This window comes from Neolewinella lacunae (assembly GCF_014349155.1).
In the GTDB taxonomy this organism is placed as follows: domain Bacteria; phylum Bacteroidota; class Bacteroidia; order Chitinophagales; family Saprospiraceae; genus Neolewinella; species Neolewinella lacunae.
On the sequence record NZ_JACSIT010000104.1, the window covers coordinates 57672 to 115342 of the forward strand.

The window sequence follows — 57671 nt, forward strand, 5'->3', positions numbered from 1 at the left end:
GCGGCCGTACAGCCGGGGGTATCGTCTTTAGGGTAAAAGAAGATGATCAGTTTGCGGCCGGCGTAATCGGCCAGGGAGACGGTGCTGCCGTCCTGGAGGGTACCCGTGAAATCGGGGGCGGTATCGCCTGCTTTTAGTGTAGTCATGGCAGTACAACGGAGGAAATGCGGAGAGGTTGTGGGGGCTGGCACTTACCTTTGTGCCATGCAAAAGACCCTGGTTCTGCTTGGCGTACTCATCGTCGCCGTTGCCGTTTACTGGCCCATCCTGCGGGTAGCGCGGGAGGACATTGCCGCCCGTGCCCGGGCCGGATTGAGTAACAGCATGCTTTACGCGGTGCTTCTGCTCCCGCTGTTCGGTCCCTTGATTTACCTGGTGGTGCGGCGCTACTTCCGCGTTTAACCTTCCAGCGCCAGTTGGCTGGCGGCGACGAAACGCTCCAGATAGTCCGCTAAGTAGCGGCGCTTGTACTGCATGACGAAGCGGGGATGGGCCAGGGGGATGACCTGGCGAAACCAGCCGTACTGTTCGTTGAGGGCGGTGATGAAGGCGTGGTTTTTTCCTTCGCCCAGGACGAGCAGGTGATCGCGGCGGCCGCCGAAAGCCAGTTGGGCTTCGAAGTTGGCGATGATGTGGGGGAGGACCGCTGCCTGGAGGGCTTTGCTGTCGTAGTAATTGTAATTTTTGCCGTCTTTGGTAAAGCCCAGCGGGCAGGCGGAGGTGATGTAAAAATCCCGGTAAAAAGCTTCAGGGCCGCCCATGGCGTCGATCCAGCGGTAGATGAATTCCGAGCTCAACTCCGGCCGTGAGGTAAAGGGGTGCTCAATGGCGCAGGCTTCGCGGAGCGTCTTGGGGCCGGTGAAGGGGACGCCCGTGACGCCCGCCCCGAAGCGGCCGGGGTTGATGCCCATGACGAAGATCCGGGGCCGGGCGTCGGCAAAAAACTTGTGGTAGAAAGCGGTCATGGTGGCCTGGGTGTCGGGGGCGTGGTAGGGGAAAATCAGGTCTACGCCCGCCGGTAATGACCAGTCGGGTTGCAGGGTTTGGAAGTGGTAGTGAAGGACTCGTTCGCCGAAGGTCACCAGGCAGGGGGGATTGGGGTGGGTGTAAGGTAAGGCCTTTTGGCGGAGGCTGGGCCGTCCATTGCTCCATTGTCCGCAGCCCCGCATCCTGCGGCCGCGCCCCGGTAGCTCCCCGTCAATAATCTATCCCGGCGCTGGCGCGTTATCAATGGGCAAGTAAAAAAAGCAAAGTATGTCTCCGCGCAAAAAAGTCTTCGTCGGTGTCTTTTCCGGCCTCGCGTTCCTGGTGCTGACCGCCGCCACGGTGAGCCCCCTCAACGACAAGTACTTCGAAATCATGAAGGCCATTGAGGTGTACACCAACGTTTACAAGGAGGTCAATACCTACTACGTGGACGACATCGAGCCCAACAAACTCATGCGCACCGGCATCGAGGCGATGGTAGGCTCCCTCGATCCCTACACCAATTACATCAGTGAAACGGACGTGGAACTGGCCCGCCTGCGGCAAAGCGGCAAATACCAGGGCATTGGCGCCGAGCTGGAATACATCGACGGACTGCCCACCATCATGACCCTCTACCAGGGGCAGCCCGCCGACGCCGCCGGCCTGAAAACCGGCGACCGCCTCCTGCAAATTGACGGCCGCGAAACCACCGGCTACAACCTGGAGCAACTCGAGGAAATCATGCGCGGCTTCCCCGGCACCACTATGGAACTCACCATCGAACGCCCCGGCAGCGGGCAGCAGGAGCTCAAATTGCTGCGTGGCGACGTCAACATCCCCAACGTGCCCTACTACGGTATGCTGGAAAACAACGTGGGCTACGTGGCCCTCACCACCTTCACCCAGCAGGCGGGCAAGAACGTCCGCGATGCCGTAGCCAAGCTCCGCGCCGAAAACCCCAACCTGGCCGGCGTGGTGCTGGACCTGCGCGACAACGGCGGTGGACTGCTCAACGAAGCTGTGGACATCGTCAATATCTTCGTCCCGAAAGACGAACTCATCGTCACCACCAAGGGAAAAGTGCGGGAATGGGACCGCAGCTACAAAACGAACAACAATCCGCTGGACCTGGAGATTCCCGTTGCCGTACTCATCAACGACCACTCTGCTTCCGCCTCCGAGATCGTCAGCGGTTCCCTGCAAGACCTCGACCGGGCCGTCCTGATCGGCCAGCGCAGCTATGGCAAGGGCCTGGTGCAAAACATCATGGAGACGGGCTACGGCAGCCGGGTAAAGATTACGACGGCCAAGTACTACATCCCCAGCCAGCGCTGCATCCAGGCGCTGGAATACCGCGACGGCAAGCCCTACGATATCCCCGATGCGCAGCGGGCCGTCTTCAAAACCCGGGCGGGCCGCAAGGTGCTCGACGGGGGTGGGGTAGCCCCCGATATTGAGCTGCCCATCCTGGGCGGTAAGGCCATCACGCAGGGCCTGCTGGAAGACCACGTCATCTTCGACTTCGTCAACGAGTGGGTCGCCGACCACCCCACGATCGACTCAGTGGCCAATTTCCATTTTAAAGACTGGGATCGCTTTGAGGCCTTCCTTCAGCGCGGCGAATTTGAGTACACTTCCAAAGCCGAGAAAGCCCTCGAAAAGGCCCTGGAAGAGGCCAGGGAAGAAGGCTACGACATCAGCAGCCAGCTGGCCGCCATCCAGCAGCAAGTCGACCGCGAGCAACTGGCCGCCATCCAGAGCTACCGGGAGGAAATCATCAGCATCATCGAAAAGGAAATTGCCGGGCGCTACTACTACCAGCGGGGGCAGGTCCAGATGGGCCTGCGCAACGACCGCGAGGTCCAGGAAGCCATTGCCGTGCTCAACGACCCGGCCCGCTACGCGGCGCTGTTGAAGTAAATCCTTTTTCCCTTGGTCCAATCCATCCTGGCTAAAGCACTGCTTTCTCCCATCTCGCTGCTTTACGGCCTGGGAGTGAGCTTTCGTAACTGGACGTACCGCCGTGGCCTCCAGAAGAGCATTTCCTTTTCCGTGCCCGTCATCAGTGTCGGGAACCTCAGCGTGGGGGGGGCGGGCAAGACGCCCCACATCGAGTACCTCATCCGGGGGCTGGATCCTTACCTCAACATCGCGACGCTGAGCCGGGGCTACCGGCGCAAGACCCGGGGGTTCCTTCGGGTGCGGCCGGGCATGAACGCCGAAGAAGTGGGGGATGAGCCCTTGCAGTACGCGCGGAAATTCCCCGAAGTGGTCGTGACCGTAGCCGAGGAGCGGGCCTTCGCGATCCCGGAAATCATGGGCCAGCGGCCGGATACCCAGTTGATCTTGCTCGATGATGCCTTCCAGCACCGTTCCGTAAAACCGGGCCTCAACATCCTGCTGACCGAATTTTCCAAGCCCTTCACCCGCGATTTTCTGCTGCCCAGCGGCCGCCTGCGGGAGTGGCGTTCGGGCTACGAGCGGGCCGACATCATCATCGTATCCAAGTGTCCGCCGACGCTCGACCGGGCCACGGCCGATGCCCTGCGCGACGAGATCGCCCCACTGCCCCACCAGCGGGTCTTTTTTTCTTACTACGACTACGCCGCACCCTACTACCTGCTCGATCACCGCTACCGCCTCAAGATGGATGGCAACGTCAATATGCTGCTCATTTCGGCCATTGCCGGGACGGATTACCTGCTCCAACACCTGCGGGGGCAGAGCCCCCTGGTGCAGAGCCTGGAGTTTGAAGACCATCACTATTTTGACCGTGGCGACCTCGGTACGCTCTTGCTCCGTTTCCGCGAACTGCCCGGGGAGCACAAGGCCATCATCACCACCGAAAAAGACGCGATGCGACTGGAGTTGCACAAGGCGTTCATCGCCCAGGAACGGCTGCCGGTTTTCGTGCTACCGCTGGCGGTGCGTTTTCACTTCGGCGAGGGGCCGGAATTTGACGTGCTCGTGCGGGACTTTCTCCTCGAATTCAAGGCTTAGGCTTCCGCTTTTTTCGGGGAATTTATGGGGCGCGGCCGCAGGTGCCGGGGGAAGTTGAACGGCAAAGCGGGCGGACACCGTACCTTGCGGCCATGTCTGGACTCGTCTACCGCCTATTCCATTTCCTGAGCCGCTGGATGCTGCGTCTGTTTTACCCCGGTATGGAGGTTGAAAACGTGCACTACGCCAACCACCCCGGGCCAACCTTGCTGTGTGGGAACCATCCCAATACGCTGATCGATCCCCTCATCGTAGGCATCCATCTTAAGCCCCAGATCTACTTCCTGGCCAATGCTGCCATGTGGCTTAATCCCGTGATGGCTTTCCTGATTGACCCTTTCTGCATTCCCGTGGCCCGGCCCAAAGACAAGCAGGTGGGGGCTACGCAGGGGGACAAAGACGAGGTCTTCGACCGCACCTTCGCCGGCCTGGAAACGGGAAAGGTAATGTACATCGCTCCGGAAGGCATGAGCGAACTGGAGCGCAAACTCCGGCGCCTCAAGGGTGGGGCCGCCAGCATGGCCCTCGAAGCCGAGCGCCGCAATGACTGGCAGCTGGGCCTCTCCCTCCAGCCCGTCGGGGCCAACTACGAAAGCCCCACCACCTGCTTCAGCCGCGTGTTCATCCGCTACGGCGAACCGGTGGACGTACTGCAATTCCGCGAGCAGTACGAGGCCAGCCCCGTCCGGGCCATCCGCTCCCTCACCAACCTCCTGGCCGAGCGGATGGAGGCACTGCTGATCCAGACCAAAGACAAGGCCGAGGAGCGTCTCCTCCGGCCCATCGAACGTGCCGTGCAAAACGACCATCCTTTGTCGGTAGGCCCCCACCACTACCGTACGCAACGGATCCTGGCGGCCTTGCGCGCGCTGCCCGAAGCGGAACGGGAAGCCCTGCGCACCACCGCCACCGCCTACGAAGAAGGCCTGCGGAAGACCGGGCAGATGGACATCGAGTTCAGCCAGCACCCCGAGCGCAAACTCAAAGCGGGTACGCTATTGGCACTGCCCTTTTTTCTTTACGGACTGCTCAACCACCTCCCCTGGCTGCTGGCCATCAACGGCATCTGGAAAGCCCTCGGCATCGACCGGGGCTACAAGGCGACGGTGCAGACCCTCGGCAGTTGGATCATCCTGCCGTTGCTCTACCTGCTGCAAACCTTGCTGTTCAATTGGCTCTACCCCGCTGGCTGGGGCTGGTTGTACCTGCTGAGTTTGCCTGTTTCCGGCCTCTTTGCCCTGAAGTACTGGCTGAACTACCGTGCCTTCTGGGCGGGGCGCTTCACTGGCAGTAAGAGCGACGATGCCCAACTGAAAGCCCTCCGCGCAACGATGCTGGCCCAGCTGGGGACGATGGATGCGGTTGTCGAGTAAGCTTTTTGGCTGGAAAATCGTGGATCTGCATAGGTTTTTATGCAGATCCAGGTTTGAAACGTGGATCTGCATAACTTTTCATGTAAATCCATAAGTGCACCGTGGATTTGGATCCATAATCCTCCTACGCTTAGCAAATGCCTGAAAACCGAATCGACCGCTATTGGGCTAGTGGCCTGCCCCCAAAAGTTCAGCGTACCTTCGCGCCAATGATCACTTCCCAACCCCTTACCTATACCGAAATCCTGGCCCAGCTGGTGGCCTTTCCCGTCCACGGCGGCGAAGGAAACCTCTCGATCGCCAACTGGATCAAGGATTATCTGACGGGCTACGGCGTAGCTTACCACACGGTACCCGACGAAACGGGAACGAAAGAAGCCATCCACTGCCGCATCGGTCCGGCCACGGACGGCGGGATCATTCTGAGTGGGCACATGGACGTGGTACCTACGGTGGGCCAGCCGTGGGAGACGGACCCCTACACCCTGACGGAGAAAGACGGCCGACTCTACGCCCGGGGCAGTTGCGACATGAAGGGCTTCCTCGCCTGCTGTTTAGCAAGCGTTCCCTTGCTCCTGCGTTCGCGCCTGAAAAAGCCCGTCTATTTTGCCTTCAGCTTCGACGAAGAGATTGGCTGCATGGCTGGCGACCTGCTGGCCGGAGCCATTCGCGACACCTATTCCGAAAAACCCGCCGGGGCCATCATCGGCGAGCCCAGCATGATGATGCCCATGGTGGGGCAGAAGGGCATCATGGTGTACACCACCATCGTGCGGGGCAGCCAGGGCCACAGCAGCCGCATCAAGCAGGAGGTGGACGCCATCCACGAAGCAGCCCGCCTGGTGATTTGGCTGGAAGATAAAATGGACAGCCTCATTGCCGCTGGCCGCATCGACCCGCGTTTTCACCCCGCCCATACGAGCTTGCACGTGGGCACCATCCAGGGTGGCTCGGCCTTCAACATCATCGCCAACGAGTGTCGCTTCGACTGGGATTTTCGCAACATTCCCATGGACGATGCCGCCGCCATCTTCGCCGAGTTTGCGGCGCACTGCCAGCAGCGGGAGGCGCTCCGCCGGGCCGTTTTCCCGGGCTTTGCCATTGAGCACGTCCCCATGCATCCGCCCGTGCCTGCGCTGGATACGCCCGAGACTGCGGCCATCGTCGACCTCGCCAAGCGGCTCACAGGCGTGTACACTACGGGTACGGTTTCTTACGCCGCCGAGGCCGGGCAATTTTCCAACGCTGGCTTCCCCGCCGTGATCTGTGGCCCCGGAGACATCGCGCAGGCGCACCGGGCCAATGAGTTCGTGGACATCGCCCAGCTGGAGGCCTGCCAGTCCTTTTTGCGGCGCTTGGCGGAGGAGCTTTCATAAATCTCCTCCCACGGAATTTTGCCGCAAAGGCCGGGGACCAAGAGATTTCGCCAACTTTATTACCTTTCCGGTAAAGTCGTTGTATGCGTTATTTCTTTCTCGCCTTGCTCTTGGGCACGCTGCTGCATTGCGGAGGACCCAGGCCCACCCCCGTCCTCACCCTCCAGCCCAACGACCACATCGTGCTCGTGGGCGGCAACCTCTGCTCGCGGATGCAGGAATTTGCCCACTTTGAGACGGAGCTCCACCTGCGCTTCCCCAACGAGCGCCTCTTCATCCGCAACCTCTGTGACGCGGGAGACACCCCGGGCTTCCGGGCCCACTCCGCGCGGCTATCGCCTTTTGCCTTTCCGGGGGCCGAAAAATTCCATACCCAGGACGGTCTTAGCCGCGATTCGGATTCTCAGGGCTTTTTCCCCACGCCGGAGGAGTGGCTGGCGGAGTTGGAGGCCGACGTCATCCTCGGCTTTTTTGGCTACAGCGAGTCCTTTGCCGGGCCGGAGGGCCTGGACAATTTTCGCGGCGAACTGCGGGCCTGGATCGATTACACGAGCCTGGCGGATTACAATGGCGAGGCGCCGCCCCGCATCGCGCTGGTGTCTCCGACGGCTTTTGAAGACGTGACGGCGCGCCTGGATGTGCCCGACGGCAGCGTGGAAAACAAAAACCTCCAACTTTACACCGAGGCCATGCGCGAGGTAGCCGCCGAGGCTGGTGTGCCCTTCATCGACCTCTTTACGCCCACCGCAGAGTGGTTTGCCGGGGCCGACGACTACACCACCGACGGCGTACAACTCACCGACGCTGCCTACGCCAAGCTGGCCCCGTGGCTGGCCGATCGCCTCTTCGGGGGGCGGGCCGACCAAGGGGCGCGGGCGCAGGTGCAGGGATTGGTGAAGGAGAAAAATTGGCTCTGGCAGAACGACTACAAAATCCCCAACGGCGTCCACGTCTACGGCCGCCGCCACGCCCCCTTTGGCCCGGATAACTACCCCATGGAGCTGCGCAAAATCCGGGAAATGACGCTGCTGCGGGATTCCGCCATCTGGCTGGCCCTCCGGGGCGAAACCCTCGACTTGGTTGCGGCCGACGCCAAGACCTTCTCCCTGCCGCCCGTTACCACCAACTATTCCCTGACGGAGGAGGACGGCACCGTTGCCTACCGCTACGGCGAAGAACTGATGCAAACCTTCGAGACCGCTCCCGGCTACGAACTCCAGCTCTTCGCTTCCGAACAGGAATTCCCCGAGTTGGCCAACCCCGCGCAGATGAGCTTCGATAACCAGGGGCGGCTCTGGATTGCCTGCATGCCCACCTATCCCCACTACCGGCCGGGAGACCAGCGGCCCAATGACAAACTCATCATCCTGGAAGATACCGACAACGACGGCAAAGCCGATAAATCCACCGTCTTTGCCGACGACCTCCACGTGCCCGTCGGCTTTGAGCTCGCCCCGGAAGGCGTTTACGTTTCCCAGGGTACCCACCTGAAATTGCTCAGGGACACGGACGGCGACGACCGCTACGACGAGGCCGAAATCATCTTCTCCGGTTTCGACGATCACGACACCCACCACACCACCAGTGCTTTCACCACCGACCCCTCGGGAGCCATCTACATGGGCGAAGGCGTTTTCCTGCACACCAACGTGGAAACGCCCTACGGCCCCGTCCGGGCCACCAACGGTGGTTTCTACCGCTTCAGTCCGCAGCGCCGCCATTTGGAGCGCACCGCCCAGGTCTCCATCCCCAACCCCTGGGGGATTGCCTTTGACCAGTGGGGGCAACCCTTCTTCGCCCACACTTCGGGCCCTACCGTCAACTGGATGCTGCCCAGCACCATCCGCAACCAGTACGGTGCCCAGGCTCCGCTGACCCGCGACCTGATCGAAGAAGCCCACCGGGTAAGGCCTACCTCCGGACTGGAATTCGTATCCAGCCGCCACTTCCCCGACGAGGTACAGGGCGATATGCTCATCAACAACACCATCGGCTTTCTGGGCATGAAACAGCACCGGATGATCGACGATGGAACGGGCTACGACACCCGCTGGCGGCAGGACCTGGTGAAGGGGACGGACCCCAACTTCCGGCCCGTCGATATGGAATTTGCGCCCGATGGCTCTCTGTACTTCATCGACTGGCACAACGTTTTGATCGGGCACATGCAGCACAATGCCCGGGATCCTTTGCGCGACCACGTTCACGGCCGCGTCTACCGCATCACCTATCCCAGCCGGCCGCTGGTGGAGCCGGCCCGGGTGGCTGGCGCGCCCATCGCTACCCTGCTGGAGAACCTGAAACTGCCGGAATACCGCAGCCGCTACCGCAGCCACCGGGAGTTGCGCGGCCGCGATTCCGCCGAGGTGCTGCCCGCCGTAAAAAGCTGGGTGGCCGCCCTCGATAAACAAGACCCCAACTACGAGCAATACCTGCTGGAAGGACTGTGGGTGACCTGGGGACAAAACCGGGTAGACCAAGCTTTACTCGAAGCGGCCCTCGGAGCCAGCGATTACCGCGTCCGCGCCGCCGCCGTGCAGGTTCTGCGCTACAGTGGCCACCAGATTGCCCGGCAGACGGAACTGCTCAACGCCGCCGCTGGCGATGCCCACGGGCGCGTCCGGATGATGGCCATCGTGGCCGCCACCTGGCTGCCCGAAGACGCCGGGAAAATGGTCTTGGCCACGGCTGGCCAACACGCCATTGACCCCTGGACGGAAGCCACCTACGCCGCCGCCCCCAAGTTCCTCACGGGCGAAGGGCTGGACCTCACCAAGGAAGCCGAAATCACGGCCAACCACCTCAAAGGGGCCGACCTGGAGCAGTTTGCCGTTGGCCGGGACATCTACCACCAGGACGGATCCTGCGTAACCTGCCACCAGGGTTCGGGCAAAGGATTGGTCAGCTCCGGCTTCCCGCCTTTACTGGCTTCCGAGTGGGTGACTGGAGACCCGGAAGTGCTCGCCAAAATCCTCCTCAAAGGACTCATCGGACCCATCAAAGTCCTGGGGCGCGAATACCCGGGCCAGGTGCCGATGACGCCCTACGAAGACTTGCTGGACGATGCGCAGATGGCCGCCGTGATGACTTACGTACGCAACTCCTTCGGCAACCGGGCTTCGGTGGTGTCGGCAGACTTCGTCGCTGCCGTGCGGGCAAAAGTAGAGGCCTCCGGACAAAAAGGCTACTACCGCGCCGAAGACTTAAGCAGCCAGGCTTCCCGCAAGTAGCGGGTTGCCAAAAGCGCCCGGCACCCTCGCGGGGAAATGGGTAGTTTTGCAGTATGAAGTGGAACAGCGCGCTACTGTACCGGACGGCCCTGTGGACGAGCATTCTGGGGATTTGTGCCTTCGTCGTTGACTTTGGGTTTGACCAATCCGATCTGTACCAGCAGCTGCTGGATGGGTTTTATTTCCTGGTCATTGCCGTTGGCCTGGCTGCCACCTTTACGCGCTATTTTCTGGATGCCAAATTGTTCCTTCGGCGGGTATTTGCCTTTGATTTGCTTTCTGTCCTCTATACCCTGTACATTTTCTACATGTACTTGTTTGTCGGGGAAGCCTTCCAGACGGATTTGATTCTGGAGAACCCCGTATGGGTGGTATTGGCGGTGATCCTGACGTTTTTCCGGGAGTTTTTTGAAATCCGGCTCAACCTAAGCCGGACCTACCTGAACCCGGCGCAACTTTTCATTTTCAGCTTCCTGACCATCATCTTTTTCGGGGCCTTCCTGCTGATGTTGCCCAATGCCGCCAACGAAGACATCGCTTTTCTGGATGCCTTATTTACCTCCACGAGTGCGGTGTGCGTAACGGGCTTGATTGTAGTGGATACGGCGACGTATTTTACCCCCTTCGGGCAGTTCATCATCCTGGTACTCATCCAAATCGGGGGCCTGGGTATCCTGACCTTTGCCAGCTACTTCAGCTACTTCTTCAAGGGCGCGAGTACCTACGAAAACCAGCTTACCCTGAGCGAGATGACCAACTCCCAGAAGGTGGGCGAAGTCTTCAGCACCCTCAAGTACATTATTCTCATCACCTTCACGGTCGAGGCCGTCTCCGCCCTGTTCATCTATTCTACCCTGAGCAGTGCCGATTTTGGTTCTTACCTGGAACGGATGTTTTTCGCGGTCTTCCACGCCGTTTCGGCTTTTTGCAACGCGGGCTTTTCCACGCTGACCAACAGCCTGTACGAAGAGGGCTTCCGCTTCAACTACGGCCTGCAGTTAATGGTCATATTTACCTTCGTACTTGGCGGCCTGGGCTTTCCGATTGTGGTCAATATCCTGGAGTACCTGCGCTATCGCTTCATCAATATCTTCCTGAAAAGGAAAGCCAACCAAACCTACCGCCCCTGGGTGCTCAACATCAATAGCCGGATCACCCTGGTAACGACGCTTACCCTGACGGCCCTGGCCTTCGTACTTTTCTTCATCCTGGAGTACCGAAATACCCTGGCGGACCACTCGCTCTTCGGCAAAATGGTCACGGCCTTATTCGGCGCGGCTACTCCCCGTACGGCGGGCTTCAATTCGGTGGACATGACGGCCCTGACCTTCCCAACCATCATGATCACTTTCCTGCTCATGTGGATTGGCGCTTCGCCCGCCTCAACGGGGGGAGGGATTAAGACCAGCACTTTTGCCATCGCCACCCTCAACATCCTGAGCCTGGCGCGGGGGAAAACGAAGATCGAAGTCTTCCAACGGGAGATTGCCGACATTTCGGTACGCCGGGCCTTTGCTACCATTTCCCTGTCCCTGATCGTCATCGGGCTGGGCATCCTGCTGATTACGGTCTTCGACCCCGAGAAAGGGCTGCTGAACATCGGCTTTGAGTGCTTCTCCGCCTACAGTACCGTAGGGCTGAGCCTGGGCATTACGGGGGCTTTGAGCACGGGCAGTAAGCTGGTCCTCATTGTCATCATGTTCGTGGGCCGGGTGAGCATGCTTTCCATCGTCATTGCGTTCTTCAAGAAGGTAAAACACACCAACTACCGTTATCCCACCGAAGAGATAACGATCAACTAAGTTTCAAAAATGAAGTACATCATCGTAGGCCTCGGGAATTTCGGTGCTTCGCTCGGCGAGAAACTCACTGCCCAGGGCAATGAAGTCATTGGCATCGACAACCGTATGTCTAAAGTCGATGCCCTCAAGGAAAAGATCTCCCACACGATTTGCATGGATGCCCTCGACGAGTTCACGGTCGTTGGCCTGCCGTTGCTCGACGCCGACGTGGTCGTCATCGCCATCGGCGAAGACCAGGGCGCCAATGTGATGGCCACGGCCTTGTTCAAAAACCTGGGGGCCAAACGCATCATCAGCCGCTCCGTCAATGCCCTGCACGAGCGGGTGCTGGAGGCCATTGGCGTTACCGAAATCGTCCGTCCCGAAGAAGAAACCGCCGAGCGCTGGGCCAAAAAACTCTGCCTGACCAACGTGGTGGATTCTTTTGAACTGAGCCCGGATTTCAGCATCATCGAGGTGAAAGTCCCCGAAAAATTCGTTGGTAAGGCGCTCAAGGACATCAGCCTGCGGGCCGAGTACAACCTGCTGGCCTTAACGACGATCCAAAAAAAAGAAGTGAAAAGCATCGTTGGCAAAAGCCGCACGGAAAGACAAGTGCAAGGGGTTGCTGGCCCCAACACGGTCTTGGGTGCCGAAGACATCCTCGTAGTTTACGGCTCCAACAAGGACCTGCGTACGTTCATCAATCAATAAGCGCCGCAAACGGAGTAAATTGGTCCGGGTAAAAACCCCCCAGCCTTGGGCTGATCCACACTAAACTTAAGCCTCCACATTATGTCCACCCTCCGTTTCTCGCTGCTTCTTTTCCTCTTCGGTGCCCTGCTTTGCGCTTGTACGACGGGCCCTGCACCTGCGTCCGCGCCCGAAAAAGCCGCCGAACCGCTGCACGTGGTTTTTGTGGCTGGCGACGAAGAGTACCGCTCCGAAGAATCCATGCCGATGCTCGCCAAAATGGTGGCGCGGGAACTCGGCGCCAGGGTGAGTGTGCGTTTTGCGCTGGACTCGGCGGGCTACGTAAACCCCAACGTGAACGACAACATTCCGGGCCTGGAGGTGCTGGATAGTGCGGACCTGCTGGTGCTCTTCACCCGCTGGCGCAAACTGCCCGATGCGCAGGCCAGGCACATCACCGATTTTGCCGAGTCTGGCAAGCCGCTGGTGGGCTTCCGGACCAGCACCCACGCCTTTTTGTACGAAAACGACAGCCTGCGGCAGCACCTCAACGACGCCTGGCCCACCGCCGTTTTCGGGCAGCAGTGGATCACCCACCACGGGCATTTTGACGACGGCGATGCGCCCCTGACCAGTGTGGAAACCATCGCCGAACGGGCCGATCACCCCATTTTGCGCGGTGTGGAACCCTTCCAGGCCTATTCCTGGCTATATCACGTCGACGGCGGGCAGTGGAAAATCAACCCCAATACGGTGCATTTGCTGCGGGGGACCTCCCTGCGCTCGCAGCACGAAGCTGAGGGGCGTCTGGAGGAATTCCCCTTGACCAATCCCGTGGCCTGGACCAACGACTACCACGGTGCCCGCGTGTTTTTTACCACCCTGGGCCACCCTTACGACTGGCGGGAGGAAAGCATGCGCCGCCTGGTGCTCAACGGCATCGCCTGGGCGCTGGGCCAGGAAGACCGGATACCCGCCGAAGGGCTGGACCCCGCCATTGAGGGCACTTACGCCCCCAACAATTCCGGCTTCGGCGCAAAATTCAAAGCGGGATTAAAACCGGAAGATTTTCTGAAGTAGCGGGGGCTTCCCGCTCGACCCACTAAAGGAAAGGCGAGGAAAATGTAGACAAGCTCTTATTCCAGGTCTGCCTCGTAGGCCCGCTGGGCGCGCTTGGCGATGAACACCGAGAGTTCGTAAAGGACGTAAAGGGGCAGCGCGATGAGGATCTGCGTTACTACGTCGGGCGGGGTAAGAACGCTGGCCAGGACCAGAATACCGACGATGCTGTGCCGCCGGTATTGACGCATGCCTTGGGCGGTAACCAGGCCAAAACGGGCAAGGAAGTGAATTAAGACGGGCAGTTCAAAAATGATGGCTGCCGGCAGGGTAAACATCAGCATGTAGCCAATGACGGAGTCCATCGTAGGAATGTTCTTGGCTCCGCCCACCTCGAAGGTGAGCAGGAAGTTGGTCCCAAACGGCGCAATGATGAAAAAGCCAAAGGCCACGCCGATGAAAAACAGGAGGGAGCAAATGAAAATCACCCCCCGCGTTGCCCGCTGTTCTTCTTTGTAAAGACCGGGCCGGACGAAGGACCACAGCTCATAAAAGACGTAGGGGAAGGCGATGACGAAACCGCCGACGAAAGACATCTTAACCGCCGTGATGAACTGCTCGCCGAAGCCGATGGCCTGCACCGTCAGGTCTTCGGTGGGCGCAATGCACAGCACCTGGCCGGTCCCCAGCCACCCCGAGAGGCGGCAAAACCAGTCGTAGCTGATGAAATCGGTCTTCAAGGGGCCGAAGAGCACGCGGGAGAAGTACCAGTCGCGCACCAGGAACAACAAAATTCCGCCGATGACGATGGCTACGAGGCTGCGCACAATGTGCCAGCGCAACTCTTCCAGGTGATCGAGGAAAGACATTTCCTTGTCTTCCGGCGGCTTCGGCCGGCCGTCTTTATCGAGCTCCCATTTGTCTACGTCTACTTGATCCAGTGCCATAGGGCGAAGGTAATACACGGGCAGCTAGGCTGGTAGTGTCGCTGCGGTTGCTTTGGCCTTCCTGACGAGAAAGCGATAAGATTTTGGGCGCGGCCGCAGGTGCGTGCGGTGTCATCCGGAGGAAAGAGCAAGGGAAGTCTGGCCAGCCCTTGTCCGCTGAACGCCATAGCCCGCCCCCACGCTAAAGTCATGGCCAGCCGCTATCTTTGCGGGCCGATAAAAATCTGTTTCGCATGTTCGTTATCCCTCCCTACGTCCGTTTTGCCCTGATTGGGGTTTTCTTGCTCGGTGGCATTGCCCTGTGGGCCAGCCTGGGGGTTTGGTACGGCATTTTTTTCGTGCTCACGGCCGTGTTTCTCTTCGTCGGCTACGTCTTCCTGGGTACGGTAGCACCCGCCGCCAAGGCCATCCAGGTGCAGGATTTTGACGGTGCCGAAAAACTGCTGGGCCTGACCCTGAAGCCCGAGTGGCTCTACAGCACCAACCGTGCCTTCTACTACATGATGAAAGGCAATATTGCCATCAGCCGCAAAGACCTCGACCAGGCCGAGGGCTGGCTGCGCAAGGCTGAATCCATTGACATCCCCACGCCGACGGAACGCGCCACGCTGCATTTTCAGCTCGCCCAGATCGAATACCAGCGCAAAAACTTCAATGCCGCTAAGAAGTACCTGAAAAAAGCGAAGGAGGCCAACGTTAAAATCCCGCAGATCCGCGAGCAGATTGAACTGATGGACCAGGCCCTGAAGCAAACCGGCCAGGTCAAGGCCGTCCAGCGGATGGGCAAAGAAGGTCATGCCATGCTGGGCCGCGGCGGCAAACGCCGGCAGCCTAAGCGGCGGTAATCCCCCGGCTTCGTCTTGTCTTCCAGCGCAAAATACATTCTCTACCTCACGGTGCTGCACCTGGCACTGGGCGTGGTGGCTTACTACGCCTTTCAGCCCCAGGGGCTTCTCGTGCTGTTGGCTGAACTCGTTTTGCTCTTTTCGGCCTACGTGGCCTACCGCATTCACCGCTCCATCATTGCCCCGGTGCAACTGCTGGCCCGCGGTGCAGCGGCCTTGGAAGACCAGGACTTTTCGGTCAAGCTACTGCCCACCGGGAGCCGGGAAATGGACCGCGTGGCCAACATCTACAACCGGATGATCGACCAGCTCCGCGACGAGCGGGTGGCGGGTATGCAGCGCGAAGAATTTCTCGATCGCCTCATCAATGCCGCCGAACTGGGCGTGGCGATCCTTGACTTCGACGGACGGGTAGAGAGCATGAACGCCTGGCTGGAAGCCAAGTGTGCGCAGGAGGCCTTCCGCGTCCAGGTGCTTAATGCCGCCCTGGCCAGTACCACCCCCGCCGTCCAGGAACATGCCGCCAGTGATGTCCACCGGCAGGACGTCCTGATTGGCCCCGATAACCGCCGCTACCGCGTAGAGGCCGCCAATTTTGTGGACCGCGGCTTCGAGCGTGGCTTTCTGATTGTGCAGGACGTTACGGCCGAGCTCTTCGCCGCCGAAAAAGAAGCCTACGGCAAAGTCATCCGGATGATGGCCCACGAGGTCAACAACTCCAACGCCGCCATCGTCAGCGTACTGCGCAGCCTCCTGGAAGTAGCCACCGAAGAAGATGTGGCCCTGGGGGCGCTTAGCAAAGACTACCTGCCGGCCGTCATCAACCGCGCGGAGAACATGACCACCTTCATGCGCAACTTCGCCCGCGTCATCCGCCTGCCGGCCGCCGATCTGAAGAAGACCGATCTCAACGCCCTCCTCCGCCGGACGGGCGAAGTGATGCAACCCGTCTTGCGCGAAGCCAACATCAGCCTCGAATTTGCCCTCACGCCCGACCCTCTCTGGATCCAGGCCGACGCCACCCAGCTGGAGCAAGTGGTCATCAATGCCCTGACCAACGCCCGCGAGAGCATTGGCCAAAACGGTATTATTCGGGTCAGTTCAGCATCCTTTCCCGCCAGCCTGGTCATTGCCGATAACGGGCCGGGCATCGTCCCCGCCGCCCGGGGGCAACTCTTCAAGCCGTTCTTCAGCACCAAGCCCAGCGGCCAGGGCGTTGGCCTTACGCTGAGCCGCGACATCCTCGAAGCCCACCGCGCCACCTACCAGCTCGATACCGAAGCCGATGGCTGGACCCGTTTGCGGATCGGTTTTTGAGTTTCCGGAGGGACCCTGGCAGGCCGTAGGAGGAGCCGCTGGTCTGCGCATTGCCTTATCCAACGGGGCCGGCACCTGCGGCCGCGCCCTGAAAAAGGAGGATCAGGTGATCAATTACCGCGCCAGCCGCAGGTGCTTCACGCTGTAAAAAAAGATGGCGCCGTAGCCCAGGGCCAGCAAACCATGGAAGACCACGAAGGTGGTGTTTTGCAGGTAGAAGGCTCCCCATACCGCGAAGCAGAAGTACAGACTCAGTATCCCTTCGCCGATAGTGATGGCGTTGAGGCGGCCGGTGAGGTACTTGCTCGAGGTCAGCCGGTCTTTGATGGTGCTGATGTTGAACTTGGGGGTGCGTACGAAGGGGCTTTTCTTGCCCCGGTAGCCCTGGAGGACGGCCACGGTATTGTGCAGGGAAAGCCCCATGCTGAGCGCCAGGAACAGGGGGAAGAGGAGGATGAACTTACCGACTGAGCGTAAGAAGTTCTTCTCTTTATTGGCTACGCTCTGGACGTTGGCGGTGTAGTAAATGCCGATGACCGACAGCAAGCCCGCCAGAAAGATGGCGAAAAAGTTTTTGCTGAAGCCCAGCGCCGCCAGTTCCCCGAAAAGAAAGAGCAAGGGAACGCTGAATACCCCACAGAGGAAAACGAAAAGAAAAATCGTACTGCCCAGCAGGTGGGCGGTAGCGTGGACCTTATGGCCGAAGCTGAGGGTACTCTTCCATACGTCCGGCAACATCTTGCGGGCGGTTTCGGCGCCACCCTTCATCCAGCGGTGTTGCTGGCTTTTGAAGCTGTTCATTTCCACGGGCAGTTCCGCCGGGCTGCCCACTTTTTCGAGGTAATGGATCTTGTAACCGGCCAGTTGGGAGCGGATGCTGAGGTCGAGGTCTTCGGTGAGGGTATCGGGCTGCCAGCCGCCGCCAGCCTCGATGGTGGCCCGTCGCCAGACCCCGGCCGTGCCATTGAACTGCAACAGGTGGCCACCGTTCATCCGCCCCACCTGCTCGACGGTGAAGTGGACGTTGAGCTGCAGGGCCTGCAAGCGGGTGATGATGCTGTAGTCCTGGTTGATGTGCTCCCAGCGCGTTTGCACCACGCCCACCTTGGGGTCGGCAAAGTGGGGGATGGTCTTTTGCAGGAAATCGGGCTCTGGGACGAAGTCGGCGTCAAAAATGGCGATGAATTCTCCCCGGGCTTCCTGCATACCGTCGCGCAGTGCCCCAGCCTTGAAACCTTCCCGTTTGGGGCGGATGATCTGGCGGATGTCGAAACCCCGGGCCTGGTATTCTTCGACCTTGGCGGCCACCAAGGCAGTGGTTTCGTCGGTACTGTCGTCGAGGATATGGATTTCAAACCGGTCGCGGGGATAGTCGAAAGCTGCGACGGCATCGATGAGCCGGCCAATGACGAAGTACTCGTTGTAAATCGGCAACTGCACGGTCACCAGGGGATAGCAGGCGGCGGAAGCGGGGGCTTCGGCCACGTCGGTCCCGGCGTAGCGGGCAGTGCCAGCATTGTGTGCTTGGGGGATAGCCGGTTTGTTGGCCGCGTCGGAAGAATTGCCTTTCCCTGCGGTGCGGAAATCATCAAACGATACCGGGTGCTCCGTGGGGTTCAGGCTCTGCTTGTAGTGGTAGAGCAGGTTGAATTGCAGCAGGCAGTAGAGCGTGATGTAGATCAGGCAACCCGTGTATATGGCCAGTACGAACAAAGCGAGTAGGGTCATGATCAGATCAGTTTGAAGATGGTCCAGAGGATTTTGTGTCCGGCCAGGATGGTGCCCCGGATGGTGCCCGATATCTTAGACACCCCAATCCGCTTTCGGTAACGGACGGGTACCTCCGTACAGCGAAGGCGGGCTTTGGCTGCGCGTACCTGCATCTCTACCGTCCAGCCAAAATCCGGGTCGTTCATCCCTAATTCCCGCAGGGCGGGGTAGCGGATGGCACGGAAGGGGCCCAGGTCAGTAAATGCATTGCCGTAAATGAGTTTGATCAGGCTGGTGGCCAGCCAGTTGCCAAAGACCTGCTGGGGTTGCATGCTGCCGGGCTCCAGCTCGCCGAGGGCGCGGGAGCCGATGACGAGGTCCACGCCCTCTTCCAGGATGGGGGCAATGAGCTCCGGGAGTTGCTCCGGATAGTCGCTGTGGTCTCCGTCGACGAAGACCACAATGTCGGGCCAGTCTTCCGGTGCGCGGGCGGCGATGTGGGCCATGCCCCGCAGGCAGGCGGAGCCGTAGCCGGGCCGCAGTTCATCCACCACCGTGGCACCCGCTGCTCGGGCTACTTCGGCCGTCCGGTCCTTGCTGTTGTTGTTGCAAACAATGACTTCCCGAACCAGCCCGGCGGGGAGTTCGCCCACCACCAGGGCAATGCTATGCTCCTCGTTGTAAGCGGGGATAATGACGTCGATAACGGGAGCGCGAGTGGCCAAGGGAAGTTATTTGTTGGCGCCTTTGGGGCAGTTGGAAGTCAATCGCAAGTGTCACCACCAGCGTTTAGCAGGCAAAGGTACGGTCAGCAGCCCCTAAGCACTTGTCGGCAAAGGACAGGAAGCGTTTCCGACGCTTAGCTTAAGCCGCCGTCTACGCCCAGTACCTGACCATTTACGTAAGAACTCAGCTCAGAGCCTAGGAAGGCACAAACTTTTGCAATTTCTTCCGGGTTGCCCAGGCGCTTGAGGGGGATCTGGCTGAGGTAGCCCTCGCGCAGGGCCTCCGGCAGTTCGTCCGTCATGTCGGTAACGATGAAGCCCGGGGCTACGACGTTGCAGCGGATGTTGCGCGAGCCCATCTCCTTGGCCAGTGACTTGCTGAAGCCGATGATGCCCGCCTTGGAAGCTGCGTAATTGGCCTGTCCGGCCTGCCCGGTCACGCCCACGATGCTGGACATATTGATGACCGAACCCGAACCCGACTTCATCAGCGGGCGCAGGGCCTGTTTGGTGAGGTTGAAAATCGATTTGAGGTTGTTGTTCATCACCTCGTCCCACTGCTCTTCGCTCATGCGCAGCAGCAGCGTATCCCGGGTGATGCCTGCGTTGTTGACCAGAATGTCAAAGCCGCCGAAGTCTTCGGTGACTTGCTTGACGAGTTCGCCGGCCGCCGCGTAGCTGGCCGCATCACTCTGGTAGGCCCGTACGCCTTCGCCCAGCTCCTGCACCAAGGCTTCCGCCGGCCCCGCCGAGCGGGCGTAGGTAAAGGCCACCCGGGCTCCTTCGGCCACGAAATACCGGACGATGGCAGCACCGATGCCCCGCGATCCGCCGGTGATCAATGCAGTCTTTCCAGTAAGTAATCCCATGTTTTCTTGCTTTAATTTGGGTGCGAAGATAGCCCTATTGCCGCAATGCCAAGTGAAGCCCCGGGGAGCAGCCTGGGCGGACCCACCCACGAAGAAAATAAACAATAGCTTTGCGGGGGGGGCGGGTGCTTTCTTCAGGCCCTGGCCCGCCCTTCCCGCCATTTGCTTTGCCTAACTGCTATGGATTACCTGATTGCCCTCGTCGGCGCATTTTTGGCGGGCTCCATCAATACCCTTTCGGGCAACGGATCGGCCATTACCCTGACGATCTTAATGGAGTTGCTTGGTCTGCCGCCCGACGTGGCCAACGGCACCAACCGCGTTGGCGTTTTGGGCAACAGCCTGGCCGGCTCCGCCGGCTTTTACCGGGGTGGTCGCTTCACCCTGGCACCCGAGCGGCGGCGGGAGATGTGGGAGATCGTTGCCTACACCACCCTCGGGGCTCTGCTGGGCATCTACCTGAGCCTGGTGATCAGCAACGAGGCCTACCGCGCTATTTTCCGCTATTTGCTGGTGCTTATGCTGCTCGTCATCCTCATTAAGCCCAAGCGCTGGCTGGTGACCCACGAGGGCGGGCCCCCTTTGAGCCGCTGGATCAGCATCCCGGTATTCTTCGCCCTGGGCATTTACGGCGGCTTTATCCAGATGGGCATGGGCGTGTTTTTCATCGCTGTGATGGTGCTGCTGGCCAATTATGAGATCATCCAGGCCAACGTCGTCAAAGCCCCGCTCATCGTCTTGTACACCTTCTTCGCCGTAGTCATCTACGCCTGGCGGGGGCTCATCGATTGGCAGATCGGTAGCCTCATGGCGGTGGGGCAAATCGTCGGGGGCTACCTCACCGCCCGCTTTGCAGCGCGGCATCCGCGGGCTGGGGTGTACGCTTATCGCCTGCTCATTGTCGTCGTGATCGCCGCCATCCTCAAGGCTTTCTGGCCCGTCTGACCCACGGGGGCGCGGTCGCAGGTGCTCCCCCCCGACCCCCCGAAAGGGGGAGTAAGGACAGAGGAGCAAGGTTTGTCCCCGCCCCCGTATCTGACCGGTTGAGGGTGTTCCCACCCGAATCTCCTGTTTCGGGCAGGGGCACCCTCAGCCAGGTATTCGCATTCGGGTGGGGAGGCCAAACACTGCTTTTCGGCGTCCTATCCCGGCACCTGCGTCCGCGCCCGCAACTTTTTTCAATAAAATTTCCTTCTGCACTTGTTCCTTTTCTGGGTGAAGCCGTACATTTGCAGCCGCTTCGCAAAACTGCCTCAGTAGCTCAGTCGGTTAGAGCGGCGGACTGTTAATCCGTAGGTCGAAGGTTCGAGCCCTTCCTGAGGCGCCAAAGTCGAGTACGCAACCCGTGCTCGACTTTTTTATTTTACCCTCTTTACTCCCTCCCGCATGAGCCTGTTAGCCATTGGAACCATTGCCTTCGACGACGTCTTCACCCCCTACGGCGAAGCCCGCATGATTGAGGCAGGCAGCTGTACCTACATTGCTATGGCGGCCACGCACTTTGCGCAGCCCGTACAGCTCGTTTCCGTTATTGGCGATGATTACAACCAGGACTTCCTGGCCGATCTCCAGCGGAGGGGGGCCGATTTGGCCGGGGTAGAGGTGGTTAAAGGCGGTAAATCCTTCTTCTGGGCGGGCCGCTACCACGATAATATGATGGGGCGCGATACGCTCGATACCCAGCTTAATGTATTGGCCGATTTCAATCCCCAGCTGCCCGCCAGCTACCGGAATACCGACTACGTGATGCTGGGCAACCTTTCGCCCCAGGTCCAGTCGCAGGTCATCGATCAACTCGAAGGCCGCCCCAAGCTCATCGCCCTCGATACGATGAACTTTTGGATGGACATCGCTATGGAGCCCCTCAGGGAGGTGCTGCGCCGCATCGATATCCTGATCATTAACGACGAGGAAGCGCGCCAGCTGAGTGGTGAGCTGAGCCTGCTCAAAGCCGCCGCCAAGATCGTCGATATGGGCCCGCGCATCCTCATCATCAAGAAAGGGGAACACGGTGCACTGCTTTTTGACGGGGATAAGCTCTTCTCCGCCCCTGCGTTGCTCCTGCCCACCGTGGTGGACCCTACTGGCGCGGGAGATACCTTTGCCGGCGGCCTGATGGGCTACCTGGCCGCTACCGACGATACGAGCTTCGAGAACCTCAAGCGGGCCATCATTTACGGCTCGGCGATGGCCAGTTTCGTGGTCGAAGACTTCGGTACCCGCCGCATGCAGACCCTGGACCAAGCCCAGATTGACGCGCGCATCCGCCAGTTTACTTCCTTGATGGAGGTGGCGCTTTAGTGGGCTGAGCGATCGTGGTTGGTACGGTCGTGTCCCGAAGATTCGGACATTCGAACATGTTCGAATGTTGGTTGTTTTGACTGGCTGCTTGGGCTGCGCGGTCGTGTCCCGAAGATTCGGACATTCGAACATGTTCGAAGGTTGACCAGGCGCAATCCATTCACCAGCTACCAAAGTACCCCCCAACAAATACAACGCTGGTTTAAAACTACGGGCCCCTAAATACCAACGGGGGCTACGGCACACCTGGCCGTAACCCCCGCTGGGAAGAAAGTCGCTTTATTCCGGGAGGAACTAGCGCTTCATGAAGCGGATTGACTGTACACCCGTCGGGGTACTGAACTGGGCGAAGTACAGGCCAGCGGGCAGGTTGCTGATGTCCAGGCGTACCGTTACGCTTTCAGCGCCGCCGGTAAGTGGTTGGACCTGGTAGGCACGGCCGTTGAGATCGCGTACCGCAATTTGTCCGGAGGGCAGGCCCAGTTCAGAAGACAACGTGAGGAAAATCTCGCTGCCCGCAGAGGGGTTCGGGAAGGCGGAGAGCTGCACGTCGTCGGCACCAACTACCGCACCGTTTTCGGCGGGCGTCTCGGCGGCAAAGCCATCGGCTGCTGCGCGGGTTACCGTGACGAAGTTGTCACTCAGGGCAAAGCAACCGTCGCTCAGTTCCGTAGTAGCCGCGTTGTCTCCAACGGCCGCCAGCAGGTTGCCGGTGTAGGAGAGTCCCCAAACCCGGCATACGCCGAGGCCCGCCGTGCCAAAGTCGATGGCAGCCGTCGGGGTGATGGCGAGAATGACGTTGTCTTCATCCGTAACCAAATACACGAAACTGTTGGACGTGGTGGACGTACTGACGAAGTTCACTACGGCGCTGGGGTCCGTGCTGGCCGTATCGATTTCAACGGTGATCTCGGTTGCTCCGTCGGCGGTAGTAATCCTGCCACCATCGGGGTCTTCGTAGATCACGGTAATGAAGTTGCTCGTCAGGGCGTAGCAGGCACTGCTCAGGAAGCCGGTGATGGGCTGGTTGATCGAAACGGTCGCCTCGCCGGTGTAATTGAAGCCGTAGATCCGGTATTCACCAGGGCCGAAAGCGCCGAAGGGCAGGATGTTGCTGGGCAGGTTAGCCGCCCGGATGATGCCGTTGGCGTTGGTGATGATGTAGCGGTAGTTCGGGCCCACCACGGAAGCTTCCACGATGGCAATCGGGTTATCTCCGGCGGGGATGCAGAAGTGGATCGTATCACCGGGCTCGTTCAAGTTGACCAGGGTGCCAGCGCTGATGCTGCCGCCCTGGGTCACCGTGGCGAAGTTGCTGGAGAGCTCGTAACAGTTGTCGGCCAGGGCAACGTCGTCCGCATCGTCTCCAACGGAAACCAGCAGGTTGCCCGTGTAGGCAAGGCCGTGAATGCGGTAATCGCCCACTGGCAAATCGCCCAGGGGCACGTTGGCCAGGTCGTCAGCAATGAGTTGTACCACGTTGTTGGTGTCGGTAACCAAAACTACGTAGCCCGTCAGGCTGGTGCTGGTGGTAAGCACGGTAATGTCGCCATCGCCATCCACCGTACAGGAGATGCCGGAGGGGGGGACGCCGCTGAGGCTGACCATGCCACCCTCGGGGGTATCGTTGAACACCGTCACGAAGTTATCGGAAAGAGAGACACAGCCGCTGGCCAGCGGGCTGAGCAGCAGGGAAGAGCCCGGCCCTGCGAGGAAGTTGCCCGTGTAGCTGATGGCGTACACCCGCAGCTCCTGCAGGGGCAGCGGACCAAAATCGAAGCTGTTGCTGTCCAGTACCGCCAGTATGACGTCCGTAGCCGTCGTGATGACGTAGCGGAAGAGCGTGTCGTTGAGGATGCTGTTGGTCGTAAACGTCACGAAGCCGTCTTCTGGGTTCTCGGGGCAGAGGTATACCTCCAGTGCGCCGTTGCCCCGGATGAAGCCGCCGTCCACCCGTGTAACGTTCACGGTGATGGTGTTTTCGCTCAGGTCGAAGCAATCGGTGGAAAGGGCCGTGGTGGCAATTTCCTGCCCGGGCAGAATCGTCAGCGTGCCCGTGTAGGCCAGACCGTAGATGGTATAGGTGCCAGTGAAGGTATTGCTGAAGTCGAAACTGCTGTCCGTAATGGCCGTCAGGGCAAAGCCTTCCTGCCCGATGATGTAGGCGTAGCTGGACGAAGTGGTGGAGGTGTTGATGAACACGAGGCTGTCCATCATCGCATCGCCGGAACAGAACGAGATCTCGTTGGTACCGTCTTCCAGGCTGATGCTGCCCGCGTCGGGCACTTCCCGGATGACGGTGATGAAGTTGTCGGAGAGGTCAAAGCAGCCCGTGGCCAGGTCCACCGCCGTAGCCGTGTCTCCCACCATAGCGCTGAGTTCGCCCGCAAAGGCCAGTCCCCAGACCCGGCAGATGCCTTCGCCCGCGCCCTCAAAGTCGAAACTATTTCCTTCGGCTACGCCCAGAATAACGTTGGCCGAGTCAGTAACTACGTAGAGGTAACTGTTGCCCACGCTACCAGCGGAGGTGAAGGACAGCACATCGGCCATCCCGTCGCCGGGGCAAGTCACCACCCGCGTGTCCCCATTGGTCAGGCTGACGGTGCCGCCCATGGCCATCTCGCGGATGACGGTGACGAAGTTGTCGCTGAGGTCGGAGCAACCCGTCGCCCGTTCCGGGTTGGTAATGGTGTCACCCACAGAGAGCAAAAGGGTACCCTGGTAGGAAAGCCCGTAAATGCGGGAGGTGCCAAAGCCGGCATCCTCAAAATCGAAAGTGGGGCTGTCCTGGAAGGAAATTACCACGCCCTGGTCGGTAGTGGCAATAAAGATGAAGCGGGCACCCGAAGCACTGGTGCTGGTTACCGTAATCGGATCGGGGATGCCGTCCATGGAGCAAACCCGTACTTCCGTAGCGCCGTCCAGGGTAGCAATGCTACCTCCTACGGGCAATTGCTTGATGACGGTGACGAAGTTTTCGGAGAGCGCGGCGCACTCCGTAGCCAGGGGACCCTGGCCAATGACCAGGCCGAGCGTAGCGGTAATGACGCCATTGTAGCCCAGGCCCCAAACCCGGCAAACGCCTTCGGGGAAGTTCTCGAAGTCGATCTGGTCAGTAAAGGCTACCTGGATCACCGTGTTGTTGGTGTCCGTTACCAGGTAGTTGAAGTTCTCCAGGGTAGTGCCCGTAGAGTCAAAACGAACGGGGTCGGGGATGGCGTCGCCGGGGCAAACCAGGACTTCCGTAGCGCCACTTTCGGTGCTGATGGGGCCGGTGGTGGCGGAGGTGCGGATGACGGTGACGAAGTTATCGGAGAGGGCCGCGCAGGCCGTCGCCAGCTGGGTCGTGGCGATGTCGTCGCCCTGGCCCGCCAGCACACTGCCGCGGTAAGCCAGGCCGTAAACGCGGCAAGTGCCCGGATCGGCTTCTTCGAAGTCGATCGAAGCGCCGGGGGGAACACCCAGGATGATGCCGTTTTCGTCGGTGACGATAAAGGTAAACTCATCTCCCGTCGCACCGGTGCTGAGGAAGGAAAGCACATCCGCAATGCCGTCGCCGGGGCAGATCGTTGCCATCGTAGTGCCATTGGCCAGGCTGACGCTGCCACCGGAGAGCGATTCTTTGATGACCGTCACGAAGCCGTCCGTCAGACCAAAGCAGCCGCTGGCCAGGATGGTAGTCGCGGCGTTGTCGCCTACTGCCGCCAGCAGGTCGCCCTGGAAGGAGAGGCCCCAAACCCGGCAAATGCCCAATTCGGAAGACTCAAAGTCGAAGCTCAGCCCTTCGGGAATAGCCAGGATGTTGTTCGAGGTATCGGTTACCAGCAAGGTGAAGTTGGCCATGCCCGCGTCGGTCACCTGGAAGCTGATTTCGTCCGCTACGCCGTCGGCAGGGCAGATGCTCAGGGTGTCCTCGCCCGCCACCGTAGTAATGGTGCCCGGGCTGGGAACGGTGCGGATGACCGTGACGAAGTTGTCAGAAAGCGCAAAGCAGTTGTCAGAAATCGGCACCTCATCCGCGTCCAGGCCCGGGTTGATGACCAAGCTGCCCTGGTAGGTGACGGACCAGATCCGGCAAGTCCCCACGGGGGCATCTTCAAAGTCAAAGCTGGGCGTAGTAGAGATCTGGAGGACTACGTTGTTGGTGTCGGTGACGATGTAGGCCAATTCGCCACCGGAAGTACCCGTCGTAGTCAGTGTAATCAGGTCGGCATTGCCGTCGCCGGGGCAGGTGATGACTTCGGTGTCCCCTTCCACCGTAGCAATGGTGCCGCCTACGGGGATTTCCCGGTTGACGGTGACGAAGTTGTCCGACAGTGCGAAGCAGCCACTGGCCAGTTCCGCCACGGACGCCGTATCTCCGATCATCCCGAGGAAGTCGCCGTAGTAGCTCAGGTTCCAGACGCGGCAAACGCCCACGGCGGCCGTGTCAAAATCCGCACTGTTGCCCTCGGGAAGGCCGATGATGACGTTGTTTTCGTCGGTGATGATCAGGCGGGTGTTGGGCGCGCTCGCACCCGTAACGGTGAAGGCAATGATGTCGGGGATGCCGTTCTGGGGGCAGGTGCGTACCGCGTCGTCGCCAAAGGCCGTCAGGATGCTGCCGCCGAGGGGGATTTGGTGGACGATGGTCACGAAGTTGTCGGACAGTTCAAAACAACCCGTCGCCAGGTTTTCAGTGCGGAAGGGGTCTTCCAGCGCCAGCAGGAAGTCGCCGAAATAGCTGACGTTGTACAGGCGGCAAACACCCGCAGGGGCGTTTTCAAAGTCAATCACGTTGCCGGAAGGCAGGCCGATGACCACGTCGTTGGAATCCACGAGAATAAGGCGGGTGACTGCGCCGGAAGCGCCGTTCACCACAAAGGTGAGCTCAATGGGCTCGCCCGCAGCGGGGCAAATGGTGAGGTCCGTCGATCCGTCTTGCAGGGCGACGGTGCCGCCCACGGGCACGTCCCGCGTGACGGACACGAAGTCCGCAGAAAGGTCAAAGCAGCCGCTGGCCAGGGTAGCCGTGGCCGCATCCTGGCCCAGCGCACCGAGGAAGTCGCCGTAGTAGCTGACGTTCCACACGCGGCAGGTTCCGGCGGGCGCACCTTCAAAGTCGAAAGTATTGCCCTGGGGAAGGCCGATGATGACGTTGTTGGTGTCGGTAAGCAGCAGCTGGGTAGCCTCGCCGATGGCGCCGCTGACCACGAAGGTCAGTTCATCCGCAACGCCGTCTTGGGGGCAGAGGCTGACTTCCGTAGCGCCGTCTTCGGTAGCGACGGTGCCGCCCTCCACTTCCAGGCGGTTGACGGTGATGAAATCAGTAGAAAGACCGAAGCCACAGCCGGCCTGACCTTCGAGGCTGGAGATGTTTTCGCCGACTTCAATGCTGAGCCCGGCCAGGGCGTAGATGCGGCAAATGCCGACGCCAGCGCCGTCGAAGTCGATGGTCCCGGAAGTATTCAAAGCCAAAACGTTGCCCGCCGTATCGGTCACTACGTAAGTGACGTCAACGGCCGTAGAAGACACCGTAATGGAATCTGCAACGCCGTCGCCGGGGCAGATGTCGTAGGCCGTTTGCCCGGAGCTGATGTCAATGTCCCCAATCATCCCGTTGTTGACCGTGACGAAGTTGGCCGTCAGGCCCGCACACGGCGTAGAAAGGGTTGCCGTAGTGAAGTTGTCGCCCACGGAGGCAGTGATGCGGCCGTAGGTGGAAAAGGCGTACACCCGCAACTGACCAGTGGGCAGCAGATCGAAGTTGATGAAATTGCTGAAGCCGATCCAGCGGATTGTATCACTCGCATCCACCACGAAGTAGGCAAAAGCCTGGCGGAAAGGCACCACCTGAAAGCGGATGCGGTCCATCACCTCATCATCCGTGCAGGTGAACAGCTCCGTTTCTCCGGAAAAGGCGAGGCTGATCATGGCACCTTCCTGGCAGCGACGCGGGTCAGCAATGCCAGGAGTTTGGGCGGAGAGAGTGAGTGAGAGCGATAAAAGGAGTAAAAACGAGAGTAAATTGTAGAAAATCTTATTCATGAAACCAGATTTGCAAAGTGATGGGCAAAGCGTACCCTACCCCGATGATGAGATTATCACGTAAATTTAGGCATTCCCCTCCGATCACAATAAAATTTATATGTGAACGATTGAATAAGGTGTATTTTTAACGTCGAATACCGATTTAAGCGTTTGAAACAGGCCACGCGGCGGCCCAACAGGGAACGTGCTCAGGCACCCGCCCGGGGGAATGCTGGCGCGGCCGCAGGTGCAAGGACAAGGACAAAGAGCAAAGAATGACGAAAGAGGATGGCCTTGATCGTGCAACCGCCGTCTGGTGTGCAGACGCGCTTTGCTCCTTTCACTTTTCCCCGGCACCTGCGGCCGCGCCCCCCTGGAAAAAGCCAACCGCTTACAACGGATTCAGACCGTAATCTCTGCCAACTGACACCAATGCGCTTGCTTTTACTGTTGCTCTCTTTGCTTTCGCTGCCCGCTTTCGGCCAGACCCTGGAACTCGACGCGGATTTTACCGCCGAGCGCCTGGTCAAAGAAGTTTTCGCCTCGGGCCAGTGCGAAACGATCTTTAACATTCGCCAGATCGGGGCGAACCGGGCGGGGATTGGCTCCTTCAGCGGGCCGGAAGACATTGTCGGTTTTGGCCGCGGCATCGTCCTTTCCACGGGCCGCATCGTCGATGCGGCCGGACCGAATACGGACACGAACGTGGGCAGCGAGCTGGAGGGCCGCACCGACGACCCCGACCTGAGCCTGGCCTCCACGGGCCTGATCTACGACCGCAGCGGCATTGAATTTGACTTCATCCCCCTGCAACCCACGGTCACCTTCCGCTACGTCTTCGCCTCGGAGGAGTACTGTGAGTTTGTCGGCGAGCAATTCAACGACATCTTCGGCTTTTTCATCAGCGGGCCGGGCATCAACGGCCCCTTCAGCCGGGGGGCCATCAACCTGGCCACCATCCCCGGCACGAACCAGGCGGTGAGCATCAACAACGTCAATTTCGCTACCAACCGCCAGTTTTACCTCGATAATGAGTTTCCTTCCGTCCGCCAAATTTCCGGCTGCGGAGGCGGTGCGGGCACGGGACCCCGCTTCCAAACGATTGAGTACGACGGGCAGACCGTCATCCTGACCGCAACAGTGGAACTCCAGACCTGCGCTACCTACCACATCCGCTTACTGGTGGGGGATGTGCAGGATTCGGACCTTGATTCAGCGGTTTTTCTGGAGGCGGGCAGCTTTGACCTGGGCGGCAGCGTCTCTCTGGAGGGCGAGGGCGATACCACCCAGGCCACGGTAATCTACGAAGGCTGTGCGCCGGTCAATTTCCGGGTGCAGCGCGGAGCCGACAGCAACCCGGCGCGGCCCCAAACCATTGCCTACCGCATTGGCAGCAACTCGGTGGCCACGGAGGGCGTCGATTTCAGTGCGGGTACGGGCACGGTGACCATCCCTGCGGGTGCCCAGTTTGCGGAGATTCCCATCGAGGCCTTCGCCGATGGCAACGTGGAGGGGCCGGAAAATGTCTGGCTCTACCTCGATATCCCCTGTGCCTGCTACACCGACTCCATTGAGTTGATCATCGACGAGACAGCACCGCTGGTGGTGGGCCTGGCGGAAGCTTACTACTGCCCTGACGAAATGGCCACGCTCAACCCCGAGGTCTCGGGCGGGGCACCCCCTTACAGTTTCGTCTGGAGTTTTGGCAGCACGGACCCTCTGCCGACGCTGACTCCGCCGCTTCCTCCCTCCATTGAGCTGACCGTATCGGACGCCTGCGGGCAGACCCAACGCCGGACGATTGCCACCTTCAGCAGTACGCCACCGGGGCTGAGCCTGCCGCCGCAAAACCTGACGGCCTGCCGGGGTGAAGACCAGTCCATTGCGCTGGACCTGACGGGCGTGGCCCCCATCACCGTCTATTACCGCCTCAACAACGGCTCGGTGGAGCAGCAGGTCTTTGACGGAACCGGCCGGCAGCAATGGCCCATCGACCGCGGCGGAAATTACCGCCTCTTCGCCCTGGAAGACCGCAGTTGCCGCGTTGAGTTGAACGAAACGGTGCGGGCTGATTTCTTCCGGCCCTCCATCAATCCCCGCCTCGTCAACCCTACCTGCTCGGGCGATGCGGATGGCTCCATTACCGTCACCCACCTGCCCACGGTGCCACCGTACACCTACACCTGGACGGGGGTGAACCCGACGGGCCTGAGCATCACCGGGCTTCCCGCCGGGGCTTACAGCCTGCGGGTAACCGATGCGCTGGGGTGCAGCGACGAGCGGAACCTGACCCTGCGCGACCCCGACGCCCTGCAACCCGTGGAGATCACCTGTAACGAGGTGCGCCGGCCACCGCTGACGCCCTCGGCCGAAGGCGGGAGGCCCCCCTACCAGTACAGCATCAACGGAGTGGACTACTGGGGCGCGGAAGGCTTTGTGAACCTGACGGTGGGGGAGTTTTACCGCCTGCGGATCCGCGATGCGGCGGGCTGTGAACTGCTGCAACCCGACTTCTTCTGGCCCGAGGCCACCGCTCGCCCGGCGCGGCTGCCCAGCTTCGTAACCCAGGAACTGGCGGGCAGCGTACTGGTGGAGCCCGACTACCGCGTGCCGCCAGACCAGATCGTCGCCTACCGCTGGTACCCACCTGAACTGTTCGATTGCCCGAGCTGCCCGAACCCTACCTTGCGCGCTCCCAGCAGCCAGACGATCAGCCTGGCCATCGATAACCGCTACGCTTGCACGGATAGCCTGGTCACTTTCGTCACCGTCGATGGCCGGGTGCCGGTATACGTACCCAACGCCTTTTCGCCCAACGGCGATGGCACCAACGACTACGTAGCGATCTACGCCAATACCCTGCAAGTGGAGCTGGTCCGCTCTTTTCGGGTGTTTACGCGCTGGGGGGAAGAAGTCTATTCTGCCACCGATTTCCTGCCCAACGACGGCCGGATGGGCTGGGATGGTTACCTGCGGGGCAAGCTGGCGGCGGCGGCGGCCTACGTCTGGGTCGCCGAGGTACAACTCACCACGGGAGAGCTTCAACGAGAAACCGGGACGGTAGTGTTGATGGTGGGAAGGAGTGAATGAGAGAATGCGTGAATGGCTGCGACTTAGAACGTCTGGACCTCAGGAGCGCCCGGAAAGGGTATAGAGGAAAGCCGCGCTGGTAAACGATTTGTACCTTACCGGTCGGTGTTTCCTATTTTCGCGCCGGGCATGGAGAAATTACGTGAAATCGAATTTTACCTGGGGACTTACCCCATCACGCTGTACCAGGTGGTGCTGATCGTGCTCGTTTTGGCGAGCATTGCACTGGCGGCCCGACTGGTGCTGGGGACGCTGCTGCCCAAATACTACGGCCGGGAGAACATTTCGGCCCGCAACCAGAGCCGCACCAAGCGGGTAATCCGCCTGGTGTTCATCAGTCTGCTACTGGTGGCGATCCTGCGGATTTTGGACATTGACTACACCTTCTTTGCGGGCAGTATCCAGGATGCCCCCACGGACGATGGGGCTCCCGTTTGGCTGACCATCCGCATCAGTACCATTGTCAAAATCCTGGTGGCTTTCATCGTTGCCAACGTGCTGGATCTGGTGGCCGAAGAAGTGCTGGTGCAGCGCTTTTACACCAGGTCCTTGGGGAAACAGGCACCGGGCGCAGAGCAGAAGGAACTCACGAACCGTTTCAACATCTTGCGGCCCCTGATGTATACGGCGGCCCTGAGTTTTATTGCCAACGATACAGGCTTATCCCGCTACTACTTGTACCTGGTGAAGAATGGGGAGGAGCTTACGTGGTCTTTGACCGTAGGGAGGGTACTGCTGATCGGCATCTTATTTTTCTTGTTGAAATTCCTGTTGCGGGTGACGACTACCTTCGTCTTGAGCAGTTACTACCGGCGCAGCAACATTGATACGGGCAGCCAGTTTGCCATTGACCGCCTGCTGACTTACTTCGTTTACGTCATCGGCACGCTCATCGTCATTCAGGCGGCGGGATTCAACCTTTTGGTGGTGTGGACGGGGGCGGCGGCCCTGTTGGTGGGCATCGGCATCGGGCTGCAGCAGACTTTTAACGACCTCATCTGCGGCATCATCATCCTCTTCGAGCGCTCCGTCAAGGTGGGCGACGTGGTCGAACTCAGCGGCCATCAGGTGGGGGCGGTACGCAAAATCGGCGCCCGCACCAGCATCGTGGAAACACGCGACGACATCATCATCTTCGTCCCCAACTCTAAACTCATCGGAGAAAACGTGACCAACTGGAGCCAGGTCGAACGCAAAGCCCGCTTTCGGGTTGGGGTTGGGGTGGCCTACGGCTCTGACCTCGAGGTGGTGAAAGAAATCCTCCTGGCCGTAGCCAACGAACACAGCAGCGTGCTCAAAATGCCAAGTCCCTTCGTGCGGTTTGCCGATTTTGGCAGCTCTTCGCTGGACTTTGAGATCATTTTCTGGTCCCGCGATTTCCTGAGGATTGAAGTCGTTAAAAGCGACCTTCGTTTTGCCATTGACAAAGCCTTCCGGGAGAAAGGGGTGGAAATTCCTTTCCCGCAACAGGATGTCTGGATCCGGGGAAACCAAACTTCTCCCGACCTTTAGCCCTGCGCCGCCGTTTTTTTGCCGTTAATTACCAAATGCGCACAGACCAAATTACAGTATGACCCTTTACGATCAAATCCAGGAGTGCCTCGCCTTTATCCGCCAGCGCTCCACTACCCAACCCAGACTGGGCATTATTCTGGGCACCGGCCTGAGCTCGCTGGCCGATGACATCGTCGTAGAGCGCGAATTCGTCTATGGGCTGCTGCCTTATTTTGCGGCAGCTACGGTAGAGTCGCACCGCGGCAAGCTCATTCTGGGCACTTTGCACGGCGTTCCCGTGGTGGCGATGGCCGGCCGGCTGCACTACTACGAAGGCTACAGCATGCAACAGCTTACCTTCCCGGTGCGCGTACTGGCTGCCCTGGGCATTGAGCAATTGATCATCTCTAACGCCTCGGGAAGCGTCAATAGCGGAATGGATGCGGGCGACATCATTTTTGTCCGCGACCACATCAACCTCCAGCCGGAGAACCCCCTGCGCGGCCACAACGACGAGCGCCTCGGCCCCCGCTTCCCCGATATGCTCAGCGCCTACGACCGCCGGCTCAACGCCTGGGCCATCGAACAACTCGCCCGGCACGGCCTGAAGGGCCACGAGGGCGTCTACCTGGCCCTGCCCGGCCCCAACCTGGAAACCCCCGCCGAGTACCGCATGGCCAACCTCCTGGGGGCCGACTGCATCGGCATGAGCACCGTACCCGAAGTACTGGTAGCCCGGCACGCCGGATTGCCCGTCTTCGTCATCTCCGTCGTCTCCAACAAGTGCTTTCCCATCACCGAGATCCAGCCGACTACCGTCGACGACGTCATCGAGACCGTCCAGGCGGTGGAACCCAAACTCCGGACCTTCATGCGGGATTTGCTGGAGCACCTCGCTGGGGCAAAATAAGTTGGTTCAACTGTAGTCCCGGCTTTACTCCGACCGTAGCCTGCCCGACGCACCGGCAAAACACCTTGGCCGGGGATAAACCAAGAAGTGCCTTCCAACCGTTCCCCCAAGGTGATGCGAATCAAGGCGTGGATGTGGTGGTCGGCAGTGCTGCACTTGCTGGCCGGTGGGTGGGCCTTTGCCCAGCAGTCCCCTCTTTCTACGCTCCGGGATACTACGGTGGCCGTCTCCCCCGCCGGCCAACTGCTCGATACCCTCACGGTGGTGCCGGGCAGCGTGCGGGTACTTCGCCATCCCGATCTTCAAGCCATGCCAACGGGTTCCTATACGGTGGCCGGCCGCTTCCTGGCCTGGCAGACGGTGGATTTGCCGGACTCCGTGCGGGTGCAGTACCGGATTTTGCCTTTCGCGCTCGATGCCCGGGTGCGGTTGCTGGACTCGGCAGCGCTCGAAAACCGGGGTGGGGGGCTCATCATTGGCGGCTACGATGAGTACGTCCGTTCCGGCCTCCTGGGCAACGACGGCAAGGTGCGCACCAGCGGCAGTTTCAGCCGCGCCATCAGTTTTGGCAACCGGCAGGACCTCGTTCTCAACTCCGCTTTCAACTTGCAAATGGACGGCGAGCTGGGCAACGGCATTCTGGTTTCGGCGGCCATTACGGACGAGAGTTTGCCGATTCAGCCCGAGGGGACAACGCAGCAACTGCGGGAATTTGACCGCATTTTCATCCAATTGCGCAAAAACCGGTCCAGCCTCACCGCTGGCGATTACGAATTGCGCAATCCGGATGGTTATTTCTTGCGCTACTTCAAAAAGCTGGAGGGGGCTACGTTTACTACGGTTTCGGGCGCGGGCGCAGGTGCTCCCCCCCGGCCCCCCGAAGGGGGGAGTAAAGACGCCCCCCCAACCCCCGACGGGGGAGAGCAGGGGGAGGGCGCGGGCGGTACGCTTACTACGTCGGCCAGCATCGCCATCGCCCGCGGGCAATTCACCCGCCAGCAAATTCAACCCATTGAAGGCAACCAAGGCCCCTACCAACTCACGGGCGAAGGCGGTCAGCGCTTCCTCATCGTCCTGGCCGGAACGGAAAGGATTTTTCTCGACGGCCAGCTCCTCACCCGGGGACTGGATGGCGACTACATCATCGACTACAACCTGGCCGAACTGACCTTCACCACCCGTCGCCTCATTACCCGCGATTCCCGGATTACGGCCGAGTATGAATACGCCGACCAGCGCTACGTTCGCACCCTCGCCACGGCCAGCACCCACTACGCCGGGGAGCGCTTTAGTGCCTACCTCAATGCTTATACCCAGCAAGACAGCCGTACGGCGACCGGCGATCTGGAGCTCAACGCCAGCCAGCGGCAGCAGCTCAGCTTGGCCGGAGACCGCCCGGGGGGCATCCCTATCCTCAGCCTCGATACCCTCGATACCCGTTCGGAGTTGCGGGCCACGTACGCTTTGGTGGATACCACCCTCTGCAACGGCAGTGCGCTCATCGATACCGTTTACCTGCGGGCCGATCCGGAGGGGCGTTACGTGGCCACCTTTACCGACCGCGGCCCCAACGGCGGCGAGTATGCCCTGGATCCCAGTCGGCCAGCCAACGAAAGGGTCTTTCGTTACGTGGGCCGCGACGTCCAATCCTGCCAACCCCTGGGTAATTTTGCTCCCCTCATCGACTTGGTCGCTCCCCGGCAACAGCAACTCATTGCCCTGGGCGGTGCTTACCGCATCGGTCCGGCGGGCAGCGTACGGGTGGAAGGCTCCCGCAGTAAACTCGATCAGAACCGCTTCAGCCGGGCCGACGCCGAAGACGACAATGGCCACGCCTTGCGCTTTGACGCAGAGCAGCCCTTTAAAATCGGCCCCGACAGCAGCGGTTGGCAACTCGCTACCCGCGGCCATTTTGAATACGTTGAATCCACGTACAACGCCATCAATCCTTACCGCTCCCCGGAATTTTTCCGGAACTGGAACCTCAGCAACCGCCTGGGGACGGCGCTGCCCAGTCCCGAAACCGAACGCATCCTCGGCGCGGGCCTGGGCCTGGTAAAGCTGGGCGTTGGCCGGTTGGAATACGACTTCGAACGGTTCACCCGCGGCAGTGCCTACACGGGCACGCGCCACGCGGGTGGCGTGCGCCTGCAAAGCCAGGGGTGGCTGCTGGAAGGCAGCATCAACTTGCTGGACAGCGAAGACCCGCTGGCCCGGGGGAAGTTCCAGCGCCCCAGCCTGGTCCTCAACAAAAGCTTTGCGTCCCTGGGGGGCTGGACGATAAAATCCGCTTACCAGGGTGAGCGGTCGGAGCGACGGCAGCGGAGCGACGGCAGCTTGCAGGCCACGTCCTTCGGCTTCGACCGCTACGCCATCGGCCTGGAAACTCCCGTAAAAGACGCCTACCGCCTGGCCCTCAACGCCAATCGCCGCACGGACTACCTCCCCCGGGGGCAGTCCCTGGTCACCAGCACCGAAGCCACCGAGTTGGGTGCGGAGGGCAACTTCGCGGCCAGCGAAAACCTCCAGCTGGGGGGCAACTTCACCTACCGCGACCTCCGCATTGCCGACGTGGACCTGGCCGGCGATGTGCCGGGCCGCACCTTCCTCGGCCGCCTTGATCTCCGGGCCAATGCCCTGAGCCGCAGCCTGCGCACCCAAACGACCTACCAGGTAGGCAGCGGGCAGGAACCCCGGGTGGATTTCCAGTACCTCTACGTTGGCCCCGGCCTGGGCCAGTACATCTGGCAAGACACCCTGTACAATAACGACGGCAAAATCCAGCCCAATGAAATGGAGATCGCGCCTTTTCAGGACATTGCCGACTACGTACGGGTTTCCGTTTTCAGCAATGATTTTATCCGCACGGACAACGTCTCCCTGAACCAGAAAATCACCTGGGACCCCACCCGCATCTGGCGGGAGGCGGAGGGCGTGCGGAAAGCCCTGCGGCGCTTCAGCCTCAATACCAGCTTGCTGATTGACCGCAAAACGAGGGAGGCGGAAAACATCCAGGCCTGGAATCCGCTGCAACTGGCCGTCCCTGACAGCAGCCTCGTGGCGCTGAACCTGAGCCGCCGGCACGGCCTCTTCTTCAACCGGGCCAACCCCCGGTACGATGTCCAACTCTCCAACAACGACCGCCGCAACCGCCGCGTCCTGACCACTGGCTACGAATCCAGCCGGCAGGAAGACTGGACGCTGCTCTTTCGCTTCCGCCCCAACGACGAGTTGAGCCTGGAAGCCGCTGGCGTGAGTGGCCGGCGGGAGGCCGACTCCGAATTTTTCGACAACAAAGACTTCCACATCCGGCAGCGCAGCATTGAGCCCAGCATCAGCTGGCAGCCCGGCGAACTGCGGCTGGTGACCAAAGCCATCATTGGCCGCGAAACCAACGTCTTGCCCGAAGGAATGGGGGAACGCAGTGACCGCCTGGAGGGGCAGCTGGAAGGAAACTTCAAAAACTGGCTCACCGCCCGCTTCCGCTGGGTAGACATTGCCTTTACGGGGGACGCCCGCAGCCCCGTTGGCTTCGCCCTCCTGCAAGGCCTTCAGCCGGGTCGCAACCTACTCTGGAACCTCGGCGCCACCCGGCAGCTGGGGCAGTACCTCCAGCTGACCATCACCTACGATGGCCGGCAGACGGGGGAGGCGCGCACAGTGCACGTGGGGCGGGCGCAGGTGCAGGCGTTTTTTTAGGTTATTTCCGGGGCTGGGGCGGGTTGGCGCTGGCCCTTCCCTGGCTCCTCAGGCTCGTGCCCGGCACCTGCGGCCGCGCCCGAATGAGACCTTAATCATCCGGCATTACCTCAGGGAGTTGTTATTTTGCCGCTGCTTACGGATCCAGTAATGCCCATAATGTAGAAAAAATAAGGTATGCTTCGGTGGTTATTGATCGTTTGTTTGGGGATTTGCCTGCCGGGCATACTTGGCGCACAGTTGATGGTGAAGGGGAAAGTCACGGACGAAACGGGAGAAGCCCTCGTGGGCGTGGCCATCCGCGTAGGGGACAGTGGAAGCGGTACGTTGAGCGATTTGGACGGCAACTTTGAGTTGAACGTCAAAGACGAGCGGGTCACGCTCTTCCTCAGTTACACGGGCATGCGCAGTTTAACGTACCCGCTGGACCGGGCCACCATCACCACTACGGCAGGCGGACTGCGGCAGGCGACCTTGTCCCTGGTTTTGCAATCCGACGTTGCCCAGCTCAAGCAGGTGGTGGTTACGGCTTACCGGGGTGCCCAGGAACGCAAAGACCTGGTGGGCAGTTACGAAGCAGTGCAGCTGGCGGAACTGGCCCCCGATCGCCCGGAAGAAAGCATTGATAAGCTGCTGGAGGGCCGGATTGCCGGCGTTCAGGTAAACCTCACCACCGGCGAGCCGGGGCTGCCCGTGGAGGTGAAAATCCGGGGCCAGAGTTCTTTGCCCCGAATCGGTTCGGGGGTTGCTGCCTCAACCCAGCCCTTGTTTGTGCTGGATGGCGTTCCGTTGTTCGACGTGACCGAAACGAACAGCACAGGGAGTGTTTTTTCGGACGTCAACAGCCAACGCATCAATCCCCTGACTTTCCTCAATCCGGAAGACATTGAAAGCATTACGGTGTTGAAGGATGCGTCGGCAACCGCGCTTTACGGGGCGGATGCGGCTAATGGGGTGGTCTTGATTACCACTAAGTCGGTGAAAAACCAAGACCGGCTTTCTTTTCAGGTGTCTTACAACCAAGGCTACGCTAAGCCCATCGACGAAATCAAATTCCTCAATACCGAAGAGTACGTAGAGCTGGCGCGGGAGACCCTGTTCAACAGCAACCGCAACCCCGCCGAGGCCGGCACGACGGAGGTATTTACCGATTGGCGGGCCCTGGTGCAACGCACGTCCACCAACCGCGATCTTGACATGGTGCTGTCCGGGGGCTCTGCGAAGGGGGCGGGTTACCGGATTTCAGCGGGCTACAGTGAACTTCAGGGGGCCCACCTGCGCAATGGCCTGGAGCAGTTGAACCTCAGTGTATCGCTTTCGGTGCCCCTCCACGAAAAGCTGGAGCTCGGCCTCCGGGTAAATGGGAGCACCCAAAAACGCGAAGGCATTTCTACCTACAATGCCTTTTCTTACCCCCCGAACTTGCCCGTGCGCCTGGCGGATGGCAGCTTTAACAATGACGCTTTTTTTGCCCGCCGCCCCAATCCGGTGGCGGCACTGGAGCAAAACGAGGACGAAACGAACAGCAAAAACCTCAACAGCCAGATCAATCTTTCTTATGCACCCGGCACTACCCTGCAGTTGCGGTGGCTGGCGGGCATTGATTACATCAGTACCGACCAGTTCCAGTACTTTTCCGCACTGAACGGATCGGGCGCGGCCCAGGGTGGTTCCCTGCGCCTGGCGCAGAATGACAACGGGCAATGGGTCAGTAATGTCCAGGCCAGTTGGTCGCCCCAACTGGGAGATGCGCACCACATCTCCTTACTGGGCGGGGGCGAACTCAACAGTCAAACGCAGCAGCGGCTCGTGGCAACGGGCAATAGTTTTCCCTTCGATGACCTGCGCCAACTTCGGTTTTTGCCCGCTGACCGGACCCGGGTGTCGGAATCGCTTTTTGAGCGGCGGAAGGCCTCTCTCTACGGCGAATTAGCCTACAACTACCGCTACCGCTATTACCTCAAGCTCAATGGCCGGCGGGACGCCAGCTCCATTTTTGGCGGCGACCAACAAGCGCAAACCCTCTGGGCCTTAGGAAGCAGTTGGAACATCAGCGAAGAAAAGTGGTGGGGCAGTCAGCCCCTGGGCATCAGTTTTGCCAAATTGCGTCTCTCCTACGGGATTACTGGCAATAGCCGCATTGGGGTCTATACCGCCCGGGGCTTGTACCGCTTTACGAATGACGTTTACGTGGACCAGGTACCGCTGGTGGCTTCGGCTCCCATCAACGATTTTCTCGGTTGGGAACGCAAGCAGCAAGCCAACCTTGCTCTTGACCTGGGTTTTGGCACCGACAACCCTTTTCGCCTCACCCTGGAAGTGTACCGCAACACCACCGTGGACGCCATCACCTCCGCCGCCGTGCCGCTGGAGAGTGGCTTCACCTCCGTGATTGCCAACGCCGCCAGCCTCCGCAACCAGGGGGTGGAACTGACTTTTCACTACGACGGAGCGACGGACCGCAAGTGGGTGTACAACAGCAGCTTTAACGTGGCGCGCAACCGCAATGTCTTGCTCGACATCAATACCGAAGACCTTCCGGCTACCGTCGGCGACCCGAGAGCCTTCCGCATCGGCGAAGACGTCAATTCCTTTTACGGCATCATCTTCGCAGGGGTCGACCCGGCTACGGGAAAAGAACTTTTCCAACTGGCGGATGGCACCATAACCGACGAGATTGCGCCAACGCGCGAAATCGCCAACCTGGTGAAACTGGGTAGTGGTAGTCCCGACTTTTTCGGGGGCTGGTCCCATTCCCTGCGGCACGGGCGTTTTACGGCCGCTGCCCAGTTCAACTTCAGCTACGGAGGGCTCCTCTTTGTAAACGACCTGACCTTCCAGGACGGCCGCCAGATCCTTTTCAACAATCAAAGCGTCAATCAACTCGATCGCTGGCAGCAGCCGGGCGACGTAACGGATACCCCCCGGCCTAGTATCGACAAACCCTTGGTAAGTCGCAGCAGTCGGTACGTTTACCAGATCAATTATCTCCAGTTTGCGAGCCTCAGCCTTAACTATCGCCTGAAAACCGGTGCGCGTACGCCCTTGAACACCCAGCAGGTTAATCTCTTCGCTCTGGTGAATAACCTGGGCTATTGGTACGACGAACCCCGCAGGGAGAACCGCAATACCATCGCCGAATACCGTTTCAATTTCCCGCAGCAACGCGCGGTGGTGGTTGGCGTAAAGCTGGGTTGGTAGTGGCTGACCGGTTATCAATGGGAAGCACGAAATAAGTTCCCCATAAACAAGTTGCGTTCAAGAATAAATATGAAAACCACAAACTGCTTTTTCGCTGGCTTTTTGCTTTTCGGGGTGATCTTGCTGGTCAGCAGCGGTTGCAAGGACTTCCTAACGGTAGCCCCGGCCGATGAACTTTCCCGTGAAGAGACCTTTTCCACCCTGCGCGGGACAAATGCTGCGGTGGTGGGCATCTATTTACTGCTGGGGGATGGGAACTATTACCGCGATAAAATGCTGATGTACCCCGAAATGGCGGGTAATGCCCAACCCGCGCTGCGGCCGGGTGATAACCTACCGGGCACCGGCCCTACGGCAAATACTTATAACGAGGCTTACCAGTTCACCTACCAGCCGGAGTATCAGGACAATACTCTGGGCAGCTTTTACGATTACCTCTACCGCTGTTTGTACCAAATCAATGACGTGCTGGCCAACATTGACCAACTAACGGAAGGCAGTGAGGCGGAACGTAATAGCCTCAAGGGGGAAGCGCTGGCGATGCGGGCCATCGTGCATTTTGATTTAGTGCGGCTGTTTGCGCAGTCCCCACAATTTTCCTCCGGAGCGAATCACCCCGGGATCGTGATTGCGGATCGTCTGCCGCAGTTTACTGACCAGCAGGACCGGGCCAGCGTGGCGGAGGTGTATGCTTTTATCGAGCAAGACCTTGCCCAGGCGGCCAGCCTCATCGATGCGCGGTACAGCCAACGTTCGGAGGGCCCTTTCTGGCTTACCTCCACCGTAATAACGGCCTATCAGGCGCGGGTGGCGGCTTACCTGCAAGCCTGGGAAGCGGTAATTGCCTTTACCAACGCCCTTCTGGCTTCCCCCTCTCCAATCCAGGCGGCTCCGGCCCTGGCTCCGGCAGACCGCTACTTAGAGGAATGGCGTACCAACCAACTCAGTGAACGCATCTTTGCCCTGGACCTTAGCCGGGTCACCACCCCGTCGTCTTTGGGGCTGAGTGCTTTGATCGGGGCAGGCATTAGTGAGCCAGTCTTAAACATCAGCTCCGATCTGGTGGCGCTCTATCCTCCCGAGGACTTACGGCGAGAGCTACTGGTGATGACGGGCGGAGGTGGAACAGTGAGCGATAAATACCGGCTTGACCCCGGCAACACCCGACTGCCCGACCCGATCCTGCTGCGGACCAGTGAACTCTACTTATTGCGCGCCGAAGCTTACGCTGCCCTCGGGCGCACGGCCGAAGCCCAGGCCGATTATAACCTCATTCACCAAAGGGCCAACCCCGGGGCGATAAACATCGATCTGGAGAGCGAAGCGCTGCAGGAAGCTATCCGAACCGAAAGAAGGCGCGAGCTGGCCCTGGAAGGACATTATCTCTTCGACCTCAGTCGCTGGGGACAACCCGTTGACCGGGACGCCTGTTTAGAATTTGTCTTAACTTGTGACCTGGATTACCCCGACTACCGCTACGCCTTGCCCATTCCGCAGGCGGCAATCTTCAACAACCCAAATCTAGTGCAGAATGAAGGTTACTAGCCCCTACGCATTGCTCTTGTTGCTTGCTGGCCTGTTGCTTTGGGCGAGCGGCTGCCCGGAGCGGGAAGAGGAGCTGAACCTCCAGCCCCCCATCTTTGGTTTTGGGGAGACAGATGCTACCTTGAGCCTGGCGGGAGATACTTTGCTTTTGCCCATTTATTTTAGCCGGGCCCTGGCAGAAGACGTGGAGTTGTCTTTCGATCTGGGGGGGACCGCCCAAGTGGGCCAAGACTTTACCTTACTGGATGGCCCCGAACTTTTCGTAGCGGCGGGTACTGATCTCCCCGTATTGCGCCTGCTGGCAAACAACAATCCTGACCCCACTCGGCTGGATCGCTATATCGATTTGCGCCTGCTGCCTAACCCCTCCCTTCGTCTGAGTAATCGGGACAGTACGCGCATCATTTTCTCCCTGCCGCACACCGCCAATTTGAGCGTATTTGCCCCCAATGAGCCTTTTCCGCAGCTGTGGGGCTATACTTCCTTCGGGGCCGAGCCCGTGCCCCCGGGCCGGGGTCTGCAAGCCGGGGCCCACTTTTGCTTTGCCCACCCAAGCCGTACCCAAACCAACGTGATCGGGCTGTACAATACCGAGCCAGGCAACAGTACGAATGCGCTCAATATGCACCGCCTGTACGCGGACTACGAAGTGTCAACCGGCTCGGCCAATATCCGCATTCCGGAGTTCGTCCGCCTCACCCCCAGTTCCGTCGGCAGTACTACCGGTACGGCGGAAGTGATTCCCCAGCGGGTGACCATTACGCGCCGGGCCGCTTCGGGTTTACCCCCGTTCACGGTGGGCATTTCTGGTTCGGGCACGTACAACGAAAACACGGGCGTCATTAGCCTCGACATCTATTTCGACGAAACGGAAATAGGTGGTGAACCCAATAAACTTAGGCGTTATTCCCTTGAGGCAAATGAGCGCCAATAAACGCCTCAGCGCGCACCTTTCTTCTATTTAAATTCGCATCATATGAAACAACTCTTCACTCTATTCTCCCTCTTTCTGGCCAGCGCCAGCCTGTGGGCCCAGCCGGTGCTGGTGAAAGACATTAACCCCGGCACTGAAAACGCCAGCCCGACCCGCTTTTTCCCCTACGGAGACCGACTCCTCTTCCGCGCCAATGACGGCCAAACGGGGGTAGAACTCTGGATCACCGACGGTACAGAGGCGGGCACCAACCTGATCCAAGACATTAACCTCGGCGACACCGTCAGCCAGGGCAATGCCAACCCCGATAACTTCATCATCTACAACGACCGGGTCTACTTCAAAGCCCGCTCCGCCAGCTTCGGCGACGAGTTATTCGTTACCGATGGCGAATCGGCTGGCCTCATCAAAGATATCCAGGAGGGGAGTGGCAATGCTAACCCCTTCGATATGGTCCTGCTCAATGACCGCTTCTACTTTACGGCCAACGACGGGGTGAATTCCTCCGAACTCTGGAGCAGTGATGGCACGACCGAAGGCACCAACCTGGTGGTCGATATCCGGCCCGGCAACGCGGGCAACCCCATTAATAAAACCATTTTCGGCAACCAAATCGTCTTCACGGGCAACGACGGGGCCAACGGCAGTGAAGTTTGGATCACGGACGGAACGGCGGAGGGCACCAGAATGATTAAAGACATTCGGCCGGGTTCCGCCAATAGCCTGCCCAGCCAGTTCTTTGTTTTCAACGACGAGGTCTACTTCCGCGCCAATGACGGCAGCAACGGTACGGAACTGTGGAAGAGCGACGGCACCGAAGAAGGAACTGTGCTCGTAAAAGACATTCGCCCGGGAAGCGGGAACAGCTCGCCTGGCGACTTCTTCGTCGCAGGCGGTAAACTCTGCTTCGTCGCAGACGATGGCGTAGCGGGCAGCGAAATCTGGACCACCGACGGCACCGAAGCGGGCACCACCCTGCTCACCGATCTAAACCCCAACGGAAGCAGCGACCCCAGCGACTTCCTCGTGCTCTTAGACGGCCAGTTCGTCCTTTTTGCTGCGGACAATGGTGCTTCAGGCAAAGAACTCTTCAGCCTGTTAATCGATGGGGAGGACTTCGACGTTGAGCTCTCCGCCGATTTGGAGCCCGGCGCTGGAAGCAGCAATCCCCGCGATTTCGTCTTTACCGGAGCCGCCGTCTACTTCAGCGCCGAAACTACCGAAGCCGGGCGGGAGCTGTACGAGTTTGAGGTGATTGGAGAATCTCCCGAGCGGGTCTCCGATATTTTCCCAGGGGAGGGATCTTCCAACATCAATAGCCTTACGCGAGTGGGCCGCGACCTCTACTTCGCAGCCACCGACACGGTAGTGGGCACGGAGTTGTACACTTTCCCGGCTAAAACAGCCGAAATGGTCTTCAGGCTCGAGGGCAACACCATACAGCCTGGTGATACGATTGACCTGGGAACGGTCCTGGTCGGGGTGGACGAATTGATCGACACTATCCTCGTGCTTAGCAACGTTGGCACGGGAGCAGCCTTAGTCTTTGACGATAACGTAGGCGAACTTTCTTCCCCCTTTGCAGGAAATTTCATCGGCCTGATTTTTGGCATTATTCCGGCGGATGACAACGCTGCGCTGGTGCTCGACTTTGCGCCAACGACCGCAGGGAGTTTCCTGGATTCTTTCTATCTGGATATTCCCGTACTGGAGGGCGAATTCCGCAGTGTATTTTACGTGAAAGGGGTGGGAGAGTTGCCCGTCCCCGACGCTACCTTCAGCATTGCCGGAAATGCCGTGGTGAGCGGTACTATGCTGGATTTCGGAGAGCTTTCCCTCCGTCAAGACAGCACAGTAGACGTCACGATCACCAACAATGGGCAAATTGCGTTAGCGCTGGATACGATCACCTTATCGGCCACCGACCATTTCAGCCTCGGGGTGAGTGAGCAGCCAGCGGCAATTGCTGTTGGCGAATCCTTCACCTTTACGGTCACCTACGCACCCGCCGAGGTGGGTGCGCATACCGGTACGGTGACAATTGTCAATGCCGCCAGCGAAGCGCCTGGTTTCATCATCAACCTCGCCGGTGCGGCAACGCCGAGCAGCATCAACGAATTTGGTATTCAAGCCAGCCGGGCCTTTCCCAACCCCGCCGACCAATTCTTTTGGGTGGAACTGGCCGAGTCTTTGCCCCGGGCCAGCTACCGCCTTCTGGATATCCAGGGTCGGGTGGTGCAGCAAGGGCAGTGGCCCGCGGGGGCTGACCGCCACCGCTTCGACTTGAGTGGGGTAGTCCGTGGCCAATATTACCTGGAGGTGCTCGCAGGAGAAAAACGCCTGGTAGTGGAGCTGGTCAAACGTTAATTTAGCTTACTGGGTAGGGCCGCCGTTTCTTGGGGTGGCCCTACCCACTTTATTCATTCTGGTATGTCAACCCCTCAAGTTTCCTGTTTTTCGCTGCGGTACGGGCTGCTTGCCCTGGCATCCATCGTGGTGCTTGTTCTGACGCAAGGGACCTGTGCGTCCCCGCAGCGCCAAGCAGCGACGCCGGCCGGGGCAAGCGATTTAGGCAGTGCCTACGGCGGCCCCATCAGCACCTGGCCTGCGGCGGAGCTGGATAGCGGGGCAGTTTTCGTAGAGCTGGGGCCACTGCCTAAGTACGCTGGCCCGGCCTACACCGCAGAGCAAATAGCGTTGGGCAAAGACCTGTTCTTCGACCCCAGGCTCTCCGCTAGCAACCAGATCAGTTGCGCCTCCTGCCATACGCCAGAACTGGGGTGGGGCGACGGCCTCATCCAAAGCATCGGCCACGACCGGCAACGGGGCAAACGCAACGCCCCCAGCCTGCTTAACGTCGCCGACTGGCAACACTTCTTCTGGGACGGCCGTGCGACTTCCCTCGAAGCCCAGGTTTTCTTCCCCATCCAGGCCCACGATGAGATGAACCAAAGCCTGGAAGACCTACCCGATAAATTGGCCGCCATCCCCGGCTACCCAGAAAAATTTAAGGCCGCTTTCCAACAAGACAGCATCCAGCTGGGCGCCATCGCCCAGGCCATCGCCGCCTTCGAAACCACGATCCGTAGCCGCGAAAGCCGCTTCGATCGTTTCGTCAAAGGCCACTACGATGCCCTGACCGAACAAGAAATTCGCGGGCTGGACCTTTTTCGCACCAAAGCCCGCTGCATCAATTGCCACAACGGCCCGCTTTTCTCCGACCAGCAGTTTCACAACAGCGGGCAACACCTCATCGGAAGATCGCAGGAGGACCTGGGGCGCTTCCTCATCACCCAGGATAGTGCCGACATCGGAAAGTTCCGTACCCCCAGCCTGCGCGACATTGCCTTTACCGGCCCCTATTTGCACCACGGTAACGTCCTCGAACTCCGTGAAGTACTCACCATGTACAATAGCGGAATGCCCCAGATCATCCCGAAAAGCCTCCTCGATAAGCAAGTTTTTGTGCCCACCCACGATCCGCTCTTTCAACCCCTGGGCCTTGATGATGGAGAAATAGATGATCTGTTGGCCTTTTTGCAAGCCATTTCTACCCGCCCCCGCCCCATTCGTACGCCGGGGTAGTTTAACTATAGATGCTTTTGCGCGGCCGCAGGTGCAAAGAGAGGTCGTTGAAGAGCAAAGTGGGTTTTGGCCGATCTCTGCTCCTCAAGCCATCCCTTGCACCTGCGTCCGCGCCATACGAAAACGCGGCTGGTGATACCAATTCATGCTGCCACAACCTTGGGCCCATAGTCGGCTAACGGCGCCGAAAATCATCCCTGCCAAGCCGGTATCCAACGCCAATAAAAAAGTGGGCACCGGTACCTTCCTTGTTGCCATAATAGCGGTAGCGCAGGCCTCCCGTAAAATTGACGGCCGAATAGCGGGCGGTAACGTGCTCGTCGATGATCCCCGGATTTGGCGAGAAACGGCTGAAGCGCCAGGCGAAATTGAAGTGCACCCCAGTGTGAAGGCCCCGGTACTGCACCCAACCCTCTTCCAGATCCGGATCAATGCGGTTCGCGGCGTTGAGCGCGCCGTAGGCCAGTTCTCCACGCACGGAAAGCAAGCCCCGGTCGGTCATCTTCAGGTCGTGATTGACGAGACCACCGACCCAGACGCCAGACGCTGCATCCAAGCGTCCCGGAATCGGATCATCGGGGAAAGAACGCTGCTTGCCGTTGAATTCAACTCCCATGGCAAGGGCTGCACCCCAGTGTGGGTTCCAATTTCCACCAATGTACACATCAAAACCGACACCGCTTTTCAGGTAGCTTCCCGGGGTGCCCAAATGGTTGAGGAAATTGAGGTTAAAATCCAGAAAAACGGCATTGTAATCCTTCACGTACTTTTCCGCAAGTTCTTCCCGGCTGATCGGGACAAAGTAATTAAAGAAGAGAATAGAATCCCTACTGGCCACCCGCTGGTAGGCGGGAAATGAGAAGCGGATGGAGTAAATACTTTCTACAAAAACGCCTCCCTGTCGGGCCGGGGTGAAATAGGGCAAACTACCGGTAGCGATGGAGAAACTGTCCTGCACGGATTGGTCAGGAAGGCCGCGGGAGGCCTGCAAAAAGGGTTCGCCCACTTTGTCGATCAGGTAAACCAGTTCAACTTCCTGCCCCGCGAGCGCCTTCCACTGCTCATCCGTCCATTTAATACTGTAGTAATGCAAGGCCATGCGGGTTACGCTGAACGGTGGCTCGGCCGGTACGTAGGTGGTGTCTTGGGCGTGGACGGTGAGGAAGCTGCAAAAAAAGACCAAAAATGCGATTAATTTCTTCATGGGGATGACTGGCAAAGAATGGTAGAGATAGCAAAAATAAGCTTAGTCCAGCCGCTTTGGCGTAGATTGTATGTACCTTTAACAAGGTATTCGTTCAAGGCTGATCTCTTCCACAATTCCCGTTTAGACAAGCGTTTGGCCTTCCGCTTGGAAACCCTGTTTCGCCAGGCTTTTTAGCAAGGATGGGTAGAAGAGAAATCCAGGATGAAAGCGCAAACCCGCTAAACGATCGTACCCTTCATCGCCCACATAAAGCGGCTGGCGTAGCTCCGGTACGGCCGCCAAGGTTCCGTGACGCGCAGGATTTCTTCGTTGAGTTTCTTGCCCTTCAGGGTGTCCGTATCGATGCCGAAGAGGGTGACGATGTTGCGCTTGACGACCAGGTCGTCGAGCGGGAGCAAGTCCGGACGTTTGAGGACGAACATAAGCACCATTTCTACCGTCCACTGCCCGACGCCCTTGATGGCGGTCAGTAGGGTGATGATTTCCTCGTCCGTCCACTGCGCCCAGTCGGCGTTGATGAGGCGATGGTCGAGCCAGTACTGCGCCACGTTTTTGAGGTACTTGATTTTGGACCAACTCATGCCCGCGGCCCGGATGGCGGCTTCGTCCATTTCCAGGAGCTGCTCGGGGTGAGGGTAGCCGTCGGGGAAGAGCCCGAGGAAACGCCCGAAGATGGTACTGGCTGCTTTGCCACTCAACTGCTGGAAAGCGATGGAGCGCTGGAGACCGAGGTAGACGTCGCCGCCGTGGTCGGGTCGTTCGGGGATGACGAGCTGGGCGACGATGGGGGCGATGTTGGGTTCTTTGGCCAGGTGGGCGCGGATGCTGGGGTCTATCATGGGGCAGATTTTGGCAGGTGGGCCGAACGACTTTCCGTAGGGCAGCATAATGATAGGATGTTTTCCGCGTTCGCAACAAGGGGAAAGCGTTATCGATGCCCCCGAAACAGTAGCCTTGAGGGGAGTTGCACCGCTAAAATACCCACCCATCTCCCCCAATCTGCCTACCTTCGCCGAATGTTTAGGGACTGGCCATTCCCCACCCCGCTGGATTTTAACGGACAAACCAACGTATGAGCATCAAAGTAGGCATCTTCTTCGGTGGCCCCAGCCGCGAGCGGGAAATTTCCTTTGCCGGTGGCCGGACCGTTTACGATAACTTGGATAAGGAGCTCTTCGAGGCCATCCCCATTTTTGTGGACAGTTTCCGCCGTTGGTATCTGCTCGATTGGCATTACCTCTACCGGGGTACCGTGCGCGACTTTTTTCCGCCCATTGACCTGGCCCCTAAGTCGGCCCACGGCTTCCAGGTGTACCAGGAGAGCCTCGGCCCGCTTGATGAACTGTCGCTGGAGGCGATGGGCCGCCGCGTGGGCCGCCGCATCCGCCGCCACGAATTGCCGGAGCTGATCGATGTTGCTTTCCTGGCCCTCCACGGCGAGTACGGCGAAGACGGGCAGCTGCAAAAAGAACTTGAGTACGCGGGCATTCCCTACACGGGCAGCGGCGTCCGGGCCAGCGAAATTGGGATGGACAAAGCCCTGCAAAAAGAGCTCATGGCCAACCTGGGCTTCGCCGCCCCGGCCATCCGCGTGATCACCAAGGGCGACTTTGACGGCTCCCGCGTGACGGAGCACTTCGCCGTCTGCGAGCGCGAGATTGGCTGGCCGATGGTCGTCCGACCCGCCCGCCAGGGCAGTTCCATTGGCGTCAGCATTCTGGCCCAGAGCGACGGACTCGAAGCCTTTGAACGCTCCGTCAACGCCGCCTTCTTCCGCGAGGTGCTGCCCGTCAGCGAATACGAAGCCCGCGACGCCTACGAGCGCCTTGAGTACGTCCGCCAGCTCAGCGACCTGCGCGACGGCATCGCCTTCCCCCTCGACGCGCGCCGCGGAGACCACGAGCTGACGCTTTACACCCCGGACGAGCTCTTCGATTACCTCGAAGCGGCAGTAGCTGCCCCCGGTCAGGACCCCCTGATCGTCTTCACTGGCCACCAGAGCGAGGAGCGCGTCATCGTCGAAAGCTTCATCGACGGCAAGGAATTCAGCTGCATTGTGGTGCGCACGCCCGAGGGACAGGCCGTCGCGCTGCCGCCCACCGAGATCGTCAAGCCCAGCAACGAGCTCTTCGACTATCGCAGCAAATACATGCCCGGCCGCAGCCGCAAGGTGACGCCCATCGAGTTGCCTACCGACCGCATCCAGGCCATCCGCGCCGAGTGCGAGCGCCTCTTCACCGAGCTGGGTTTCCAGGTGTACGCCCGCATTGACGGCTTCCACACGCCCGGCGGCGGCATCTACCTCAACGACCCGAACACCACCTCGGGCATGATGCCCAGCAGCTTCTTCTTCCACCAGGCGGCGGAAATTGGCCTCAACCCCAGCCAGTTCCTCACTTTCATCATTCGCACTTCTTTGCGCGAACGCGGGATGCAGTGGGGCGGACCAGGAGCAATGGAAGTGGCCGACGAACTGGGCCACCAGCTGGATGCCGCCCTCGACGCCCAGCGCGCTGCGGTGACTACCAAAGAACGCATCGCCGTCCTCCTCGGCGGCACCAGCTTCGAACGCCACATCAGCGTAGAATCCGGCCGCAACGTCTACGAGAAGCTCAGCTCCTCCGAAGGCTACCGCCCCGTGCCCGTCTTCCTGACCGCCGCCCCCGGCCGACCTGCCGACTGGCAGCTCTACCAACTCCCCATCAACCTGTTGCTGAAGGACAACGCCGACGACATCCGCGACAAAGTAGCCAAGCCGACGGAGCACTCCGTGGTGGCCGACATTCGCCTGGCCTGCGCCAGCATCACTGCGCGCTTTGCCGACCCCGACGTCGTTTTCCAGCCCCGGCCCCTTACCTGGCAGGAACTGCCAGCGCTGGCCGATGGCGTCTTCATCGCCCTTCACGGCCGGCCGGGCGAAGACGGCCAGGTGCAGGCCAAACTGGAACCCCTGGGCCTCTACTACAACGGCTCCGGCATTGCCAGCTCGCGCATCACCATCGATAAGTACGCCACGCTGCATACCCTGGCCGACGCCGGTTTGCTGGTCACCCAGCAGTGGTTGGCCACGGCCGCCGAGTTTGCCGCTGGCCCCGAGGCCTTTTTCGACGCCGTGGAGGCCCGCTTCGGTTACCCCCTGATCGCCAAACCCGTGGACGACGGTTGCAGCTCTGCCGTAAAGCTCATCAAGAGCCGCCCGGAACTCCTCGCCTACTGCCACCTCACTTTCCAACCGGCGGGGATGGACACCGCCCGCTGCCGCCAGCAGATGAAACTGGCCGCCAAAGACGAGTGGCCCATCGGCAAAGACACCATCCTCTTCGAAAAAGCCATCACCGCCGCCGGGGCCGATAAATTCCTGGAAATTACCGGGGGTATGCTCACCCACCGGGGCGTCGATGGCAACCGCCGCTACGAAGTATTCGAACCCAGCGAAACCCTGGCCGGCGGCGAAGTGCTCAGCCTGGAAGAAAAATTCCTGGCCGGCGAAGGACAAAACCTCACCCCCGCCCGCCTGGCCACGGACGACTACAGCTACGACTACGTGGCCGGACAAGTCCGGGCCGATCTGGAACGCGCCGCCCGCGCCGTCGGCATCGAAGGCTACTGCCGCATCGATGCCTTCGTCCGCGTCTTCGCCGATGGCCGCGTAGAGACCATTCCCATTGAGATCAACAGCCTGCCGGGGATGACCCCCGCCACGGCCATTTTTCACCAGGCCGCCCTCGCTGGCTACCAACCCGCTGAATTCATCGACCGCATCCTCCAATACGGCAAAAGCCGCCGCGACACTGCTCCGGCTGCGCCCACCCCGCCTGCCGCGGCCCCCCAACCTGCGCCGGTTCCGGCGGCCGTTACCGTAAGTGCCGCTACGACTCCCCAAGCCACCGAGGTCGTCTTTACGGACGCTGCTCCTGAAGAGACGTCCCCGGCACCTGCGCTCAGCGCCCCCTACCAGCCGCCCCGCCCCGCTTATGATGCCCCGCCGGATCGTAGTCCGCTACCCCGCCGGGAAGGACTGCTGAACAGCACCATAGCGCTGTTCAAAAGCAGCTACTTCTGGAAAAACGCCGGCGCGGCGCTGGTCTTTCTGCTGCTCTGCTTCCTGGTGCTGCGGGTGGGCCTGAACTGGTACACCTCCCACGGAAAAAGTACCGAACTGCCCAATTTTGTGGGCATGATGCGTACCGACGCAGAAGACCTGGGCGATAAAATGGGCCTGAAAATCGAGTTCGAAAAAGGACCTTTCGACCCCAACCGCCCCGCCGGCGAAGTGGTGCTCCAACACCCTAAGGCGGGCAGCGGCGTGAAGAAAAACCGCTCGATCTTCCTGACCATTCTCAACGACGAGGCCCCGCTGATCCGCCTCCCGTCGCTGGTGGGCAACTACGACTACACGAACTACTCCGACCGCATTGCGGCCATCGGCCACATCAAATCCCGCATCCGCGAGCAAGTCTACGACCCCAAACAGGAAGAAAACTCCATCCTTTATCTCTACGACGGCGAACGTAAGGTGACCGACGCCGACCTGCGCGCCGGCTACGAAGTGAAGCAGGGCAGTACCCTCGATTTTGTGGTCACCGTTCGCCAAACCGGCGAGGTAGAGGTGCCCGACATCAGATGCCAGCAATTTGGGGTGGTGGAATTCCAGCTGGATGCCTCCAACCTGCTGGTGGGCACCATCCACGGCGACGTGGCCAACCGCGCCGAAGCCTACGTGGTGCGCACCGAGCCAGCCGGGGGTAAGATGGTGCCGGTGGGCTCAAAATTTGACATCTACCTCTCCGACGCGCTGCCCGACGGCTGTGAGTAAAGATGGGTGGGAGGAATTTGGTCCGCTGACCGACCGCTGAGGTCCTACCCAGCGCATTAGGGACGATCGAGCGGTTGTTACAGCAACGGCCCGCCCCGCAGTGCGGCACGATCAGGGGCAAAACGTACACCAAAGCGCGCGGGTGTGCGTTTTAAGGCATGCTGTGTAAGCTCGGCTGACACAGTTTTCCAAACCCCGGGGTGCCCCTTCCCGGGGTGGATCTGGCGGTGCCGGAACTTCGGTTTTGGTGGCGCGATAAGCAAGTGAATCAAATGAACGTAAGACTACTCTTGCCAGCCCTTTTGCTCGGGCTGGGTTTTTCTCCCCTCTTCGCCCAGGAATTTCGGCCCTTGGCTGGCTACGATCAATTGCAACCCGCTGCGGAGGCCAAGGCCCCGCCGGTGGTGGAGAAGCGGGTGTGCAGCACGTTTGATCTGGAAGGCATCACGCTGCTGGCACCGGGAGAAAATCTGGAGTTGCGGGCGGGCCTCGATACCACGGGGCTGGGCGATAAGCTCGTCTTCGGCTGCGAGGGTTGTGCGGACGCCAGCGGGGGCATTGCCACTTTCCGGCTGGATACTTTGCGGTATGGCGCGGCCTCAGGTGCAGTGCAAGAACTGGATACGCTCGTCCTTTCCGTCTGCAACCAAGCTGGCGACTGTGCGGAGCCACTGACCGTAATCGTGCTGGTGCAAAGGGCGGGTAGGACCATCGAACTGGGTGACCAGGCGGTCGACCCCGGTGGCGTTGCCAACGTGGTGGTGCCCCCGGCGGACCTCCCCGGCGGAGCCTTTTGCCGCAGCATTGCCGGTTGCGCACCCACCTACCCGGGGCGCGGGCAGGATTTTTACTTCCTCAACGGGTTTGAAAACAATAACAACTTCCGCTACTTCGCCACCCGCTACGGTGGGACGGACGCGGTTTGCGTTACCGTTTGCAACGAGCTGGGACTCTGCGACGTGTACCGAAGCACCTTTACCGTGACCCGGAATACGACGGATTTGCCCTTTTTCGATGACTTCAGCTACGGTGGTTTCCGGCCAGCCGAAGACCTGTGGCAAGACGAAGACGTACTGATCAACCGCAACTTTGCCATCAACCCGCCGTCCGTGGGCGTGGCCACCTTCGACGCGGTCAACAGCCAGGGCGCGCCCTACACGGCCACGGGGACGTCGCTGGCGTCCTTCCGCGACTTCCTGACCTCCACGCCCATCGACTTGCAGGGGGCGGCGAATACGGCGCTTAACTTTTACCTCCAGCCCCGGGGCCTGGGCAACCGGCCGGAGCGGCAGGACAGCTTCGTGGTGCAGTTCCTCACCCCGGCGGGCAACTGGAACACCGTTTTCAGTGTGCCGGGCATGCCCACTACCGAAGGCAACAACTCCGATCGCCCCTTCATCGGCTACACTATTCCCGTAGGACCGGAGTACCAGTACTTCGGCTTCCAGTTCCGCTTCGCCTCCAAGAGTACCGAGCAGGGGGCGGTGGATATGTGGCATTTGGATTATGTGAAGTTGGACAACCTCTCCAATACCCTCATCACCCAAGACATGGCCTTTGTCAATCCGCCCGAAGGCATCCTGGAACCCTATACGGCCTTGCCGATCCGGCAGTACCAGGCGGCGGGTAACGACTTGTTGCGGGACAGTTTCCGGCTGGCGGTGTACAACTTGCGCAACGACATTACGCCGATGAGCTCGGGCAATCTGGTCATCAGCACGGGCAGCGGACAGGCCATTACCTCGGGGGGCTTGCTTTCACCGGAGCTTTTTGGCGGGGCAACTGGCTTTGCGCCTCAGGCTTATGACTTCCGGGCGATGGACTTCCGTGGCTGGAACGGCTTTGCCGACCTCTCCGCTTTCCTGGCGGGTCTGGACAGTGCCGCGCCGCCGTTTAAGGTCCGGACGAGCTACCGGATGATCGTAGATACCGAAGACCGCAGTTTCGCCCCCGGCATCGTACAAAACGACACCGTCAGCACCCTCACCTGTTTTGACGAGTTCATGGCTTACGACGACGGCACCGCCGAGGTAACCCTGGAAGGGCAGGAAGGCACCGTGATTTTGCAGCAGTTTGACGCGTTTGTGCCCGATATGCTGGTGGGCCTGCGCATCCGCATTCCGCGGGGGCTCGGCGGACTGGGCGATCAGCCACTGCGGCTGGTGGTGTACACCGGCGATACCGTGCCCGTGACCCGGATCTACGAAGAAGACTTCCCGATCCTCTACGCTGAATCCTTCAACCGCGACACGCTGCAGGGGTACACGACCTACTTGTTTGAGGAGCGACTGGACCTGCCCGTGGGTCGTTTCTTCGTGGGCTGGGAACAGCAGCGGGCCAACCGCAACATTGGCATTGGCTTTGACCGCAACAACCAACCGGAGAACGTGCAGTGGTTCGATTTTGGCAATGGCTGGCAGCGCCTGACGGGGACGACGCGCGGGGCCATCATGGTCCGGCCCCTCCTGGCTGGCTTCGACGATTTCCAGACGAGCGTTTCCACGCCTACGCCCCCGACGGAGTTGGTAACGGTATACCCCAACCCGACCAGCGGAACCCTGCACCTGCGGCCGCGCCCCGGAACCCATCTGTATTCCCTGGAAGTTCGCCTCTACACCGCAAATGGCAGCCTCCTGCGGACCCAGCGGGGTACCGCGCAGCTTGCCCTGGATGACCTGCCTGCGGGCCTCTACCTCCTGCAAGTCAGCGACGGGCAGCAGCGCAGCCACCACAAAATCATCCGCCGCTAATCCATTTCCCGCCCTGCGGTGTTGAAGGGGATCAAAACGACGAAACGAATATGGACGCAAGCATTCAGGAACTCAAAGAGCGCGAAGCCGAGGGCAAAAAAGATTACGTCTTGCTGGACGTGCGCGAAGACTACGAGCGCGAGGAATTCAACATCGGTGGCATCCACATCCCGTTGGGCAATCTGATGGCCTCGTTCGATAAACTGGCCGCCCACAAGAACAGCGAAATGATCGTGTACTGCCGCAGCGGCAAGCGTTCGGCCATGGCCCAGGAGTTGCTCCGGCAGTCGGGCTTCACCAACGTTCGTAACCTGGAAGGGGGGATGTTGGCCTGGTTGGCGGAGTAGGGCCACCGGGCCGGAGAGGTGCCAGGTTTTTAAAAAAATTAGGATAACTAAAAATTAACATCCCGCAGCAAGCCAAAACAATTCTCGCCACGTCTGTTGTATCTGTACCCAAGATATTATGGGCAAGAATTCTTGCCCCCGAAGAACCAAAGACCTATGCGAAAATTTTACTTGCTGGTGCTCCTCACCGTAGCCTTTGCGGCTGCGCTCGGCGCCCAAACCCGCGTGACCGTGAAAGGCTACGTGCGCGATGCCTCCAACGGCGAAACCCTCATCGGGGCTACCGTTTTCCTGAACGGCACCAATAAAGGCACCACCACTAACGAATACGGCTTTTACTCCCTGACCGTCGACCCCGGCCAGTACACGCTCGTGGCCAGCTACCTCGGCTTCCAGGACCAGCGGCGGGAGGTAGACCTGTTGGGCAACTTTACGGCCGACTTTGAACTCTCCGACGCCGGCACCCTGCTGGAAGAAGTAGTGGTGGTGGCCGAGGAAGAAGACCAGAACGTGAGTGACGTCCAGATGAGCGTCGAACAGCTCGACATGGGCACGATCGAACGCCTGCCCGCCCTGTTGGGGGAGGTGGACGTGTTGCGCAGCATCCAGTTGCTGCCCGGCGTGACTTCCGTCGGCGAAGGAGCGGCGGGCTTTAACGTCCGGGGCGGCTCCATCGACCAGAACCTGGTCATCCTCGACGAGGCTCCGGTGTTCAATTCCAGCCACCTGTTCGGCTTCTTTTCCGTGTTCAACCCCGATGCGGTCAAGAACGTCAAGCTCTACAAAGGCGGCATTCCCTCCCGCTACGGTGGCCGACTTTCCTCCATCCTCGACGTGCGGATGAAGGAAGGCAACACCAAGCAGTTTGAAGCCCAGGGCGGTATTGGTACCATTTTCAGCCGCCTGAGCCTGGAGGCCCCGATTGTGAAAGACAAATCCTCCTTCCTCCTCGCCGGCCGCCGCTCCTACATCGACGTGCTGGCCGCACCCTTTCTGGGCGACGACCTGGCGGATACCAAGCTGAACTTCTACGACCTCACGCTGAAGACCAACTACCGCTTCAGCGACAAAGACCAGGTCTTCCTCAGTGGTTACCTAGGGCGCGACGTTTTCCAACCGGGCGACCAGGCGGGCTTCAGCTGGGGCAACACCACCGGCACCCTGCGCTGGAACCACTTGTTCAACGACCGCCTTTTCTCCAACCTCACCCTCTACTACAGCGATTACGACTACGCGATCAACTTCGGTTCCGACGACCAGGACGCCTTTGACTGGGACGCCAGCATCGTCAACCTCAGTGCCAAGCCAGAATTCAGCTACTTCATCACGCCGGAGAACGTCCTGCGCTTCGGCGGTCAGGGCATCTACTACCGCTTCGAGCCCGCCAATGCGGTGGCCATCAGCGACGGCGATGAGATCGACATCTCGATCAACAACCAGTGGGCGGTGGAAAGCGCCGTGTTCCTGGAGCACGAGCTGAGCCTGTTTACGGGCAAGGTCAAGCTCAACTACGGCCTGCGCGCCAGCCACTTTGCCTACCTCGGCGGCCGGCCCGTGTACGAATTTGGCGAAGCCCCCGCCGAAGGCTTTGCCCGCCCCCTGACGGGCATCACCCAAACGGAAAAGGGCGAAACCATCAAAGACTGGTTCAACCTCGAGCCCCGCATCGCGGTGCAGTACCAGCTCACCCCCCAGAGCTCCCTCAAGAGCAGCTACCAGCGCACCGCCCAGTACATTCACCTGCTGAGCAACACGACGGCTTCCATCCCCCTCGACATCTGGACGCCGAGCACCAACAACATCGAACCCCAGCTGGCCGACCAGTTTGCCATCGGCTACTTCCGCAACTTCAAGGACAATGCCTACGAGGCCAGCTTTGAGACCTACTA

The 57671-nt window shown here is 59.9% G+C and carries 35 protein-coding genes and 1 tRNA gene (2 of these 36 cut by a window edge); 27 read left to right on the forward strand and 9 right to left on the reverse strand.

Annotation, left to right across the window (positions count from 1 at the left end):
* Positions 1 to 146: the beginning of a thioredoxin-dependent thiol peroxidase gene (bcp, locus tag H9S92_RS11465; RefSeq protein ID WP_187466860.1), read on the reverse strand. 322 nt of this gene lie to the left of the window's left edge; the window shows 146 of its 468 coding nt (coding positions 1-146); its start codon is at positions 144 to 146; its stop codon lies off the left edge, out of view.
* 58 nt (positions 147 to 204) lie between these two features.
* On the opposite strand from bcp, the gene H9S92_RS11470 reads away from it, so the two are divergent.
* The gene (locus H9S92_RS11470; protein WP_187466861.1) at positions 205 to 402 is read left to right on the forward strand and encodes a hypothetical protein; all 198 of its coding nucleotides are present in this window, start codon (positions 205 to 207) and stop codon (positions 400 to 402) included.
* Here H9S92_RS11470 and H9S92_RS11475 read toward each other — a convergent pair.
* A complete protein-coding gene (locus H9S92_RS11475) occupies positions 399 to 1082 on the reverse strand; it encodes a uracil-DNA glycosylase family protein (protein WP_187466862.1) in 684 nt (227 codons plus the stop codon). The two genes, H9S92_RS11470 and H9S92_RS11475, sit on opposite strands and share 4 nt — an antisense overlap.
* Before the next feature lie 172 nt (positions 1083 to 1254).
* Here H9S92_RS11475 and H9S92_RS11480 point away from each other — a divergent pair, with 172 nt between their 5' ends.
* The 8 genes from H9S92_RS11480 to H9S92_RS11515 all read left to right on the forward strand — a co-directional run bounded on the left by H9S92_RS11480 (position 1255) and on the right by H9S92_RS11515 (position 13502).
* Positions 1255 to 2889, forward strand: a complete 1635-nt coding sequence (locus H9S92_RS11480; RefSeq protein WP_246463815.1) for a S41 family peptidase — start codon at positions 1255 to 1257, stop codon at positions 2887 to 2889.
* Between the two features lie 12 nt (positions 2890 to 2901).
* Positions 2902 to 3969, forward strand: a complete 1068-nt coding sequence (lpxK, locus tag H9S92_RS11485; RefSeq protein ID WP_222936063.1) for a tetraacyldisaccharide 4'-kinase — start codon at positions 2902 to 2904, stop codon at positions 3967 to 3969.
* 92 nt (positions 3970 to 4061) lie between these two features.
* Positions 4062 to 5342 carry a 1-acyl-sn-glycerol-3-phosphate acyltransferase gene (locus tag H9S92_RS11490; protein WP_187466863.1) on the forward strand — a complete coding sequence of 427 codons (1281 nt, stop codon included), beginning with the start codon at positions 4062 to 4064 and terminating at the stop codon, positions 5340 to 5342.
* Positions 5343 to 5551: 209 nt separating this feature from the next.
* Positions 5552 to 6718, forward strand: a complete 1167-nt coding sequence (gene argE / locus H9S92_RS11495) for an acetylornithine deacetylase (protein ID WP_187466864.1) — start codon at positions 5552 to 5554, stop codon at positions 6716 to 6718.
* Positions 6719 to 6801: 83 nt separating this feature from the next.
* Positions 6802 to 9948, forward strand: coding sequence for a PVC-type heme-binding CxxCH protein (locus tag H9S92_RS11500; RefSeq protein WP_187466865.1), 3147 nt, complete (start codon positions 6802 to 6804; stop codon positions 9946 to 9948).
* Positions 9949 to 10001: 53 nt separating this feature from the next.
* Complete coding sequence (locus H9S92_RS11505) at positions 10002 to 11750, forward strand: TrkH family potassium uptake protein (RefSeq protein WP_187466866.1); 1749 nt, start codon at positions 10002 to 10004, stop codon at positions 11748 to 11750.
* 9 nt (positions 11751 to 11759) lie between these two features.
* Complete coding sequence (locus H9S92_RS11510) at positions 11760 to 12443, forward strand: potassium channel family protein (RefSeq protein ID WP_187466867.1); 684 nt, start codon at positions 11760 to 11762, stop codon at positions 12441 to 12443.
* 81 nt (positions 12444 to 12524) lie between these two features.
* Positions 12525 to 13502: a ThuA domain-containing protein gene (locus H9S92_RS11515; RefSeq protein WP_187466868.1), complete on the forward strand. Its 978-nt coding sequence runs from the start codon at positions 12525 to 12527 to the stop codon at positions 13500 to 13502.
* A 56-nt stretch (positions 13503 to 13558) separates the two neighbouring features.
* On the opposite strand, the gene tatC is transcribed toward H9S92_RS11515, so the two are convergent.
* On the reverse strand, positions 13559 to 14428 hold the full coding sequence (gene tatC, locus H9S92_RS11520; protein ID WP_187466869.1) for a twin-arginine translocase subunit TatC: 870 nt from the start codon (positions 14426 to 14428) through the stop codon (positions 13559 to 13561).
* A gap of 233 nt (positions 14429 to 14661) precedes the next feature.
* Between tatC and H9S92_RS11525 the strand changes: the two genes are divergently transcribed.
* Positions 14662 to 15273 carry a hypothetical protein gene (locus tag H9S92_RS11525; RefSeq protein ID WP_187466870.1) on the forward strand — a complete coding sequence of 204 codons (612 nt, stop codon included), beginning with the start codon at positions 14662 to 14664 and terminating at the stop codon, positions 15271 to 15273.
* A 15-nt stretch (positions 15274 to 15288) separates the two neighbouring features.
* Positions 15289 to 16590 carry a sensor histidine kinase gene (locus tag H9S92_RS11530; protein WP_187466871.1) on the forward strand — a complete coding sequence of 434 codons (1302 nt, stop codon included), beginning with the start codon at positions 15289 to 15291 and terminating at the stop codon, positions 16588 to 16590.
* Between the two features lie 114 nt (positions 16591 to 16704).
* On the opposite strand, the gene H9S92_RS11535 is transcribed toward H9S92_RS11530, so the two are convergent.
* The 3 genes from H9S92_RS11535 to fabG form a co-directional block, all read right to left on the reverse strand.
* The gene (locus H9S92_RS11535; protein ID WP_187466872.1) at positions 16705 to 18318 is read right to left on the reverse strand and encodes a cellulose synthase family protein; all 1614 of its coding nucleotides are present in this window, start codon (positions 18316 to 18318) and stop codon (positions 16705 to 16707) included.
* A 2-nt stretch (positions 18319 to 18320) separates the two neighbouring features.
* Positions 18321 to 19025 carry a glycosyltransferase family 2 protein gene (locus tag H9S92_RS11540; protein WP_187466873.1) on the reverse strand — a complete coding sequence of 235 codons (705 nt, stop codon included), beginning with the start codon at positions 19023 to 19025 and terminating at the stop codon, positions 18321 to 18323.
* 134 nt (positions 19026 to 19159) lie between these two features.
* Complete coding sequence (gene fabG, locus H9S92_RS11545; protein WP_187466874.1) at positions 19160 to 19894, reverse strand: 3-oxoacyl-[acyl-carrier-protein] reductase; 735 nt, start codon at positions 19892 to 19894, stop codon at positions 19160 to 19162.
* 180 nt (positions 19895 to 20074) lie between these two features.
* Here fabG and H9S92_RS11550 point away from each other — a divergent pair, with 180 nt between their 5' ends.
* The 3 genes from H9S92_RS11550 (at position 20075) to H9S92_RS11560 (ending at position 22195) form a co-directional block, all read left to right on the forward strand.
* Positions 20075 to 20839 carry a sulfite exporter TauE/SafE family protein gene (locus tag H9S92_RS11550; protein ID WP_187466875.1) on the forward strand — a complete coding sequence of 255 codons (765 nt, stop codon included), beginning with the start codon at positions 20075 to 20077 and terminating at the stop codon, positions 20837 to 20839.
* A 305-nt stretch (positions 20840 to 21144) separates the two neighbouring features.
* Positions 21145 to 21221: transfer RNA gene (locus H9S92_RS11555), tRNA-Asn, on the forward strand.
* Positions 21222 to 21280: 59 nt separating this feature from the next.
* Complete coding sequence (locus tag H9S92_RS11560; RefSeq protein ID WP_187466876.1) at positions 21281 to 22195, forward strand: PfkB family carbohydrate kinase; 915 nt, start codon at positions 21281 to 21283, stop codon at positions 22193 to 22195.
* A gap of 294 nt (positions 22196 to 22489) precedes the next feature.
* On the opposite strand, the gene H9S92_RS11565 is transcribed toward H9S92_RS11560, so the two are convergent.
* Positions 22490 to 28222, reverse strand: a complete 5733-nt coding sequence (locus H9S92_RS11565; RefSeq protein WP_187466877.1) for a T9SS type A sorting domain-containing protein — start codon at positions 28220 to 28222, stop codon at positions 22490 to 22492.
* Positions 28223 to 28636: 414 nt separating this feature from the next.
* Between H9S92_RS11565 and H9S92_RS11570 the strand changes: the two genes are divergently transcribed.
* From H9S92_RS11570 to H9S92_RS11610, 9 genes are all read left to right on the forward strand, one after another.
* A complete protein-coding gene (locus H9S92_RS11570; RefSeq protein WP_187466878.1) occupies positions 28637 to 31294 on the forward strand; it encodes a choice-of-anchor L domain-containing protein in 2658 nt (885 codons plus the stop codon).
* Between the two features lie 129 nt (positions 31295 to 31423).
* Positions 31424 to 32806 carry a mechanosensitive ion channel family protein gene (locus tag H9S92_RS11575; protein ID WP_187466879.1) on the forward strand — a complete coding sequence of 461 codons (1383 nt, stop codon included), beginning with the start codon at positions 31424 to 31426 and terminating at the stop codon, positions 32804 to 32806.
* A gap of 58 nt (positions 32807 to 32864) precedes the next feature.
* Positions 32865 to 33698, forward strand: a complete 834-nt coding sequence (locus H9S92_RS11580) for a purine-nucleoside phosphorylase (protein WP_187466880.1) — start codon at positions 32865 to 32867, stop codon at positions 33696 to 33698.
* A gap of 111 nt (positions 33699 to 33809) precedes the next feature.
* A complete protein-coding gene (locus H9S92_RS11585) occupies positions 33810 to 37397 on the forward strand; it encodes a hypothetical protein (protein ID WP_187466881.1) in 3588 nt (1195 codons plus the stop codon).
* Positions 37398 to 37574: 177 nt separating this feature from the next.
* Positions 37575 to 40598 carry a SusC/RagA family TonB-linked outer membrane protein gene (locus H9S92_RS11590; RefSeq protein ID WP_187466882.1) on the forward strand — a complete coding sequence of 1008 codons (3024 nt, stop codon included), beginning with the start codon at positions 37575 to 37577 and terminating at the stop codon, positions 40596 to 40598.
* A gap of 69 nt (positions 40599 to 40667) precedes the next feature.
* Positions 40668 to 42143 carry a RagB/SusD family nutrient uptake outer membrane protein gene (locus tag H9S92_RS11595; protein WP_187466883.1) on the forward strand — a complete coding sequence of 492 codons (1476 nt, stop codon included), beginning with the start codon at positions 40668 to 40670 and terminating at the stop codon, positions 42141 to 42143.
* Positions 42130 to 43077: a hypothetical protein gene (locus H9S92_RS11600; RefSeq protein ID WP_187466884.1), complete on the forward strand. Its 948-nt coding sequence runs from the start codon at positions 42130 to 42132 to the stop codon at positions 43075 to 43077. Before H9S92_RS11595 ends, H9S92_RS11600 begins: the two co-directional genes overlap by 14 nt.
* A gap of 42 nt (positions 43078 to 43119) precedes the next feature.
* The gene (locus H9S92_RS11605) at positions 43120 to 45444 is read left to right on the forward strand and encodes an ELWxxDGT repeat protein (protein ID WP_187466885.1); all 2325 of its coding nucleotides are present in this window, start codon (positions 43120 to 43122) and stop codon (positions 45442 to 45444) included.
* A gap of 63 nt (positions 45445 to 45507) precedes the next feature.
* Complete coding sequence (locus H9S92_RS11610) at positions 45508 to 46662, forward strand: cytochrome c peroxidase (protein WP_187466886.1); 1155 nt, start codon at positions 45508 to 45510, stop codon at positions 46660 to 46662.
* Between the two features lie 175 nt (positions 46663 to 46837).
* On the opposite strand, the gene H9S92_RS11615 is transcribed toward H9S92_RS11610, so the two are convergent.
* Positions 46838 to 47866, reverse strand: a complete 1029-nt coding sequence (locus tag H9S92_RS11615; protein WP_187466887.1) for a hypothetical protein — start codon at positions 47864 to 47866, stop codon at positions 46838 to 46840.
* 221 nt (positions 47867 to 48087) lie between these two features.
* Positions 48088 to 48756: a DNA-3-methyladenine glycosylase family protein gene (locus H9S92_RS11620; protein WP_187466888.1), complete on the reverse strand. Its 669-nt coding sequence runs from the start codon at positions 48754 to 48756 to the stop codon at positions 48088 to 48090.
* 185 nt (positions 48757 to 48941) lie between these two features.
* On the opposite strand from H9S92_RS11620, the gene H9S92_RS11625 reads away from it, so the two are divergent.
* From H9S92_RS11625 to H9S92_RS11640, 4 genes are all read left to right on the forward strand, one after another.
* Positions 48942 to 52685 (forward strand): PASTA domain-containing protein, encoded by a 3744-nt coding sequence (locus tag H9S92_RS11625; RefSeq protein WP_187466889.1) that lies wholly within the window; start codon positions 48942 to 48944, stop codon positions 52683 to 52685.
* Positions 52686 to 52957: 272 nt separating this feature from the next.
* On the forward strand, positions 52958 to 55435 hold the full coding sequence (locus H9S92_RS11630; RefSeq protein ID WP_187466890.1) for a T9SS type A sorting domain-containing protein: 2478 nt from the start codon (positions 52958 to 52960) through the stop codon (positions 55433 to 55435).
* Between the two features lie 50 nt (positions 55436 to 55485).
* Positions 55486 to 55782, forward strand: coding sequence for a rhodanese-like domain-containing protein (locus H9S92_RS11635; RefSeq protein WP_187466891.1), 297 nt, complete (start codon positions 55486 to 55488; stop codon positions 55780 to 55782).
* 156 nt (positions 55783 to 55938) lie between these two features.
* Positions 55939 to 57671, forward strand: the 5' portion of a protein-coding gene (locus H9S92_RS11640) for a TonB-dependent receptor (protein WP_187466892.1). It continues 649 nt past the right edge of the window; 1733 of the gene's 2382 nt are visible here — the first part of the coding sequence; it begins with the start codon at positions 55939 to 55941; its stop codon lies off the right edge, out of view.

Coding starts and splice junctions, on each gene's coding strand:
- H9S92_RS11470 (WP_187466861.1), top strand. CDS start 205: ATGCAAAAGACCCTGGTTCTGCTTGGCGTACTCATCGTCGCCGTTGCC.
- H9S92_RS11480 (WP_246463815.1), top strand. CDS start 1,255: ATGTCTCCGCGCAAAAAAGTCTTCGTCGGTGTCTTTTCCGGCCTCGCG.
- H9S92_RS11490 (WP_187466863.1), top strand. CDS start 4,062: ATGTCTGGACTCGTCTACCGCCTATTCCATTTCCTGAGCCGCTGGATG.
- argE (WP_187466864.1), top strand. CDS start 5,552: ATGATCACTTCCCAACCCCTTACCTATACCGAAATCCTGGCCCAGCTG.
- H9S92_RS11500 (WP_187466865.1), top strand. CDS start 6,802: ATGCGTTATTTCTTTCTCGCCTTGCTCTTGGGCACGCTGCTGCATTGC.
- H9S92_RS11505 (WP_187466866.1), top strand. CDS start 10,002: ATGAAGTGGAACAGCGCGCTACTGTACCGGACGGCCCTGTGGACGAGC.
- H9S92_RS11510 (WP_187466867.1), top strand. CDS start 11,760: ATGAAGTACATCATCGTAGGCCTCGGGAATTTCGGTGCTTCGCTCGGC.
- H9S92_RS11515 (WP_187466868.1), top strand. CDS start 12,525: ATGTCCACCCTCCGTTTCTCGCTGCTTCTTTTCCTCTTCGGTGCCCTG.
- tatC (WP_187466869.1), bottom strand. CDS start 14,428: ATGGCACTGGATCAAGTAGACGTAGACAAATGGGAGCTCGATAAAGAC.
- H9S92_RS11525 (WP_187466870.1), top strand. CDS start 14,662: ATGTTCGTTATCCCTCCCTACGTCCGTTTTGCCCTGATTGGGGTTTTC.
- H9S92_RS11535 (WP_187466872.1), bottom strand. CDS start 18,318: ATGACCCTACTCGCTTTGTTCGTACTGGCCATATACACGGGTTGCCTG.
- fabG (WP_187466874.1), bottom strand. CDS start 19,894: ATGGGATTACTTACTGGAAAGACTGCATTGATCACCGGCGGATCGCGG.
- H9S92_RS11550 (WP_187466875.1), top strand. CDS start 20,075: ATGGATTACCTGATTGCCCTCGTCGGCGCATTTTTGGCGGGCTCCATC.
- H9S92_RS11560 (WP_187466876.1), top strand. CDS start 21,281: ATGAGCCTGTTAGCCATTGGAACCATTGCCTTCGACGACGTCTTCACC.
- H9S92_RS11565 (WP_187466877.1), bottom strand. CDS start 28,222: ATGAATAAGATTTTCTACAATTTACTCTCGTTTTTACTCCTTTTATCG.
- H9S92_RS11570 (WP_187466878.1), top strand. CDS start 28,637: ATGCGCTTGCTTTTACTGTTGCTCTCTTTGCTTTCGCTGCCCGCTTTC.
- H9S92_RS11575 (WP_187466879.1), top strand. CDS start 31,424: ATGGAGAAATTACGTGAAATCGAATTTTACCTGGGGACTTACCCCATC.
- H9S92_RS11580 (WP_187466880.1), top strand. CDS start 32,865: ATGACCCTTTACGATCAAATCCAGGAGTGCCTCGCCTTTATCCGCCAG.
- H9S92_RS11590 (WP_187466882.1), top strand. CDS start 37,575: ATGCTTCGGTGGTTATTGATCGTTTGTTTGGGGATTTGCCTGCCGGGC.
- H9S92_RS11595 (WP_187466883.1), top strand. CDS start 40,668: ATGAAAACCACAAACTGCTTTTTCGCTGGCTTTTTGCTTTTCGGGGTG.
- H9S92_RS11600 (WP_187466884.1), top strand. CDS start 42,130: ATGAAGGTTACTAGCCCCTACGCATTGCTCTTGTTGCTTGCTGGCCTG.
- H9S92_RS11605 (WP_187466885.1), top strand. CDS start 43,120: ATGAAACAACTCTTCACTCTATTCTCCCTCTTTCTGGCCAGCGCCAGC.
- H9S92_RS11610 (WP_187466886.1), top strand. CDS start 45,508: ATGTCAACCCCTCAAGTTTCCTGTTTTTCGCTGCGGTACGGGCTGCTT.
- H9S92_RS11615 (WP_187466887.1), bottom strand. CDS start 47,866: ATGAAGAAATTAATCGCATTTTTGGTCTTTTTTTGCAGCTTCCTCACC.
- H9S92_RS11620 (WP_187466888.1), bottom strand. CDS start 48,756: ATGCTGCCCTACGGAAAGTCGTTCGGCCCACCTGCCAAAATCTGCCCC.
- H9S92_RS11625 (WP_187466889.1), top strand. CDS start 48,942: ATGAGCATCAAAGTAGGCATCTTCTTCGGTGGCCCCAGCCGCGAGCGG.
- H9S92_RS11630 (WP_187466890.1), top strand. CDS start 52,958: ATGAACGTAAGACTACTCTTGCCAGCCCTTTTGCTCGGGCTGGGTTTT.
- H9S92_RS11635 (WP_187466891.1), top strand. CDS start 55,486: ATGGACGCAAGCATTCAGGAACTCAAAGAGCGCGAAGCCGAGGGCAAA.